This window comes from Rahnella sp. CG8 (assembly GCF_023701875.1).
GTDB classification, from domain to species: domain Bacteria; phylum Pseudomonadota; class Gammaproteobacteria; order Enterobacterales; family Enterobacteriaceae; genus Rahnella; species Rahnella aceris.
Genome location: NZ_JABAED010000014.1, coordinates 1 through 57,671, shown reverse-complemented (window position 1 = coordinate 57,671; position 57,671 = coordinate 1). Strand labels below are relative to the sequence as shown.

Here is a 57,671-nt window from a genome sequence, read left to right as displayed (position 1 = left end):
CGCCCGCAATGCGCTGGACTGTGCGCTGTGGAACCTTGAATCCCAGACCAGTGGCCTGAATTTATGGCAACTGACCGGCACTGAACCGCTGCCTTCCATCAGCATGGCGCAGACGGTGAGTATCGGTTCGCCGGAAGCGATGGCGGAAGCGGCGCTGGCCTTGCAGCAAAAGGGGGCGACTCTGCTGAAAATCAAACTTGATGACCGCCTGATTGCCGAACGGCTGGTGGCGGTGCGTGCCGCCGTGCCGAACGCCTCGCTGATTATCGATGCTAATGAAGCCTGGCAAAGTGACGGACTGGCGGCTCGCTGTCAGTTGCTGGCTGACCTCGGCATTCTGATGCTTGAACAGCCGCTGCCTGCCGGTGAGGATTCGGTACTGGAAAACTTTATCCACCCGCTGCCGATTTGCGCTGACGAAAGCTGTCATACGGTTGAAGGCTTACCGGCGCTGAAAAACCGCTATGACATGGTGAACATTAAACTGGATAAAACCGGTGGACTCACCGGTGCACTGGTGCTGGCAGAAGCCGCGCGTGAACAGGGTTTTGAGATTATGCTCGGCTGCATGTTGTGCACGTCACGGGCGGTTCGCGCAGCATTACCGCTGACGGCGGGGGCTAAGTTTATTGACCTTGATGGCCCGACCTGGCTGGCTCAGGACGTCGAACCGGCCATGAAATTTCACTGCGGTGGCATTGACGTTGCCGGTTCGGACTGACTTCGCCCGGCTTTTTATTCACCAAACCCGGCGGTTTTGTGCGCGAAGGCAAATCTGTAATGATTTCTTATAGGGAATTATTACCGGTAATGATAAAACTCGTGAATGTTTCAGGGCGTAGCCCTTTGTCAGTTCAGGAGAATTTATGCTGCAGGGAAATCCATTTCCGCTTTTATCGTATTCCGTATGCGCTGTGCTGGCGGCGCTGACTGCCAGTCAGGCTATCGCCGCTCAGGTTCCTGCCGGTTCCCAGCTCGCGACAAAACAGGAAATTGTCCGTCACATTAAAGACGAACCCGCCTCACTGGATCCGGCAAAAGTTGTCGGCCTGCCGGAAGCGCAGGTGGCGCGTGATTTATTCGAAGGGCTGGTGAATCAGGACGCCACCGGGAAAAATATTCCGGGCGTGGCGGAAAACTGGCAAAACCAGAACAATCAGGTGTTCCTGTTCACTTTACGCAAAGACGCCAAATGGTCGAACGGCGATCCGGTGACCGCACAGGATTTTGTCTATAGCTGGCAGCGTCTGGTGGATCCGAAAGGGTCATCATCCGGTGCGTGGTTTGCCGGGCTGGCCGGCATTGCTAATGCGGATGCGATTATCGCCGGGAAAATGCCGGTGGATAAACTGGGTGTGACCGCCGTCAGCCCGACGCTTTTACGCGTTACTCTGGATAAACCGGTGCCTTATTTCGTCAGTCTGCTGGCGAATTTCAGCCTGTTCCCGGTGCATAAAGCCACTGTTGAAAAATACGGTGATGAATGGACCAAACCGGGCAATCTGGTGGGTAACGGCGCGTATGTGCTGAAAGACCGCGTGGTCAATGAAAAGCTGGTGCTGGAACCGAACCCGTATTACTGGGATCATGCCCGCACGGTGCTGACGAAAGTCACCTTCGTGCCGATCAACAAAGAATCCAACGCCACGAAACGTTATCTGGCCAATGATATCGACATCACCGAGTCCTTCCCGAAAGACCAGTACAAAAAATTGCTGCATGATTTGCCGGGGCAGGTTTACACGCCGTATCAGCTCGGCACTTATTATTACGCCTTCAATACCCGCCGTGCGCCGACCGACGACGTCCGGGTGCGTCAGGCGCTTTCACTGAGTATTGACCGTAAAATTATTGCTGAAAAAGTGCTGGGCACGGGCGAAAAACCGGCGTGGCGCTTTACGCCGGATGTGACCAACGGCTTTAAACCGGCTGAAAGTGAGCTGCAGCAATATTCACAGGAAGAACTGAACGCACAGGCGAAAAGCCTGCTGGCGGCGGCCGGTTACGGCCCGTCAAAACCGCTGCATCTGACGCTGCTGTACAACACCTCGGAAAGCCATCAGAAGATTGCCATCGCAGTGGCATCGATGTGGAAAAAGACGCTGGGTGCCGATGTGAAACTGGTGAATCAGGAATGGAAAACGTACATCGACAGCCGCAACACCGGTAATTTCGATGTGATCCGCGCGTCCTGGGTCGGCGATTACAACGAAGCCTCGACGTTTCTGTCGCTGCTGACGTCCACACATAACGGCAACATCAGCAAATTCAGCAATGCGGAATACGATAAAGTCATCAGTGACGCCAGCCGTGAAACCAGCGAAGCGCGCCGCAATAATGACTACAACAAAGCCGAGCAGATTATTACCGGACAGGCCCCCATTGCGCCGATTTATCAGTACACCAACGGCCGTCTGATCAAACCCTGGGTGAAAGGCTATCCGATTAATAACCCGGAGGATGTGGCTTACAGTCAGGAAATGTACATCCTCAGACATTGATATTTCTGACGTAAAAAAGCGCCCGCAGTGAATAGCTGCGGGCGCTTTTCTTTTACCTCATCTTTCAGTTTTTACGGCTGAACAGACGTAGCAAGAGTGCCGCACCGGCCGCAATCGTTGCCAGCGCCACCACACCCGTCCAGCCACCGGTTGCCAGCGCTTTACTGCCCAGCGCCGCACCGGCTGACATGCCGATAAACACCACGGTGAACAGCAGGGCATTCAGTCTGCCGCGTGCCGCTGGTTCAAGGCCATACACCAGCGTCTGATGTGCCACCAGCGTGGCCTGAATACCTAAGTCAAAACCGATGGCGCTCAGCACAATCAGCGCCAGCTGAGCGTGCGGTGACAACAGCGGTAACAGGAACATCGCCGCAAAAGAAATCATCACCAGTGCTGAACCCATTTGCGTGACCCGCGCCGGGCCTTTCTTATCGGCTAACGCACCGGCCAGCGGCGCAGCTAATGCCCCTGCTGCACCCGCCAGACCAAATGCCCCGGCCACCGCGCTGCCCAGATGGAACTGTTCGTTAAGCATAATCGCCAGCGTTGACCAGAAGGCACTGAACGCGACGGACAGCAAACCCTGAGCCAGTGCGGCATGACGCAGTGTTTTATAGTTTTTCCACAAGCCAAACATCGAGTGCAGCAGACCGGCATAACTGATACGCGTATCCGGTTTGAAACGCGGCAATACCCGCCAGAGCGCAACGCCAATCAGCGCGACGCTCAGTGCCGCCAGCTGATACATCACCCGCCAGCCAAAATATTCGGCCACAAAACCACTGAGTACGCGGGAAAGCAAAATCCCGACCAGAAGACCAGTCATCACCGTGCCGACCGTTTTCCCCCGTTGTGCGGCTGGCGCCAGATGCGCCGAGGCGGGCACGATATCCTGCGCCATGGTGGCACCGATACCGGTGATCAGGCTGGCGACCAGCAAACCGTGAATGCCTGGCACAAAACCACACAGCAGCAATGCAGCGGCCAGTAAAATGCTTTTCAGCAGAATAATGGTGCGGCGGTCATGGCGGTCACCCAGCGGAATGAGAAACAGAATTCCCAATGCGTAACCGGCCTGTGTGAGCGTCGGAATCAGACCGACGGACGTGGTGCTGGCTTGCAGATTACCGCCCATAATGCCGAGCATCGGCTGGCTGTAGTAAATCGAGGCGACGCTTAACCCCGCACCGGCGGCCAGTGTAAAAATGATTTTGCCCGACAGGGCGGATCCCTCAACATGGGATGTGCTGGTAAGTTCTGACATAACGTGACCCCTGAATAATAAGTTTGTAGCCGTAAGTGCGTGGAATGCATTCTTCACCCGAATGGTTATAAGTGGTAGCCTGCAGAAAGGTAAAACTGTTATACGTGAGGCGTATGAATACACCCGTCACCAGCGGTATTGACCGTATCGACCTGATGCAAACTTTTGTGCGTATTGTGGAAAGCGGCAGTTTGTCTGCGGCTGCGGCGCAACTGAGCACCAGCCAGCCGACCGTCAGTCGCCGTTTGCAGTCACTCGAGCGCCTGCTGGGCGCGAAACTTATCCTGCGCACCACCCACGCGATGAAGCTCACCGACGACGGCCAGCGGTGTTATGAGCAGGCAAAATTATTACTCGAACGCTGGGTCTCGCTGGAAGATCAACTAAGCGGGGCGGGTGATGAACCGGTGGGGACCCTGCGGGTGCGTGCGCCGCATGCGTTCGGACAGGACCAGCTGATCGCGCCGCTGACCCGTTATTTACAGCGATACCCGAATCTTTCCGTCGACTGGATGCTGAATGACCGCACGCCGGACTTCATTTCTGAAGATATTGACTGCGCCATTCAGGTGGGGAATGTTGCCGATCCGTCGATGGTGGCCATTTTGCTGGCCGAGGTGCCACGTATTGTGGTGGCGACGCCGGAACTGCTGCGGCAGCATCCGGTTACCCGGGTCAGCGAACTGGCAAAATTACCCTGGATTTCTTTCAGCACGTATTACCGCAACGAATTTACGCTAAAACATGACAATGACGGCAGAATGGAAAGTTGCAACATTGCGCCGCGTATGGCGACTGACAGTTTATACGCCATGCGTAAGGCCGCGTTGTCGGGATTAGGGGCGGGCATTGTGTCTGCGTGGATCGTCAAAGAAGACATCGCCGAAGGACGTTTACAGCGCGTATTACCCGGCTGGAACGCCTTGCCGCTGCCGGTTTATCTGGTCTATCCGTATTCCAGTTATTATCCGGCGCGCCTGCGCAAATTCCTCGAAATGATGCGCGGCGTGATGCCTGAACTGGCCGAAATGCAGACACCCGGCGGGTAGAAACACTCGGTTATGTCGCGAAACTGAGAGACTTAGCGCTAAACTTAAAACAGATAACGAAGAAAAAGCGAGGAATGTCGTGGAAGTCATCAAGGGAAAAGAACTACAGGTTTCAGATGCCGTTTATGCTTTCCAGATGGACGGACAGGGCGGCGTGAACGATATCAGTCCGCTATGTGTCGCCAGTGAAGATAAACCCTGCTGGTTGCATCTTGATTACACGCTTCCTGCCAGCGAACAGTGGATCAACAGCACGCCGGTGTTACCGGATACCGTGCGCGAGGCACTGGCCGGGGACAGCGTCCGCCCGAAAGTTATGCGCGTAGGCGAGGGCACGCTGATCACCTTGCGCAGTATCAATCTTAATGCGGATGCGCGGCCCGATCAGCTGGTCACCATCCGCGTCTACCTCACCGATAAAATGATTGTCTCCACGCGGCACCGGAAAGTGTTTTCCATGGAAGAGATGATCGGGGATATGAAGCAAGGCAGCGGGCCGCGGAATACCGGACGCTGGCTGGTGGAAATTTGTGATGCGCTGACCGATCACACCAGTAATTTCATTGAAGATCTGCACGATAAAATTATCGATATTGAGGATGATTTGATGGAGCAGCAGGTGCCGGAGCGGGGTGCGATGGCGTTGCTGCGCAAACAGCTTATCGTTTTACGTCGCTATATGGCGCCGCAGCGCGATGTGTTCTCCCGCCTTGCCAGTGAACGCCTGCCGTGGATGAATGACGATGACCGCCGTCTGATGCAGGAAATTTCCGATCGGCTGGGGCGCGGACTGGATGATCTGGATGCCAGCATTGCGCGTACTGCCGTGCTCTCGGATGAAATCAGCTCACTGTTGGCCGATTCACTGAACCGCCGCACTTACACCATGTCGCTGCTGGCGATGGTCTTCCTGCCTGCGACGTTCCTGACCGGTCTGTTTGGTGTCAATCTGGGCGGTATTCCCGGCAATACCTCGCCGTTTGGTTTCGGGATTTTCTGTGCCTGTCTGCTGGCGCTGGGCGGTGGTGTCGCACTGTGGATGAAAAAAAGCCGGTGGCTGTAGAGCATTAACTGGCTGAAAAAAAGCCAAAAAAAAGCCGGTCATAAGACCGGCGTCGTTCGAATTAAATTGTGCTATGCATTAATTCTAAAAATTTGGAAATAAGACAATATGGAGCACAACGCCCATCGCTTGACGTTGCATTCACCTGCGGAATAGATACTGCACCGATTCAGCCATTCTAATGTTGATTTCGCTCAATCTTTTTTAAGGTTTCTCCCCTGCGGAAGGCCTGTACAGGCATTTTTGCTTGCCTGCCTTATTTTCGACATAACAGGAGATTGCTGTGCATACCCGGGAAATGATTCATCAGGCGTATGAAAATACGACCACTAAAACATCCGGCATCTGGAAAAACCACCGCGACACGGGCGAAATCCGCACTGAGCCTTTTTATCACCCGACGCGGCTTGCCATCACCAGCGGTCATCGCGCAGGCCCCCGGATGGCGGGGTTACTGGCAGACTTAGCCACCGCTGCGCAGGGGGATCCGCTGGCCGATGTGGCGCAGGTTAACGGCATGCATTTCACTTTTTTCGCCATCACGCAGGCGCTGTATGACCGCCCTGAAGACGCGGAAGGCCTCGCGGATCTGATCAGCATTTTTGAACAGTATTGCCGTGGCCATGTTATGCAGATCAGCGATTTGCGGCTGGTGGCTTTACCGGATCAGCTTCTGCTGGCGGGATTTCCGGACGCGGAAAGTTTGCTGGTGAGACAGGCGCTGGTTGAGCATCTGCTGAATACGCCGTGGGCAGCCAGGATCAGAGAGCGATTCCCCAACACGGAAATCCCGCAAGTCTTCTGGCACAGCACCTTGCTGCGTTACAGCGCGCAATATCTGCCTGAATCGCTGCGTGTCTGGTTCCATGAAAACCGGCAGAAAGACTTTGGCTCGCTTAGTTTGCCGGTGAACCTTGTCATGACTAATTACAACTGGACGGAGACGTTCACACTAGCCTGATAAACAAAAAGCCCGCATTGCGCGGGCTATAAGATTCACAGTGAACGCTGCGCGGGAGATTATTTAATTTCCAGCACGTTCAGACGCTCAACCGGCACCGCCGCTTCATCTTCATCCGGCTGCCAGCCAACAGGCTGCAGCGGAATATCTTCACGGTCAAACGCCAGATCTCCACCGTCGACTACGGCATCGCCATGACGGATCCCTTTAAAATCGAACAGATTCATGTCATTGAGATGCGAAGGCACCACATTTTGCATCGCGCTGAACATGGTCTCAATGCGGCCAGGATATTTTTTATCCCAGTCTTTCAGCATGTCGCCGATAACCTGACGTTGCAGGTTTGGCTGCGAGCCGCACAGGTTACAAGGGATAATCGGGTATTCGCGCGCAATCGCAAAACGTTCGATATCTTTCTCGCGGCAGTATGCCAGCGGACGGATCACGATGTGTTTACCGTCGTCGCTCATCAGTTTTGGTGGCATTCCTTTCAGCTTGCCGCCGTAGAACATGTTGAGGAACAAGGTTTGCAGAATGTCATCGCGGTGATGGCCGAGGGCAATCTTGGTACAACCCAGTTCCGTCGCGGTGCGGTACAAAATCCCGCGGCGCAGACGTGAACACAGGGAACAGGTCGTTTTGCCTTCCGGGATTTTATCTTTGACGATGGAATAGGTGTCTTCGGTGACAATCTTATATTCCACACCCAGCGCGTCTAAATACTCAGGCAGGATGTGTGCCGGAAACCCCGGTTGTTTCTGGTCAAGATTGACCGCCACCAGTGAAAAATTCACCGGCGCGCTTTGTTGCAGGTTGCGCAAAATTTCGAGCATGGTGTAGCTGTCTTTTCCGCCGGAAAGACAAACCATAATGCGATCACCTTCTTCGATCATACCGAAGTCAGCAATTGCTTTCCCAACGTCACGGCGCAGGCGCTTTTGTAACTTGTTGAGGTTGTACTGCTCTTTTTTATTAACTAATTGATTATCTGACATTTTTTGATGTTCGATTCGTCTGGTGGCGCAGCAGGGGGAAAACCTGCAACGCGAGTTTCTTGTTCAGCATACCGGTCGGGTCGCTTTCATGCTCCAACAGCCGATGATAAAAGGCGGGTTTGTTCCCGCAGTCAGCATCCGGCATGCGTTCGTGTGGCGCGTATGATACGGATTACGCCGTGAAATGTCAGCGCGTTTTATAGCAGCATTCCGGCATGCTCCGCTTGGGGAAAGGGAGTTGCAGGTCTGGAAGAAGAGGCGACCCTTATTTTCGGTGTCATAACGACAAATAAACTTTCAGATGTTCATGAGTACTTTCGGTCATCTCCGGCCAAGAATCGGCAAATTTTTTCAGGCAACAGTTTAGGTTATTTTACCTGTCCGCAGAGGGGAAGCGGGGCTGTTTAAGGGATTTTGTGCCTTGAATGACACACCTGTGATGAAGGTACGGGGCAAATACAGATGTTTCTCAATGAACAAGCTGAAATGCTAACTATGCTTACTAAACGCATTGTTAAATCAGAATCACTTTCAGGAGAGAAGTATGAACAGGAAAAACCTTATTGCCGCGTCACTTGCCGCTGTATCCATTCTTTTTGTCGCAGGTTGCGCGTCTAATCAGGCGATTAAAACTACGGACGGGAAAACCATCGTCACAGACGGTAAACCTCAGGTAGATGACGATACCGGTCTGGTGTCTTATAAAAATGCCGAGACGGGTAAAACCGAGCAGATCAATCGCGACCAGGTTAAAAATATGAGTGAACTGGATAACTGATTTATCCGGAAATTCTGACAAAGGAGAGAATGATGAACAGGAATTTATTGCCTCAAAAAATGCTTTTGCCTTTAGCCGCTATCCTGTGTGTCGCAGCGCTGTCTGGCTGTACCCGCACGAGTTATGCGATTCAGACCAATGATGCGCGAACCATCATCAGCGACGGTAAACCGAAAGAAGCAGATTCCGGTCTGCTGGAATATACCGACGCCAATGGTGTGAAACAGCAAATCAGCAAAACTGAAGTGAAACAGGTAACAGAACTTCCGAAGTAAATCCGGTGCGTAATCTTTTTTTGTCTGATATTAAAACCCGCTGCTAAAGCGGGTTTTTTATGAACGGATTACCGCAAACCGTTGCCCAAATCTCTGCATTGGTTTTCTCATTGCCCCTATCTTTGCGACGTCACCACATTGCGTTTTAATGCTTTTTTGGCCAGTGCGGCTTTCATGCCTTTTTCTGCGCTGCGGTGCAATATCCAGCCGAACAGCAGAACTGACAGGGCGCACAGCAGGAACAGGAGCCGTCCCCACAACGGATTCGGCACCAGCACCATCAGCAGCAACCCCGCGCCCATGTACATCGAAATACGGCCGATTTTATCGCGCTGCAGGCGGTCGAACTCATCTTGTTCATGGTCGGCATAGACGGGTGTCTCCATGTCAGAAAAGAACTGCTGGCGCTGAGTTTCCCGCACCGTATCGGACTCGCGATAGAACAGAGTGGTCAGGCAGAAGAACCCGCCGGTAAACACCAGGTGCGCAAAGATATTCCACATGATCGCCACATCCAGCAGTTCACGTGCCGTCAGGGTGATCCCCAGCAGACGGGCGACATCCGGCGCGGTGAACAGGTTCGCCACCACATAAGACACGCATAATCCGAATAATACGGTGACCCATGCCGCCCAGTCCGGCGTTTTACGGATAAACACACCGAGGAACAGCGGCACCACAATCGGTGCCTGCATCAGCGTGCCGACTTTCATCATCAGGTCGAACAGGCTGACTGTCTGCATGGTGTGCATGTATTGCGCCACCAGAATGACCAGTACGCCATTCACCACGCAGGCAATCTGGCCGACGCGCAACTGATATTTGTCGCTGCGTTCACTGTTGCGGTTAATGACCGGCGTCCAGAAGCTGCGTACAAAAATCCCGGAATTACGGTTCAGTGCGCAATCCATAGAAGACATGGTGGCGGCGAACAGTCCGGCCATCAGCAGGCCGACGGTGCCCACCGGCATGGCGCGTTCTGCAAAAATCAGATACACCGCATCGGTCGCGTTTTTGCCCAGTTCCGGATGCGCGGTTGCCGCGTCAGGATAAAGGATCGCCACCGCCCACGGCGGAATGAACCAGATAATCGTACCGACCAGCATCAGCACTAACGCGAACAATGCCGCCTTTTTGGCATTGAAACTGTCTTTGGCATTCAGGAAGCGGTAGGAATCCTGCAGATTGTTGATGCTCTGCACATTCTTGATAAAGAAGAACAGGAAACAGGCCACCAGCAGGGAAATATAATGCGGGCCAACGTCAGGGCCGGTAATGAAGCCGGAAGGAAACTCCGTCACCAGTTTCACCGGGCCGCCGACTTTAAATAACGCCACCACTGCGCAGGCAATGGAAATAATCGCCACCACCAGCGTCTGCACAAAATCACTGGCGACCACGCCCCACGCCCCACTCAGCAGCGAAATCACCAGCACCACGATGCCCGTCACCCATAGCGTCAGAGTGATGTCGTGCCGGAATACCGCGCTGGCAAACACCGCCAGGCTGTTCAGCCATACGCCGGCGCTGAGAATGCTCAGCGGAATGATCATCCAGGTGAAAAACTGTTCGTTACCTTTGCCGAAGCGATGGTTGATTGCCTCGGTTGCGGTATCAACACGCAACTGGCGGAAGCGGGCGGCAAACCACCACCAGGCGATCAGATAGCCGAACACGTTACCGGCAAACACGCTGACGACATTGAAACCGTAGCGGTAAGCCTGACCGGCCGCACCGGTAAATGTCCAGGCGCTGAACTGGATCATAAAGGCGGTCGCGCCGACCATCCACCAGAGCATTCGCCCGCCGCCGCGGAAATAGTGGCTCGAGGAGCCGGACGCCATTTTTTTGAAGGCATAACTGATGGCAATCATTAAGACGAAGTAACCGATCATGACCAGAACGTTGATATCCATTGTCGTTACTCTCTTGTTTGTAGGGTGAGATGTTTTTTGGTTATGTATTGAGCAAGCGTAGAAGAGGGAATTGAAATTAAAAGTCGGACAAATAAGAAATGCTTAGTTTGTTATCAAATTGTGATTCTGGTCACTTGTTTGGCCTAATATCGGCTTTTAAGTCAATTCTGGCTGGCGAAAATGAAGGTTCATTGCTTTATTAGTATGACTAAAGCGTGAAATCTCAACGGGGAAATGGCGCGGAGCCGGGAGAATACATGACGTTAATGCTGTGCAGTAATGGAAAAGGAGTGACGGCCAGCCTGGTGCTGTTGCTGACGCTGATGACGGGTTCTGCCGGAGCACTGGCTGCGGAACCGGCATTTTTGAATACGGCGCAAATGTCTGTTGTCCGCCAGCAACTGCACGATCACCGTGCGGCACCGCAAACGGCGGAGGCGTATCAGCACTTGCTGGCCGCGGCGGATTCCGCCCTGAACAAGCCTGAGCTGAGCGTGACCGACAAAGGCATGACGCCGCCGGGAGGCTCGAAGCATGATTATCTCAGCCTGAGTGCGTACTGGTGGCCGGACGACAGCACACCCGACGGACTGCCGTGGGTGCGCAAGGACGGTCATGTGAATCCCGCCAGTAAAAACGACCAGAGTGATGGCGTGCGGCTGGCCGATTTTACCGCACGGGTGCAGAACCTGACGCTGGCGTGGTATTTCTCCGGCGAACAGAAATACGCCGATAAAGCCGCCAGCCTGCTGCGCACCTGGTTTATCAACCCGGAAACGCGCATGAACCCGAATCTGAATTATGCGCAGGGCGTGCCGGGCATTTCGCCGGGACGTAACGCCGGTGTGCTGGATGGCCGCTATTTCTCCACCCGAATTGTCGATTCGTTAGTGCTGTTGCGCGGAAATCCGGCCTGGACAGATAACGACGAACAGCAAATGCGGGCGTGGATGCAGGATTATCTGCAGTGGTTGCAGGGCAGTAAAATCGCGAAAAAAGAAGGGCGAACGGAGAACAATCACGGTAACTGGTATGTGACACAAGTCTCCGGTATTGCCTGGTATCTGGGCGATAAAGCGCTGACTGGCGACATGGCGAAGCTGATGAAAAGCAAGCTGGATGTGCAACTCAAACCCGATGGCACGCAGCCTGCCGAGCTGGCGCGCACGCGTTCGTTTCATTACAGCTACTTCAATTTGCAGGCAATCAGCATGATGGCGGTGCTGGCGCAGAAAAACGGCATTGACCTCTGGCATTACAAAACACCACAAGGCGGCAGCGTGCTGACCTCGCTGGATTTCATGGCGCGCTTTACCGATCCGTCAGTGCCCTGGCCATACAAGTCACTGGATCAGATCCGTGTGCGTCCGGTGCCGTTGCTGTCCTGGGCGGATAACGCTACGGGTGAAAACCGTTACGAACAATACATCCGCAGCGCGAAATTCACCTTGCCGCCAGCGGTGAAACCGGCTTCCGGCGGATACCACGAAGACCTGACCCGTGGCGCGGTGATGGAGGCTGAACGCGAAACCTGGCTGCTGTCATTGCCATCGTTTGCGGCAGGATATGTCGCGCCACAGCCTCAGGAGATGCATAAATGAATCACTGGCAGCCGTTGCAGATAAGCGCGGGCGAAGCGGATGAACTGCGCGGACAGATTAATGCAGATTCTCCTTTGGGTGCGGCGCTGCGTGCGCAAATCACCACGCTGGAAAACATGCTCGTGCAGCCGCTGACGATTCCCGGTCACGGCGAGGCCGGTGGCCCTGAGCATACGCAGCACAAGCAAAACTATCTGGGAATCAATCTGGCGGGGCGTTTAGCGCTGATCACCGGTGAGCCACGTTATGGCGATTACGCGCTGGCGCTGCTGACCGGTTACGCCGACATTTATCCCTCGCTGGGCAGCGCGACCAGCAAAGACAGTAATGCGCCCGGTCGTTTGTTCCATCAGACCCTGAATGAAAATATGTTCTGGCTGTACGCCGTCGAAGGCTACCACTGTGTGATGCCATCGCTTAGCGCGGCTCAGCGGGAACATATCGAAACTAACCTGTTTCAGGTGATGGCAGATGATGCGCTGAACCGGCATAGCCGTGATTTCGATATCGTGCATAACCACGGTATCTGGTCGGTGGCCGCAGCGGCGATCAGCGGTTATGTGCTGGGCGATGCATCGCTGGTAGAAAAAGCCTTATATGGCCTGAAAGGCGACAGTGAAAGTGGTGGATTCTTTGCCCAGCTCAGCCAGCTTTTTTCGCCGGACGGTTATTATATCGAAGGGCCGTATTACCACCGCTTTGCGTTGCGCCCGTTGTTACTGCTGGCGGAGGCCATTGAACGGCGTCAGCCGGATTTACAGATTTATCAGTTCCGTGAGCAGATTATCCGTAAAACCTGTGAAGCCCTGATGCAGACCGCATTCCCCGACGGCGTCTGGCCTGCGCTGAATGATTCCTCTAAAACCATCAATATCCGTGATGACGGCGCGGTGATCGCCGCCAGCGTCTGCTATTCCCGCTATGGCCACAATCCGCAGTGGATTGCTGTCGCACAACAACAGCAAACGGTGTGGGTGAGTGCGGCCGCGCTGAAACTCTCTGCTGCCCTGAAAAAAGCCCCGGCAACGCCCGTGGACTGGGGCAGCGCAGAACTGCGCGATGGTCCGCAAGGCACGCAGGGCGGCATCGGGATTTTACGCAGTGACGCAGAAAATCAGGACATGGCGCTGATGTGGTACGGCCAGCACGGCAGCATTCCCCGCCTGCATTCGGCGCTCAATCACGGCCACTTTGACGGCCTGCATCTTAGCCTGTTCAGCGGCGGACGCGAGTTCCTGCGTGATTACGGCTTTGGCCGCTGGGTCAACGTCGAGCCTAAATTCGGTGGCCGCTATATTCCTGAAAACAATAGTTACTGCAAGCAGACCGTCGCGCACAACACCGTGGTGGTTGACGGGCAAAGCCAGAATGGCGGCAACAGCCTTGAAGCCGAAACACGCTGGGGCGAACCGCATTTCTTCGTCACGGGTAATCCGGCCTGTCAGGGGATGAGTGCGCGGCTTAATGATTATTATCCGGGGGTGAACCAGCAACGAACGGTGCTGATGCTGAGCCTGCCGGAACTGTCTTCGCCGCTGATCGTCGATGTGTTCCGGCTTACCAGCCATGAGCCGCATCAGTACGATTATTGCCTGCATCATCTCGGTCAGTTTGTCCGCACTGATGCCGCTCTTGATGCTGCCAGCCAGCTGACGCCACTCGGCGAAGATCACGGCTATCAGCATTTATGGGATTGCGCGAGGTCTGATATTGCGGCGGGAGATTCGGCCTTATTCAGCTGGCTTGACGGCGACAGTTACCGCACCCTGGTCAGCGCCTTTCCCGACGGTGGCGAACTGATTGTCGCCCGCACCGGGGCCAGCGATCCGAATTTTAACCTGCGTAATGAACCCGCTTTACTGCTGCGAACCCGGGGGACAAACGCCATTTTCGCCAGCGTGTTTGAAACCCACGGCTATTTTGATGAAGCCAGCGAAACGTCCCTTGACGCGCGCGGCAAGGTTGAACGCGTCAGCGTGGTCAGCCATGACGACGTGCAAACCGAACTGAATATTTACTTTGCCGCCAACCGGACACTGAACGTCCGCATCAGCAACCGCACCGCACCGGCTGCGGAAGATGCGTTCAGCGTGGCGTGGCAATCCGTTTCACCTCTGAACATCCCTGAATCATAAAGGAGTCACTATGTTTAACGATTTGAAAGGTCAGCGTGTTTTGATCACCGGTTCAACCAAAGGTATCGGGCTGGCGGCGGCGCAGGCATTTGCCGCAGCGGGCGCAAAAGTCGGGATTAACGGCCATCGTCATGATGCCAGCCTGGACAAACTGGCGGCTGATATCGCTAAGAACGGCGGCGAAGTGGCCTATTTTGGTGCGGATGTGACGAAGTCGGCCGAGTGCGAAGCGCTGGTGGCGAGTTTTGTCGAACGCTTTGGTGGCATTGATGTGCTGATTAATAACGCGGGCGGCCTGGGCGGACGTCAGGGGCTGGAAAGCATTGACGATGATTTTTATGACCATGTGATGGATCTCAATGCCCGTTCGGCGCTGATGGTCACAAAATTTGCTATTCCGCATCTGCGTCACGCGGCGAAACAAAGCGGCAAAACCACATCGGTGATCAGCACCGGTTCGATTGCCGGACGCGAAGGCGGCGGGCCGGGTGCCAGTCTCTACGCCGCTTCAAAGGCCTGGCTGCACAATGTGCACCGCAACTGGGTGAAAGAATTCACCCGGGACAATATCCGCTTTAACGTGATCGCGCCCGGCACCATCGACACCGTTTTTCACGCGGATAAGAGCGCAGAAGTGCGCGAAAAAATCGCCGGCTCCATCGCCATGGGTCGTTTCGGCACCGCTGAAGAACTGGCGCCGTCTTACCTGTTTTTCGCCTCGCACGCCTGCAGTGGTTACATCACCGGCCAGATTCTGGATGTGAATGGCGGCCAGATGGCGCCGTAGCGCACAGTTCGGGTGTTTCAGTGTGGCGGGGGCATGCAGCGCGCCGCCACCTGAACTATGATGTCGGCAATCTGCACAGGAAAAAGGGAAGAGCATGACGATGCAGTTTGAAACCGCCGCAGGCATGACCCGTGGCCTGAATACCCATATCGCCCGCGACATCGCCCGCAAAATTCTTTCGGGCGAACTGGCGTCAGGCGCGATACTGCCGAGTGAAATCGAGCTGGGCGAACAGTTTGGCGTCAGCCGTACTGCGTTGCGTGAAGCGCTGAAACTGCTGACCTCCAAGGGATTACTGGAGTCGCGGCCAAAAATCGGCACCCGCGTGAAAGAGCGTCCGCAATGGAACATGCTGGATCCGCAGTTGCTGGAGTGGATGCAGGGCATGGAAGCGACGGAAGATATTTACCACCAGTTTCTGGAATTTCGCAAAGCGATTGAACCGCACGCCACCGCGCTGGCGGCGGTGAACGCCAGTAAAGAGCAACGCATTGAACTCTCAAGAATTTATCGCCAGATGTGTCACGTAGCCGAAAACTTCGATGCACAACATTGGGTCGATATCGATACGCAGTTCCACCGGATGATTTTCATTTCCTCCGGAAACTGTTTTTACGTGCCGTTCGGCAACGTGCTGACCACCATTTTCAAATGGTTCTTTGAGTATTCCTCAAAAGAAGGGGGCATGTGCCTCAGTGAACATAAACGTATTTACGAAGCGATTATGGCCGGTGACGAAGGTGCGGCATTTTCTGCCTCGCTGAGTCTGATGAAAGGGCATAAGCACCGGTTGCATCAGACATAACATTCAGCAAAACCGTTTCATGCCGTTCCTCCCGATGCGCAGATCTCTCTGCGCATTTTTTATGTCTGATGATCCTCAAATGAGCTCACTGATACAAAAATGAAACAAACGTCACGGGCGGTTACGCCCCAGTGCCAGTGGGTTATATAGACTTGTCATAATTATTACGGTCTAATCATTTTATCAGGACATAACATTTTATGGCGCAGAGTGATTAACGATATTTATTTTAGTTATTAACCCGGTGAATATATGAAAATACTCAAGGTCAGTGATTTCTTTCTCTCGGAACATCATGCTTTCAGTTTATTCGATATGAATCGCCAGTCGATGGAAGATGTACACGGGCATGAGTTTGATGAGCTGGTTATTGTCCGCAACGGCAGCGGGTTTCATATAATCAACGACCAGGCGGAATTTATTCATAAAGGCGATTTTTTCATCGTCAGCGCTCATGATGTCCATTGTTATGAATCCACCAATAAGCTGTCAATTACTAATATTTTGCTCCATAAAGAGCGCCCGTTTTATTTTCTCAATAATATTGGACAACTGACTGCGGGGATCAAAGATTATACTGCCTCGATAAAAAAGCGGCGTGCAGGATTAACGGACGAGGAACTGACGAAAGTTATTGAGCTGACCGATAAAATCACCCGACAAAGTGATGCCTGTTACGACAACGCCTACTTTGCCACAGCAGAGTCTTATTTATTTTCGATGATGGTCATCCTGTACCAGTGTGCGACCCGCAAGGAATGCCGGGCCAGCCCGACAGATTCCGGCAAGCGACATCTGCTGAATTATTTACGCGAGAATTACACATGCAGCATCAACTGGGATTATTTATGTGAAGAAAGTGGTGTGGCAAAAAGAACGATGTTCAGATTTATAAAAGAGATGACAGGATTTACACCTGAAAAATTTCAGCAGCGTTACCGTCTGTTAAAAACACAGGAATTATTGCGTACCTCAGATTTAACTGTCGGGAAAATAGCCACCGTGTGCGGTTTTTCCACCCCATCACGTCTGACGGAAGCCTATAAAAAAGAGTTTCACAGAACACCCTCTCAGGAGCGAATGAGAGTCAGTAACAGTGTGATTAAAACACGCTATTAAAAACAAAATTCAATAATAAGAATTAATAATATAAAACCATAACAACACTAAGAATTAAGGATAGCTCACGGACTTTTTTATTCACCATTACCTCTGAAGGACATTATTATGTCAACCACTAAACAACCTAATCCCTGGTACGTCGGGGTGGTTTCCGGCATGGCGTCATATATTGATTCAGCCGCGATTGTTTCAAACGGAACGGCCCTGGTTATTTATCAGAAAACGATAGGGACAACATCAGCTCAGATAGGCATACTTTCTGGCATATTAACCCTGAGTATTGCACTGGGTGCATTTCTGGGCGGCAGACTGGGGGATTGTTATGGCCGACGAAAAGTGTTTATTGTCACCATGGCAATGATCATTATCGGTACGCTGCTGCTGGCATTCGGCAATACCTTTCCGGTGCTGCTGACTGGCACATTGTTGGTCGGGTTAGCTACCGGTGCAGACTTACCGGTATCACTGGCGACCATTGCTGAAGCGGCGACGGATAAAAATCGCGGGAAAATTATCGGATTGTCGAATCTGCTGTGGTTTTTGGGGATTGGCACCACGATGGCAATTTCTGCCATGGTGGGCGACTGGGGAAGGCCCGGTGCGCAGATTATGTATCTGCATGTCTGCGTGGTGGCCGTCGTTCTGCTGGCGTTGCGCTGTACGATCCCGGAGTCGCCTTTATGGCTGATTGCCCGAAACGAACGGCGTGCAGGCATTGTCACGGTGCGTGCGCAGAAAGCGTCGTTTAAAGATCTTATCCACGGGAAATATCTGTGGCCGTTTATTGCGTTGTGTCTGTTCTATACTTTTACCAATCTTGCAGCGAATACCGGCGGTCAGTTTGGGACTTATATTGCAGTTAACGTAGTGGGTATTTCCGTCGGGCAACACTCGCTGTGGAACCTGCTGACCATGCCGGTCGGGGTATTTGCCGGGATCATGTTTATGCGCTTTGTCGATACACCGAAACGTATCCCCGCGTTTATTATGGGGGCATTTTGTTTTGCGGGAGGATTCTTCCTGCCGGTAGTATTTAACTTTTCACCCGTATCTTGGTTCTGTTGTTTATTCTTTACCGCGATAGGCAGCGGTCTGGCCTTCGAAGGGATAATGAAAGTCTGGTCGCAGGAATCCTTCCCGACCATGCTCCGGTCTACAGCACAAGGTATTATTGTCGCTATTTCCCGGTTGTTATGCGGTGTGCTGGCATTCATTACGCCACTGCTGCTTGATGCCGGTCCGCTGGTATTGTATTTCATCTTATCCTCTACGGTGGCTTCCGGTTTATTGATCGGCTGGATCTGTTTCCACGGCAAGCAAAGGAATGAATTTAACAGCGAAGCCGGTACGGTTATTAAAGAACCGGCAACACAATATCCGGCATCCGCTATAAAGCAAATCTAGTTGTTTAGTTTACCGCTCAGACAACATTACATGAGGAGTAAGGCATTATGCTCGCAGTGATCAGACTTACAGTAAATCAGGAATCTGCATTGCACGGTGTGCAGGAACTGCCTGTATTAGGCTGGGAAATTGAAAGCCATAACAGAAATGTCCGGCAAACTGCTTACCGGATCCAGATCAGCCAGGATCAGAATTTTGATAATATCCTGCTTCGCGGCGAATGGCAGGAAAGCGAATGTTCAAATAATGTTTCCCTGACGGAATTAATGCTCACATCCTCGCAGCATTATTTTATCCGTGTACAGATACGTGATAATTATGGCGAAACCAGTGCCTGGAGTTCACCTGCGGAGATGATTTCCGGCGTGCTGTATAGCCATGAATGGCTGGCTGATTTTATTACCGCCGAAACGTCGGCAGATAAAGACAATTCCGGCGCAACATTATTGCGAAAACCTTTTGTTCTGAACCGTGCGGAAGATATTCAGTCTGCATTTATTCATGTCAGTGCACTCGGACTTTATGAATTACATCTCAACGGTCATAAAGTCGGAGAAGATGCCCTGACGCCAGGCTGGACGAGTTATCACCATCATTTACTTTATCAGACTTATGATGTGACGGGACATCTGGAAAAAGGCGAAAACGTTATTGGCGCTATTGTCGGTGCGGGCTGGTACAAAGGCGATATGGGCTTCAGCCGTCATCGCAATTATTATGGTGAACGGAGCGCGCTTATTTCCCAACTGGTCATAAATTATAACGATGGCTCGCATGAAATTGTGGTCAGCGATGAAAGCTGGAAAGGGCAGGATTCCGCCATTCTGTTTTCAGAAATCTATGACGGCGAAACTTACGATGCGCGCAGGGAAATCCCCGGCTGGTGCGTGAAAGGGTTCGCAGAGAAGGGATGGCGTCCGGTCAGTCTGGCGATGCATGAAAAATCCACACTGGTGGCGCAGGGAAGCAACAGGGTCAGGAAAATGGGAGAAATTAAGCCTGTTGCGCTGCTCACCACGCCGCAAGGCGACACAGTCATTGATTTTGGCCAGAATCTCAGTGGCTGGGTAGAGTTTACGGTCAGCGGCAAGGCGGGCGATAAAGTCGTGTTACGCCACTTTGAAGTGCTGGACGCAGAGGGCAATGTGTATCTCGATAATCTGCGTTCTGCCCGACAGCGCACTGAATATGTGCTCAAAGGTAAAGGGGCAGAAACCTGGCATCCGCACTTCACCTGGCAAGGTTTCCGCTTTGTGAAGGTTGAGGAATATCCGGCGCAGTTGGATCTGAATAACTTCACCGCCATTGTTTTGCATTCCGATATGGAGCAGACCGGGTCTTTCGCCTGTTCAAACCCGGATCTGAATCAGTTACACCACAATATTCTGTGGGGGCTGAAAGGTAACTTTGTCGACGTGCCGACGGACTGCCCGCAACGTGACGAGCGGCTTGGCTGGACGGGGGATGCGCAGATTTTTTGCCGTACGGCGAGTTATCTGATGCAAACCCGCAATTTCTTCGCCAAATGGCTGACCGATCTTCGTTATGACCAGACGGCTGAGGGCGGTGTGCCGCACGTTATTCCGGATATTCTGACCGGTTACTGTGGCCAGGACCGCCTGTTGTCTGAAGGCGGAACCCATTCTGCCTCGGCCTGGGCTGATGCCGCGGTGATCAACCCGTGGACAATGTACCTGATGTATGGCGATACCAACGTGCTGGAAAACCAGTATGCCAGCATGAAAGGCTGGATTGATTTCATGACCGCGCATGCGGAAAATTACATCTGGCATTACAAATTACAGTTTGGTGACTGGGTGGCGCTGGATGCCAAAGAGGGCAGTTATTTCGGTGCTACCCCAAACGACCTGACCTGCACGGCGTATTACGCTTATTCCACGCAATTGTTCGCCAAAGCCGCCAAAGCGCTGAATCGTACTGAAGACTATCAACATTACACTGCCTTGCATCAGGCGATTGTCCGTCGTTTTCAGGAGGAGTTCTTTACGCCATCGGGTCGTCTGGCGGCCAGAACGCAAACCGCGCATATTCTGGCACTGTACTTCAATCTGGTCCCTGACGAATTCCGCCAGCGCACCACCGATACGCTGGTTGAATTGCTCAACGAGCACGACGGGCATCTGGTGACCGGCTTCGTCGGCACGCCGTATTTCTGTCACGCACTCAGCCAGAATGGCCGTACTAAAGAAGCCTGGAATTTACTGCTGAAAGAGGATTTCCCTTCGTGGCTGTATCAGGTGAAAGCCGGTGCCACCACTGTCTGGGAACACTGGGACGGCATCAAACCGGACGGCAGCATGTGGAGCGCGGACATGAATTCCTTCAATCACTACGCTTACGGCGCGGTGGGGGAATGGCTCTACCGCGTGGCGGCAGGGATTGAAGCTGATGAGGAACAGCCCGGATTCAAACACGTCATCATCAAACCGCAGACCGGCGGCGGCCTGAGCTGGCTGGATACCCGTTATCAGTCAATCTATGGTGCGATTGGGGTACGCTGGGAAGTGAGTGATCAGCAGGTGATTCTTAAGGTCAGTATTCCGGCCAATACCACCGCCACACTTGTCCTGACGGACGGTCAAAGCTTGCAGGAAACGGATGGGATTGATTTTGTGCGCTGTGCTGACGGGTATACCGCTGAGGTGGGATCGGGGGAATATCGGGTGGAATACCGGTTAGTTTAGTGAGGTCGCTTGTTTGCTCCTCCCCCTGCGAAGGGGGAGGTCGGGAGGGGGTTTAGCAGACAAAACGGCCGTCAAAGCACAGGTTAACTTTTTGATTTGTCTGTGATACCCCACCCCAACCCTCCCCTTCGCAGGGGAGGGAGCCGACCGCGTTTTTTTCTCAACTCACAGTTTAAAAATTCAAGACTCCGGCTCGGTCTTCTTCCCCGCCAGCATGGCTAAAAAGTCATATTTAGCCTGTAACTCTTTCTCTGCCGCCGCATACAACATCTCTGCTACTTCCGGCTGTTGGGAGTTCAGTCTTCTGAACCGTTGTTCATTATTGAGCGTATCGGTCAGCCCGCTGGAAGGCGGTCTTGAATCGAGGGCCAGTGCCGGTTTGCCTTCTTCGACACGACGCGGATCGAAGCGGTACAGTGGCCAGAAACCGGTGGTAGTCAGTTGTTTCATCTGGTCGTGACTGAGCGCCAGATCATAGCCGTGTTCCTCACACGGGCTGTACGCGATAATCAGCGACGGCCCCGGATAAGCTTCGGCTTCCTGAATGGCTTTGACGGTCTGGTTAAGCTGCGCGCCGAGTGAAATCTGCGCCACATACACATGACCGTACATCATCATGCTCACTCCCAGGTCTTTGCGTGATTTGCGTTTTCCCTGTTCTGCGAATTTCGTGACTGCACCGAGCGGAGTCGCTTTCGACTGCTGTCCGCCGGTGTTGGAATAACACTGGGTATCGAGCACCAGCACGTTGACGTTTTCGGTCAGGCTTAAGACGTGATCCAGGCCGCCGAAACCAATGTCATACGCCCAGCCGTCACCGCCAATCAGCCAGATGGATTTATCCACCAGATAATCGGCGTCGGTGGCTAACTGACGCGCATCCGGCGTGTCGATGTCTGCCAGAATTTTACGCAGTGCCGTGACATGCCCGCGTTTCACTTCAGGCGTGGACGTGTCATTGCGCAGGCCACCGAGGACGTCCGCCGGAATATGTTCCGCCAGCGATGCAACCAGACGCAGCACGCGGCGGCGGTGCTGATCCACCGTCAGACGAAAGCCCAGCCCGAACTCGGCGTTGTCTTCAAACAGCGAATTTGCCCATGCCGGACCGCGACCTTCGGCGTTAGTGGTGTACGGCGTTGAAGGCAGATTACCGCCATAAATAGACGAACAGCCGGTGGCATTGGCGATCAGCAAACGGTCGCCATAAAGCTGGGTCAGCAGTTTGATGTAAGGCGTTTCACCACACCCGGAGCAGGCACCGGAATACTCGAACAGCGGGGTGATCAGCTGAGACGTGCGGATATCAATGCGTTCCAGCGTGGTTTTATCAATCTCCGGCAGTTTGAGGAAGAAATCGTAATTGGCGCGTTCTTCTTCCAGATGTTCGATGCGATCCGCCATATTAATGGCCTTGATGGACGGATCCTGACGGTCTTTCGCCGGACACACTTCAACGCACAGATTACAGCCGGTGCAGTCTTCCGGTGCGACCTGCAACACGTACTTCTGACCGCGCATGTCGCGGGATTTCACATCCAGCGATTGCAGGGCAGACGGCGCATCTGCCATAAATTCCGGCTGAACCACTTTGGCGCGGATCGCCGAGTGCGGACAGGCGGCGACGCAATGATTGCACTGGGTACACAAATCCGGTTTCCAGATCGGCACTTCTTCGGCAATGTTGCGTTTTTCCCATTGCGTGGTGCCAGTCGGCCAGGTGCCGTCCGGCGGGAACGCGGAAACTGGCAGGGCATCGCCAAGACCGGCCAGCATGGTAGCGGTGACAGTTTTGACGAAATCCGGCGCGGCGTCGGAAACAATCGGCGGGCGTTTGCGCGGATTTTCAGGGATCGCCTGCAGCGGCACGGAGACCAGTTCTTCCCGCGTAGCGGCCAGCGCCATCCAGTTGCGGGTGACGATCTCTTCGCCTTTGCTGCGGTAACTGCGGGCAATCGCGCCCTGCAATTCGGCGAGCGCCTGTTCGCCCGGCAGGATCTGCGTCAGGTGGAAGAACGCCATCTGCATGACGGTGTTAATGCGCGCGCCGAGTTTGCATTCGCGGGCAATTTTGGCAGCGTTAATCACATAGAAACGGGCTTCGCGCTGGATAAGTGTCGCCTGCACTTCCAGCGGTAAACGCACCCAGACTTCATCAGCGCTGAACGGCGTATTGAGCAGGAAAATCCCGCCCGGACGCAGGCGTTCTGCCATCTGATACAGATCGATAAACTGCCACTGGTGACAGGCAACGAAATGCGCCTGACTCACCAGATACGCGGATTTGATCGGCTTTTCACTGACGCGCAGATGCGACACCGTCAGGCCACCGGCCTTTTTGGAGTCGTAGACAAAATAACCCTGCGCATACATCGGCGTGCTGTTGCCGATAATTTTGATATTGTTTTTGGTGGCCGACACCGAACCGTCACTGCCCAGCCCGTAGAACAGGGCCTCGAGCGACGCGTGCTGCGGCAACGCTTCTTCCACCACCGGCAGGGAAAGGCCGGTGACGTCGTCATAAATGCCGACGGTAAAGCGCGGACGCGGCTGGCTGAGCGACAGTTCGCGGAACACCGACAGCACGCAATCCGGCCCGAATTCTTTCGAGGATAATCCGTAACGGCCGCCGCTCACTTTTGGCAGTGAATCGCGTTCGCCACGGGAATAGGCTTCGGCCAGCGCGGTCATCACGTCGAGGTATAACGGTTCAGCCAGCGCGCCCGGCTCTTTGGTGCGATCCATCACCGCGATGCTTTTCACACTTTGTGGCAGCACGGACAGCAAATGTCCGGCGCTGAACGGACGGTACAGCCGGACCTTCAGTACGCCGACTTTTTCGCCACGGGCATTCAGGGTTTCAATCACTTCTTCGGCGGTGCCGATGCCGGAACCCATCAGCACAATCACCCGTTCGGCTTGCGGATCGCCAACATATTCGAACGGCTTATATTCACGGCCGGTCAGGACGGCAAAAGCATTCATCGCATCAATGACGTGCTGGCAGGTGGCGTTGTAATACGGATTGGTGGCTTCGCGGGACTGGAAATAAGTGTCCGGGTTGGCGGAGGTGCCGCGGATCACCGGATGGTCCGGCGACAGAGCACGGGCGCGATGCGCATCAATCTGCGCCTGCGGCAACATCTGCTGGAGCGTGTCATCACTGAGCGGGGCAATTTTGTTGATTTCGTGCGAGGTCCGGAAACCGTCGAAGAAATGAATAAACGGCACGCGGCTGTTGAGACTGGCAACCTGAGAAATCAGCGCGAAATCCTGCGCTTCCTGCACGCTGGCGGCAGAGAGCAGGGCGCAACCGGTCTGGCGTACGGCCATCACATCCGAATGATCGCCAAAAATGGACAGCGCGTGGGTGGCTACGGTGCGCGCAGCGACATGCAGCACGAACGGCGTCAGTTCACCGGCCAGCTTGTACAGCGTCGGGATCATCAGCAACAGACCCTGAGACGAGGTGAACGAGGTCGACAGTGCGCCGGTCTGCAACGCGCCATGCACCGTGGAAATCGCACCGGCTTCCGACTGCATTTCCATTACCGTCGGGACATCGCCCCACAAATTTTTCTTCCCTTCGCCTGACCAGGCACCGGCAATTTCGGCCATGGTTGAACTGGGGGTGATCGGGTAGATAGCAATCACTTCGTTGGTACGATAAGCCACGGAAGCGACTGCATTATTACCATCAGTGGTGATCATGGAATACCTTTTTTGCTTTGCTCACAATGGCAGCCAGCGGAAAAGTCGGTTGCTGGCGGGAATGTTAAAAGCTTAGCAGAGGGCGGATTAATCGATTTATCCTGATTGTGTGCAGGGCTATTTCGGCTGATATTTTAAGCGGTTACTGAATAACCCAAGGCACTGGGATTATTATTAGCTGCCGTGCAGAAGCCGGTTCGGGACAGCGGCTAAATAGGGGCGTGAAGGGCGCGCGTGATGATTAATGAATATCTTTCGACAAATTCAGTCAGCATATAAGCGCCTTATCATTATATTTTTCCGCGAATGCAGCGGGAAAAGCGGTTAATTACTGTTGGTTTTATGCGTTAAAGAAATAACCGGCCGAAATAAAATGTGTCTGAGTGTTTAAATTTGAGATTATTTTAGGAAAAAGTTGATGTTATTTTGCCGAAAGGCTCGACGCAGGCGAAAAACGTCGGATATGATGGCGATTCGCAAAAAAATCCCCGTCATATTCAGGAGCAGGACAGATGATCACTGCGTTTCGCGTGTTACTGGCCGCCGGTGTGCTGGTGTTAGCCGCATGCAGCAGCCACGACGATTCGGCTGACGTTCCACAAAAAGGCAACAGCGTTAATATCGGGCAACGTATCGTTAATATGGATAGCCCGGCGTATGCAGCCTGTTCGATGGCGGGCGGGCAATTACGGATGGCACCGCAACTTGATGGCAGCCGCGTCGGTATGTGTTCGATGGCTAATGGTCGTCAGTGCTCGGAAAGTGCTTTGATGCAGGGTGTGTGTAAAGCCTGATAAGCGCCAGACAGTCGTCTGGCGTTTTTGCAGTTAATGTGGCAATAAATTTACATCCGGTCTTTCAGACGATAAATCAACTGGTGTTTACCTTGCGTCAGGGTCAGTTTGTTTTCCTGCAAGGTCAGCGCCGCGCCGTTATTAAGCACATCGCTGATCACGTGATCCCACTTATTCAGGTTTTCATCCGGGCACATCATCATGGTGGATGCCAGTCCTTTCACGGTCAGCACGTTGTTTTGCAACTGGCCCTGACCCATGAAGTTATTACACATTTTTCCCGAAACGTGCATGTTTGAGCCGAACTCAATGTCCGGAATGCGCCCTTGCGCGGCAGGAACCGTCTGACCATCGACGCTCAGCAACTCAAAACGGTGATGCTGCAAATCGGTCTGTTTAACGGCGGTATTCTGATTCATGCTGCACGCCCCCAGGGTCATCGCGGCGGCCAGAACAAACAGTGACTTCTTCATCTTCTCTCCTGAGAAATATTCCTTTGGCATTCGCCATGTCGATATATTCAACTGACTTATGCGATATTTGTTGGCGTATTATAGCGTGAATGAATGGGACTTAAAACCTTGTCCGTCTTTATCCCGTCTTTATCCCGTCATCTCCCGATCATAAAAGCGTCATTTTAGCCCGATAGGTTATGCCCATCATCGGTCAGAGAGACTTACAGCGGCATGAGCTACCTATCACTGCATCACATCCGGAAATCCTGGGGGACGAAAGTGGCCCTCAATGACATCAGTTTTGATGTGGAAGAGGGTGATTTTATTGCCTTGCTCGGTCCTTCCGGCTGCGGAAAATCGACGTTATTACGCACCATCGCCGGGCTGGAAACGGCGGAAAGCGGTACGTTGTATTTTCAGCAATCCGATGTCACGTCGCTGGCACCCTCGCAGCGTAAACTGTCGATGGTGTTTCAGTCTTACGCGTTATTCCCGCACATGAATGTGCGCGAAAATCTGCTTTTCGGCCTGCGTGCGCGTGGCGAAGACAAGCGTCATTTTGCATCGCGGCTGGCGGACGTCAGCAGGCTGATGGAACTGGAGCCGCTGCTCGACCGCTTACCTTCGCAGCTTTCCGGCGGTCAGCAACAGCGCGTGGCGCTGGGCCGGGCGGTGATTGCCAACAACAGGCTGTGCCTGATGGACGAACCGCTTTCCAATCTCGACGCCAAACTGCGCCAGAGTATGCGCCGCGAAATCCGTGCAATTCAGAAGAAGCTCGGCCTGACCTTATTGTATGTCACGCACGATCAGACCGAAGCGATGAGCATGGCGGACAAAATCATTTTGCTCAACGATGGCCGCATCGAGCAACACGACACCCCGGATAACCTTTATAACAACCCGACCAGCATTTTTGCCGCGCAATTTATCGGTGCGCCGCCAATGAATATTCTGCCGCTCGAACGCCGCGGGCAGCATCACTATCTCGCCGGTACGCCGCTGCCGGTGGTGGAAAACCTCAACGAAAACGCCCTGAGTCTCGGCCTGCGCGCCGAAGATATTCAGCTGATTTCGCCTGAACACGCCAGCCTGACCGCCCGGGTGGTCAGCCATGAATACATGGGGGCGGACACCCTGGTGGCCTGCGCACTTGCCGGATATCCCGAGCTAATGACCGTGAAAGTCGCGGGCATGAAACGCTTTGCTGATGGTCAGAGGGTCGGTCTGCAATGGACCACGGGCGCACAATATTTTTTCATTACAGCAGACGGAAAACGCTGCTTCCACGCTGAGCAATCCTGTTTACCGTCAGATCACAGAGTTGCCGTGTAGTTGTCATTTTTTGCCGTTATTCACTTTTATTGACTCATACAACGCCTATTGCCGAAGGGAAAACTATGTCATCTGTTCACCGTTTTTCACGTCTCGCTACCGCCGTTCTGCTCATCTCCTGCACCTCTGCTTTTGCGGCAGAACCGGTGAAATTACAAATGTATTACCCGATTGCTGTCGGCGGGAAAATCAGTCATACGGTGGATACTCTGGTGGAAGATTTCCAGAAAACACATCCTGATATCAGCATTCAGCCGGTGTATACCGGTGATTACGCCACCACAGTGACCAAAGCGCTGACGGCGTTTCGTGGCGGCAATGCCCCGCAAATTGCGGTGATCGGCGATATTGAAGCGTATTCCCTGATCGACGCGGGCGCGATTTTGCCGGTCAGCGATCTGGCGAATGACGCAGACGGTAAAAAATGGATCGACGGCTTCTATCCGGCCTTTATCCGCCACATTCAGGGCAAAGTCTGGAGCATTCCGTTTCAGCGTTCGACGGTGGTGTTGTACTGGAACAAACAGGCGTTTGAGAAGGCGGGTCTGAATGGCGACACGCCGCCTGCCAGCTGGCAGCAGGTGGTCGATTTCGGCAAAAAACTGGTGGTGCGTGACGGTTCTGAAGTGAAGCAGTGGGGCATTGAAATCCCGTCCACGCCGAACGGTTACTGGAATTTCCAGGGGATTGCGGCCACCAACGGCAGCCATCTGGATAATGGCAAAGGCACGGCAGTGACATTTGACACACCCGCCAATGTGGAAGCCCTGCAATGGCTGACCGATTTGTCGCAGAAAGAAGCGGTGTCACCGAAGGGCACCATCGCCTGGGGCACCACACCGCAGGACTTTATCGACGGCAAAACGGCGATGATGGTCACGACGACCGGCAATCTGACGACCGTGCGTGAGAACGCGAAATTCCCGTTCGGTGTGGCGATGCTGCCGGAGAAAACCCAGCGTGGCAGCCCGACCGGCGGCGGTAATCTTTACGTCTTCAAAAACACCACGCCGGAACAACAGAAAGCGGCACTGGAATTTATCCGCTGGGTTTCTGCCCCTGAACAGGCGGCGCGCTGGAGTATCGCCACCGGTTATGTCGCGACATCGCCTGCTGCGTGGGAAACCCCGGTCATGCAGGATTATGTGAAACAGGTGCCGCAGGCGCTTGTGGCCCGCGAACAACTGAAATATTCGCAGCCGGAACTCTCGACCTATAACAGTGTGCAAATTCAGGAACTGATGAACCACGCGATTGAAGCTGCGGTCACACAGGCAAAAACGCCGGCAGACGCGCTGAGTTCGGCGCAGAAACAGGCTGACCGCCTGCTGAAACCGTATCAGTAAGCGCGAAAGGAACAGCATGAGCACATTTCACGCGGTTCTTCCGGCCACCCGCACACGCGGGTTGTCATTACAACTTTACGGCTATCTGTTGCTGCTGCCCGCGCTGGGCTTTCTGCTGCTGTTTACCCACTATCCGGCGCTGGCAACGGTGTGGGAAAGTCTGTTCAGCGCTGCCCGCAGCGGGCATCCGCCGCAGTTTGTCGGGCTGGATAACTACCGTGCGCTGCTGGACGACGACGTGTTTATGTTGTCGTTACGCAACAATCTGCTCTACGCCCTTATCACCATCCCGCTGTCGGTTGTCCTTGCGCTGCTGATGGCGCTGGCGGTCAACCGTCGTCTGCGCGGCAATGCGCTGACCCGCGCCGCTTTCTTTATTCCTTCGCTGCTGCCGATGGTGGCGATTGCCAATCTGTGGCTATTTTTCTATACGCCGCAACTCGGTTTGCTCAACAAAATGCTGGCGCTCTTTTCGCTACCCGCGGTCAACTGGCTGGGTGAACCGGGCACGGCACTCTACAGCCTGATGGCAGTTTCAGTCTGGCGCGAGGCCGGGTTCTTCATGATTTTCTACCTTGCCGCATTACAGCAAATCGACCCGCGGCTGGCCGAAGCGGCAGAAATCGAAGGGGCATCACGGCGCTATTTCTTCCACCGGGTACAGTGGCCGCTGCTGATGCCAACCACATTATTCGTGCTGATCAACGCCTCGATGAATGCATTCAGGATTGTCGATCAGGTGATTGCGATGACCAATGGCGGGCCGAACAACAGCACCAGTTTGCTGCTGTTTTACATCTACCGCACGGCGTTCAGTTACTGGGATTTACCGGCTGCGTCGGCAATGACCGTGGTGTTACTGGTGATCCTCGCTGTCATCGCGCTGATTAAATTCAACCTGCTGGATAAAAGGGCGCATTATCAGTGAAACCGTTTTCTTTCAGCCGCCTGATCCTGAATCTCGCCATCTGGCTGGCGGCGTTACTGTGGTTTTTACCGGTGCTGGTCGCGGTCTGGGTGGCGATTCATCCGGCGTCAGTGCAGGGCAGTTTTTCGCTGTTTGCGCCGCTGACTTTTCAGAATTTCATCAACGCCTGGCAGGCGGCACCTTTCGCGCGCTACTTCATGAACACTACTTTACTGGTGATGATGATTGTGGTGTGCCAGCTGATTCTGGCGACGCTGGCGGCTTACGCGCTGGTGCGGTTTAAACTGAAAGGGGCAGGCTTTATCTTCGCGCTGATTTTGCTGCAACTGATGATAAGCCCCGATGTGCTGATCCTGAACAACTACAAAACCATTGGCGCGCTCGGGTTGCGTGACACGCTGGCGGGCATCGCGCTGCCGTATTTTGCCTCGGCGTTTGCCATTTTCCTGCTGCGCCAGACGTTTAAAAGTATTCCGCTGGTGCTGGAAGAAGCCGCCATTGTGGAAGGCGCCAGCCGGTTTTATATCCTGCGCAAAATCTATATCCCGCTGGCGAAACCGATTTATGTCGCTTTTGCACTGGTTTCCATCAGCTTCCACTGGAACGATTTTCTCTGGCCGTTAGTGATCACCGATTCCGTCAAAGTGCGGCCGGTGACGGTCGGACTACAGTTGTTTTCCGCGCCGGAGCAGGGCGTGCAATGGGCGCTGATCAGTGCCGCCACCCTGATGACCGTGTTGCCACTGCTGGTGTTATTTCTGATATTTCAGCGTCAGTTTGTTCAATCCTTTATGCGGGCAGGGATCCGTTAAGATCCCGACAGGAGAATGTTATGGCCGTCACCACTTTATCCCCTTTGATATCCGAACGGCAGGCGCTGGCGCTGGGCAACGTGAGTGCATTTTATCAGTTGCCGGACGTTCACGATGGGCTGGTCACTGGCACACGGCTGCGCTTCGGGCTGATTGCCGACCCGCAGTATGCGGATGCCGAACCCCAAAAAATCCGTTATTACCGCAACAGCCTGAATAAACTGGCCACCGCCATCAATGAGCTTAATGATCTCAAACTCGATTTTGTGGTCACGCTGGGTGATCTGGTGGACCGCGACTGGAGCAGTTTTCAGGCCGTTCTTGCCCGTTATGAGGCGCTGCGCCACCCGCATGCGGCGGTGATCGGCAACCACGACGCGCAGGTGATTTCCGAGCATCTCGGGGCGCAGAAACCGGCCATCGGTTTACCGAAAAGTTATTATTCGTTCAGTTTGCCGGGCTATCGTTTTCTGGTCATCGACGGTAACGACGTCAGTTTGTATTGCAACCACGCCAATGCCGATGACCGCCAGTTAGCAGAATATATGCTGGAAGAACTGACAGAATGTCAGCAGTCGCAGGCGCAGCCCTGGAACGGTGCGGTCGGGCCGAAACAGCTTGAATGGATTGAGAAAAACCTGCTTGAGGCGCGTGAGCAGTGCGAGGTGGTACTGGTTTTCGGCCATTATCCGCTGACACCGGTTAACAGCCACAACCTGTGGAATTGTGAAACGCTGGTGGAATTGCTGTGCCGGTACGACGTTCGCGCCTATTTCGCCGGTCACGATCACCGTGGCGGTTATGACCGTGTAGACAATACTGATTTTATTACGCTGAAAGGTATGGTCGACGGCGAAAGCAGCCTGCCATTTTCCTCGGTCACGCTGGCTGATGATGTCCTGACCCTCACCGGCTACGGCCCGGAAATCAGCCGGGTGCTGAGCCGCTGAGTGTGTTGCAGCGCAGATGCAGAAAGTAAAAAGGCTCACCGGAGTGAGCCTTATAATGATGATGCTGATTACGTGATTAAAGCAGGTTCGGGCAGACCACACCTTTCGACAGCTGATCAATATTCAACAACGTCGTTTCTGAAATGCTGGTCAGTGCGTCGCTGGTCAGGAAGGCCTGATGGCCGGTGAACAGCACGTTGTGGCAGGACGACAGACGACGGAAGACGTCATCAAGGATCACTTCGTTAGAATTGTCTTCGAAGAATAAATCGCGTTCATTCTCGTAAACGTCCATGCCCAGTGCGCCGATTTTTTGCTTTTTCAGGGCATCGATAGCGGCAGTGGCATCCAGTAATCCGCCACGGCTGGTGTTGACGATCATCACACCGTCTTTCATTTTGGAGAAGGCTTCTGCATTAAGCAGATGATGATTTTCCGGTGTCAGCGGGCAGTGCAGCGAAATGACATCGGATTCGGCATACAGCGTATCCAGGTCGACATACTCCGCGCCGAGTTCGAGGGCCAGCGGGCTGGGATACGGATCAAACGCCAGAATGCGCATGCCGAAACCTTTCAGGATCCGCATCGTCGCCACGCCAATTTTACCCGTACCGATAATACCGGCGGTGCGCTGATACATGTTAAAACCGATCAGACCTTCCAGCGAGAAGTTGGCTTCACGCGTGCGTTGATAAGCGCGATGGATGTGGCGGTTAAGACACATCATCATTCCCACTGCATGCTCAGCCACCGCTTCCGGCGAATAAGCCGGTACGCGCACCACCGAAATTCCCAGTTCTTTTGCGGCATCTAAATCGACATTGTTAAAGCCCGCACAGCGCAGTGCCAGCGTTTTAATGCCCAGAGAGGCCAGTTCCTGCAGCACTTCGCGGCCGCCATCGTCATTCACGAAAAGGCAGACTGCATCGGCACCTACCGCCGTTTTCGCTGTTTGCGGGGTCAGCAGAAAGTCGAAAAATTCCAGTTCATAGCCATAATGCGCGTTGACCAGTTCCAGATATTTCCGGTCGTAATTTTTAGTACTGTAGACAGCCACTTTCATGGTGTTTCTCCGCAGTGAGTTTGAATCTCTGGCGAAACGGCTTCCGCATGTTTTATAAGGAATAAACAGTTTCAGAAACAATTCGCAATATGCCATCAAACTAGCAGAGCGCAGGAAGGCAGACAATTTATCCTGTGCTATTTGATTCAGGTGCTCTGGCATTCCTGTCATCAGTTGTTACGCTAATTATGATATCTTGCGGGCGTTTAGATCATTTAGTGAAGCATAAGACAAGGCAAGTCATGAGGAACGGACTGAAGAAAAGCGCGCAGATACTCCTGAGTATAGTGGTGATTATTGCGCTGCTGTTGTGGGTGTTATGGAAAACCGTGCCGCGCTGGTTGCCCGTTGTTGCCAGCCACTGGTTGCCGGGCGGAACCCAACTGGTGCTGAGTGGTTCTCCGCACTGGTCGCACGGCGTCCTGCAACTGCCGGGCGTGCGCTATCAGGCCGGGGACTGCACGCTCGCGACGGCACGAAATGCCCGCCTCAGTCATAACACCGGCCAATGGGCGCTGAAGCTTGATGCGCTGACGGTCGATACCGCCTGTCTGGCAAAACTGCCCAAAAGCGAAAGTCAGTCAACGCTTTCCCTCGCAGAGATACAGCAACTCCTGCCTGCCGGTGACGTCAGTATCGGCCAGCTTTCTGTAACGCCGTGGCAGCATTACGCCGCCAGTGTGCAGCTCAGTAATCTGGACGGCGTACAACATCTTTCTGTGAATGGCGATGCCCTGAAACTTGACGCGGTGCTTGACGGTAACCGTCAGCTTGCCATCCGTTCATTCAGTCTGACGCCGCCGGGCAGTACGCAGCCGGTGACGCTCAGCGGTAAACTGCTGCTGCCAGCGAATCTCGATCATCTGCCTGAATCCGGCGAACTGCACGCCGAAATGCAAACGGCGCAGGTGCCTCAGCCGCTGGACATTACGCTGAGCTGGCAGGCAACCGACGGTATTCTGACGCTGACCGAAAAGGGCAGTGATCAGCCTCTGGCGATGCTGCCATGGAAACTCAACAATAACGAATTACAGATCACGCAGGGACAATGGCGCTGGCCTTATGCCGCACAACCCCTGGCAGGGGGCGTAAATCTGACGCTCAGCGACTGGTCACCGGCGTTTGATCAGACCCACATTACCGCAAGGCTGAATGTGCTGACGCAGGGCCACAACGGCAAGGCCAACGTGGTGCTGACGCTCGGGCCGGGACGCATTGGTTTACTCGACAGCGATTTAGGTTTCCGCCTGACCGGTCAGGCAAATTTACAGACCACGTCTCTGAGTGCGTCATTGCCCGGTCAGCTCAGCGGCTCGGTGCTTAACCCGACGCTTTCATTGCGCAGCGGTTCGCTGTTACGGGCGTGGGGTAAGCCGACGCCGGAACTGACCATCAGCGATGCGCGCTGGCCACTGGCGGGGGTCAAAGTCTCCGCAGAGGGCGTGAGCGGGCCGTTGCAAGCGATCCTCAAAGCACGTCACAGTTTCTGGGGCGCGTTTGATCTGCATCTCAGCGGGAAATCGCTGGCGTTCTGGCCTGACATTGGGTTGTGGAATTTCAATTACTGGGGCAACGGGCATCTGCCGCCACTGAACGGCCGCTGGGACATGTCTGGCAAAGGCCAGTGGCACGACAATCTGATCAGCATTAATTCGCTCTCGACGGGCTTTGACCGCCTGCATTACGGGCTGGCAGATGTCGATGCGCCGCGCCTTACGCTCGAACACCCTTTGATCTGGAAACGTCCGCCATCCGCCCGCTTCAAACCGCAGTATCCTGATGAGCCAACGGCGTTTAAAGGGGACATCAGACTGGTGGCGAAGAAGATTTCGCTGGCGAACGGCGGCTATCTGCCGCCCGCCACGCTGACGTTACAGCTCAGCGGTGGCAGCCCGGACAGTTTCATCATGCGCGGGATGCTGGATGCCAAACCGATCGGCCCGATCCGGCTCAACGGGCGCTGGGATGGCGAACGTCTGCGCGGGGAAGGCTGGGGGCCGACACAGCAACTGACCGCGTTCCAGCCGCTTCTCACGCCGGATCTGAACATCAAATTACGTGAAGGCACCTTCTACGCGCAGTCGGCATTTTCGGCCGCGCGCGGGCAGGGATTTGTCGCGGGGGGGCACTGGGTGGTGAAAAACGGGGGCTTCTGGATGCAAGACGGCGACCTGAGCGGGCTGGATTTCAGCCTGCCGTATCGCCTTCAGGATCAGGTCTGGCAGCTCGGCGTGAAAAAGCCGGTGACGCTGCGTATCGGCGAAGTGAACAATCTGGTCAAAATGCAGAACGTGACGGCCGATTTACAGGGACATTATCCGTGGAGTGAACAAACGCCACTGACCCTGAGCAATCTGGGCGTCGATATATTGCGTGGTCATCTCAGTTTGTCGGCGCTGCGTATGCCGCAGCATGATGCGGCCGTGCTGAAGCTGGAAAAGATCAATCTCAGCGAACTGTTTACGGCGCTGAAACCCAAGCAACTGGCGATGTCCGGTGTGATTTATGGTGAGTTGCCGCTGTATGTGGAAAATCCGCAGTGGATCATCCATAACGGTTGGATCAGAAACGATGGCAGCCTGACGCTGCGCCTCGACCCGCAATTTGCCGATGCAATGGCCAGCGGCAATTTCGCCAACAATATGGTCATTGGCCTGCTGCGCTATCTGGAAATCAGCCGTTCCGATGCGCAGGTCAGTCTGGATAATCTTGGTGTGCTGACCATGAAGGCTAAAGTTGACGGTGTGAATTACACCGACACGACGCACGGTGGCGATAAAGAAAAACGTGAAATTGTCCTCAATTATTCCCATGAGGAAAATATCTATCAGCTTTGGCGCAGTTTGCGTTTTGGCGACAATCTTCAGGAATGGCTGCAACAGCAGATGTCTTTGCCTGCTGATGCGCTGTCAAAAAATCCGTCTGCGGCGGGACAGAAAAAGGATCCAACAGTGAGGAAGGAACAATGAAATTGCGAATTGTCGGCCCGGGCGTGGCGCTTTGCGTAATGATGCTCAGCGGTTGCGTGCCGCGTATCGAACTGGCCGCGCCGAAAGAGCCGATCACCATCAACATGAACGTGAAAATCGAACACGAGATCCATATCAAAGTGGATAAAGACGTGGAAAATCTGTTGAAGAATCAAAGCGATTTATTCTAGGGGCCACTATGTCCGCGATATTTTTCAATAAAAACAGCATCAGGAGAATCAGCCTGATGTTACTGACGGGTGGTTTACTGTTTTGCAGTCAGGCGTTCGCGTTAACGCTCAATGAAGCCAAACAGCAAGGGCGCGTGGGCGAAACCTTGTCCGGCTATCTGGCACCGCTGAAACAAGACGCCGACAGTGTCGCGCTGGCGACAAAAATTAACGAGGGGCGCAAACAGCAATACGAACAGGTGGCGCGGGACAATAACGTCAGCACCGACGATGTGGCAAAACTCGCCGGACAAAAGCTGGTCGCCCGTGCCGGGAAGGGCGAATACGTCCGTGGCATAAATGGTAAGTGGTTGCAGAAGTAAGCAGAGGATCGCAGGCAAAAAAAAGCGCGCCTTTCAGCGCGCAATAGCTTTATCACAACATCATCTGAGCGGAACGGACAGATTCTTAAGTGAATGGGTGCTCAGATTGTGATAACGATAATTATGCAGCAGCCAGTTCTTTGATGGCGGCATCGATTGCTGCTTTCGCATCAGTCTGTGCTTTGGTCGCCACTTCAGGACCGTAAGCAATACCTTCCGCGTAAACGAATTCTACGTCGCTCATCCCCAGGAAGCCCAGGAACAGAGACAGGTATGGGGCAACCAGGTCGCTTGGGGTGTCTTTATGAATACCACCACGGCTGGTCAGAACGATAACGCGTTTACCTTTCACCAGGCCTTCAGGGCCTTTCTCGGTGTATTTGAACGTCACGCCAGCACGGGCAACCAGGTCGAAATACGTTTTCAGCTGAGTCGGGATGTTGAAGTTGTACATGGGTGCAGCGATAACAATCACGTCATGCGCCTGCAGTTCGTCAATCAGGGTGTTAGACAGCGCCAGTGCTTCTTCCTGACGTGGCGTCAGCGGAGCATCGGAAGGACGCAGTGCGCCAACCAGTTCGCCATCTAATACAGGGACTGGGTTAGCCGCCAGGTCACGAACTGTCACGGCAGAACCGCTGTTTGCAGACTGATACTGTGCAATCAGGTAATCGGCCAGTTGGTTTGACTGAGAGAAGTTAGCCAGAATGCTTGATTTCAGAACGAGTACTTTGCTCATTAGTGAGTTCCTTAACTGTGTGATACATAGGGAATGGTTTTTTATAACCAGAACGTCCCCCGAATGGAACTTACTTTATTCACAAAGCTTATTCAGTGATAGCGCAATATTTAGAGACCTATCATCGATTTTTTTGAACAACTTAAATCCTGTGGCGTAATCACCCGTTTTCAGCATGTTCAATACCTTGTGTTAACATAGACACAAGCAGGCAAGGCTTAAACCTTCCTCATCACCCATTCAGATTCAGCTGGCGCAGACGTTTTGCTCTCCGGCTGACATGCAACAAGGAATTGTGAACGTGAAATCACCGCTCGCGGCATTATCAGCGCAGTTAGACGGGCTGATGCTACGTGACCGGCAACGCCTGCAACGCCGTTTGCAGGGTGCCAGAAAGATTGATAAACCTGAAGCACTCGACGCGTTAAGTGCTGAAATCCAGACCGCCATCAACGAGAGCCTGAAAAAAGTCAGTGCCCGTGAAGCCTCACGGCCAAAAATCAGCTATCCGGAAAACTTGCCGGTCAGCCAGAAGAAAGAAGACATCTATAACGCTATCCGCGATCACCAGGTAGTGATTGTCGCAGGTGAAACCGGCTCCGGTAAAACCACACAGATCCCGAAAATCTGTATGGAACTCGGTCGCGGGATTAAAGGCGTGATTGGTCATACTCAGCCGCGACGTCTGGCGGCGCGTACTGTGGCCAACCGTATTGCCGATGAGCTGGATACCACGCTGGGTAACACGGTCGGTTATAAAGTTCGCTTTAACGATCAGGTCAGTGAAAACACCCTCGTTAAGCTCATGACCGACGGTATCTTGCTGGCGGAGATCCAGCAGGATCGCATGCTGATGCAGTACGACACGCTGATCATCGATGAAGCGCATGAACGCAGCCTGAATATCGACTTTATCCTCGGTTACCTGCGTCAGTTGCTGCCAAAACGCCCCGATCTGAAAGTCATTATTACCTCGGCGACTATCGATCCGCAGCGGTTCTCGCGTCATTTTAATCATGCACCGATCATTGAAGTTTCCGGCCGGACGTATCCGGTTGACGTGCGTTATCGCCCGATTGTGGATGACGCAGATGATGTGGATCGTGACCAGTTGCAGGCGATTTTCGATGCGGTCGATGAACTCGGTCGCGAAAGCATGGGCGACATTTTGATCTTCATGAGCGGTGAGCGTGAAATTCGTGATACCGCCGATGCGCTGAACCGTCTGGATTTGCCTCACACCGAGATTTTGCCGCTGTATGCGCGGCTGTCGAACAGCGAGCAGAACCGCGTATTCCAGTCGCACTCCGGTCGCCGTATCGTGCTGGCGACCAACGTCGCCGAAACCTCGCTGACCGTGCCGGGTATCAAATATGTCATTGATCCCGGCACCGCGCGTATCAGCCGCTACAGTTTCCGCACCAAAGTGCAGCGCCTGCCGATCGAACCGGTTTCGCAGGCGTCGGCTAACCAGCGTAAAGGCCGCTGCGGACGTGTTTCCGAAGGTATCTGTATCCGCCTGTATTCCGAGCAGGATTTCCTCTCGCGCCCGGAATTTACCGACCCTGAAATTCTGCGCACCAATCTGGCTTCCGTCATTTTACAAATGACCTCGCTGGGGCTGGGTGATATCGCTGCATTCCCGTTTGTTGAGGCGCCGGACAAACGCAATATTCAGGATGGCGTCCGTCTGCTGGAAGAGCTGAACGCCATTAATAACGCCGTCGATGGTCGCTATACGCTGACACCGCTCGGTCGTCAACTGGCGCAGTTGCCGGTGGATCCGCGTCTGGCGCGCATGGTGCTGGAAGCACAGAAAAACGGCTGCGTACGTGAAGTGATGATCATTACCGCCGCGCTGTCGATTCAGGATCCGCGCGAGCGTCCGATGGAAAAACAGCAGGCGTCCGATGAAAAACATCGTCGCTTTGCCGACAAAGACTCTGATTTCCTGGCATTCGTAAACCTGTGGGATCACCTGCAGGTGCAGCAGAAAGCGCTGTCTTCTGCACAGTTCCGCAAATTGTGCCGCAGCGATTTCCTCAACTATTTGCGCGTGCGCGAGTGGCAGGACATTTACACCCAGTTGCGTCAGGTAGTGAAAGAACTGGGGCTGCCGGTGAACAGCCTGCCTGCTGAATACCGCGAAGTTCATTGCGCATTGCTGACCGGTTTGCTGTCGCATATCGGCCAGAAAGATGCCGATAAGCAGGAATATACCGGTGCACGCAATGCCCGTTTTGCGGTGTTCCCTGGCTCCGGATTATTCAAAAAACCGCCGAAATGGGTGATGGTCGCCGAACTGGTGGAAACCAGCCGCCTGTGGGGGCGTATTGCCGCGCGTATCGAACCGGAATGGATCGAGCCGCTGGCTCAGCATCTGGCGAAAAGCAGTTACAGCGAGCCGCACTGGGAAAAAGCCCAGGGCGCGGTGATGGCGACGGAAAAAGTCACGCTCTACGGCCTGCCGATTGTGGCGGCACGCAGGGTGAATTACGGCACGATTGTTCCGGTCGTGTCACGGGAACTGTTTATCCGGCATGCGCTGGTGGAAGGCGACTGGCAGACCCGTCATGCGTTCTTCCGCGCTAACCTGCGTCTGCGCACCGAGGTCGAAGAACTGGAACACAAATCCCGTCGTCGCGATATTCTGGTTGATGACGAAACCCTGTTCCTGTTCTATGAACAACGCATCGGGCAGGAAGTGGTGTCGGCGCGTCATTTTGATACCTGGTGGAAAACGCAGCCGCAGGACAGCCTGAACTTTGAAAAAAGCATGCTGATCAAAGAGGGCGCGGGCAATATCAGCGCTCACGATTACCCGAATTTCTGGCATCAGGGAAATCTTAAACTGCGCGTGACCTATCAGTTTGAGCCGGGTACCGATGCTGACGGCGTAACGGTACATATTCCTTTACCGCTGCTCAATCAGGTGAGTGAAGAAGGTTTTGACTGGCAGATCCCGGGCATTCGTCGTGATCTGATCATGGCGCTGATTAAATCGCTGCCAAAACCCGTTCGCCGCAATTTTGTGCCTGCGCCAAATTACGCGGATGCCTTGCTCGGGCGCATCAAACCGTTCGAGATGCCGTTGCTGGATGCGATGGAAAAGGAACTGCGGAAGATGAGTGGCGTGACGGTGTCACGCGAAGACTGGCAGTGGGATCAGGTGCCCGATCATCTCAAAATGACGTTCCGCATTGTCGATGATAAAAACAAAACGCTGCGCGAGGGCAAAGACCTGGCCGCGCTGAAATCTGGCCTGAAAGAGCAGGTTCAGCAAACGCTTTCTGCGGTGGCTGATGACGGTATCGAACAACGCGATCTGCATGTCTGGAGCTTTGGTACCTTACCGGAACGCTACGAACAAAAGCGCGGCGGCTATGAAGTAAAAGCTTATCCGGCGATTGTGGATGAGAAAGACAGCGTAGCGATCCGCCTGTTTGACAGTGAACTGGAACAGCAACAGGCAATGCTCAGCGGAATGCGACGTCTGCTGCTGCTGAACATTCCTTCACCGGTCAAATACCTGCATGAGAAGTTGCCGAACAAAGCCAAACTGGGGCTGTATTTTAACCCCTATGGCAAAGTGCTGGATCTGATTGACGACTGCATTTCCTGCGGCATCGACAAACTGATTGCGGAGTCCGGCGGGCTGGTGTGGCGTGAAGAAGATTTCGCAAAACTGCATGAGCACGTGCGCGCCAACCTGAATGATACGGTGGTGCAGATTGCGATTCAGGTGGAGCAAATTCTGACGACCGTTTTCAGCATCAATAAACGGCTGAAAGGACGGATCGATATCAACATGGCGCTGGCGCTTTCAGATATCAAAACCCAGATGTCCGGCCTGATTTATCGCGGTTTCGTGACGCAAAATGGCTGGAAACGTCTGCCGGATACGCTGCGCTATTTGCAGGCCATTGAACGCCGGATGGACAAACTGGCAATGGATCCGCATCGCGACCGCGCGCAGATGCTGAAAGTGGAAAACATCCGGCAGCAATGGCAGCAGTGGTTCAACAAACTGCCGCCGGTGCGTCAGCAAAGTGATGAGGTGAAAGAAATACGCTGGATGATTGAAGAGCTGCGCGTCAGCTATTTCGCTCAGCAACTGGGCACGCCGTATCCGATTTCGGATAAACGGATTTTGCAGACCATGGAGCAACTGGTTTAACCGGTTCTCAAAACTAAAAAACCGCCTGATACACGAAGGCGGTTTTTTTATGCTCTGAAATGGTGATGCTTACGGTTACTGAGCGGGCGTCGTTACCGGCGTGCTCGCACTGATCACACCTGAGGACAGCGTATTCAGGGCATCTCGGATGGCCGGAACGGCCAGCGCACGGTTATCGGCCAGATAACGGTCTTGTGCCGCTGGCGCGGAACTTTGAATTGCCACCAGCGACCAGCCATCGGCATTTTTCAGCAGCAACGGTGAGCCGCTGTCGCCCGGCAAAGTATCGCAGCGATGCGATAACACACCCGGTTGCGCCCATCCGGTGATCAGACAATCCTGATGTACATACAAATCATCCAGATGATCTTCCGGGTATCCGGCCTGGGTCACTTTCCTGCCTTCCTGTTTCAGCAGAGCGGTCAGGTTGTCACGGGAGCCTTCCCACAATGGCAGGGGTTTGATCGGCAATGCCAGTTTTTCATCTGTCAGGCGAACCAGTGCGAAATCAAACGGTGCCGCTTTAGGCGGAACAATCCAGCCATCGCCATCCGCTTTCAGTTTCTTGCCCAATTTCGGATCCACCAGCGTTTGTAATGCGGTGATCTGATATCGCCATTTCTGATCATGAGAAATGAATCTCAGCGCCACGACTTTGTCTATTTTGCCCGGAGGCGCCAGCACACAATGGCCCGCCGTGAGGACAAGATGTTTAGAAATGAGCGTCGCGGTGCATAAATTGCCGCTCTCGGTTTCAATCTGCCCGATGGCCTGCCATGGCCAGTGCGCCGCCGCAGCCACCGGTGTGCGCTGATCGTGACCAAAGAAAAGGGCCGTTTTTTCTTTCATGCTGATGGAAGGTGTGTCGGAATCTGCATCATCAGGAGAGTCTGCATGTACAAGGGCACTGGCGGTAAAACAGAAAAAGCACAAAAACAGCGGTAACGCGATGCGCATAACATTCTGACCTTGAAAACAGGGAGAACCCGGGAAGCCGTAATTATGGAATGATTATAGACGGTTATGTTTCGTGGTGGATATATTTGTCTGGTAACTCAGCCTTTTGAGCCGATGACGGGCGTCATCGCGGGGTATCTCAGAAGTAGAAGAACAGGGTGATCAGACCGCAAAGGATCAGGGAACACAGGGTGATTTCGAACAGGTAGCGGCGCAGCATCTTCCATCAGTACCTCAAGATAGAAAACCGGAGAAAAAAACACCCGGCGAACCGGGTGTTAAATCATCAGTCTTGATAATGGTGAGTAGATACGCTCACAAAGACTTTTACTGACTACTTATGCTGCTGGAGTTGCTTTTGCAGCTGGAGCCGCTTTTTTAGCGTGTTTCACGTGTTTTTTAGCAGCCTGGGCTTTCTGAGCTACTGGTGCAGCTTTCTTAGCATGTTTCACGTGTTTTTTAGCAGCCTGCGCTTTCTGAGCTACTGGAGCCGCTTTCTTAGCGTGTTTCACGTGTTTTTTAGCAGCCTGCGCTTTCTGAGCTACTTTCTTGTGAGTTTTGTGCTTAGTCACATGCTTGGCAGCAGGTGCTGGAGCAGCGGTAGTTGCAGCAGCAGCTGGCGCCGGAGTTGCAGTAGTTTCAGCAGCGAAAGCGACAGAAGACAGACCCATTGCAGCGGCTACAACCAGAGCTAATACTTTTTTCATCTTTAATTCCTCAGAATTTTTGTTTAAGTGTCCACCCCACTGCGGGGCCGGTATGAAGAATACTAGGCGTGTTGGATCTGGTTGTCCGTGAGTGATTGGTTTCGGCGTGTAACGGAATGTACAAAGGAGGGGGGCGTAATAAAATCAGGAAATTACGGTGAAATTGGAGGATATAGCGATGGGGTTGCTACGGGGCAGTGGATCGCGTGTGTGCGTTTAATGCAAACTTCAACTTATTGATTTTGCTTTAAAACCCCACCCCAGCCCTCCCCTTCGCAGGGGAGGGAGCGGACCACGTGTTTGCTCCTCCCCCGGCGAAGGGGGAGGCGGGGAGGGGGTATTAATGGCAACTTCCCTTTTAAAGAAAACTTCAACTTATTGATTTATATTTAAAAAAATCGAAAATGCACGCCTTCCACCTACAAGTATCGCCCTTCAAGATGCGCCCGGAAGAACGCCGGATTCAGCGTTTCGCCTGTCGCATTTTTCATCAGCTGATCTGTCGTGAACCGGCTGCCGTGCTGCCAGATATTCTGTTGCAGCCACTGGAACAGGGCGGTCAGGTCACCGCGGACAATGTCATCCTGCAACGTCGGAATGGCTTTGTTAGCCGTCTGGAACAACTGCGCGGCGTACATCGCGCCGAGGGTATATGTCGGGAAATAACCGAAGCCACCGTCGGTCCAGTGGATATCCTGCATGCAGCCGTCGCGGTAGTTGCCGACAGTGTCGATGCCAAGATATTCCTGCATCTTTCTGTTCCACAGGGCCGGAATATCATCAACTTCTATTTCACCTTCCATCAGCGCTTTTTCGATTTCATAGCGCAGAATGACGTGGGCCGGATAGCTCAGTTCATCGGCGTCGACACGGATAAGGCCCGGCTGGACGTGCTGGTTCAGCTTCATGAAGTTGCTTTCATCCAGCCCTTCACGGTGACCGAATTGCTCGATAACCAGCGGATACACAGATTTCAGGAACGGCTCGCTGCAACCCAGTTGCATTTCAAACAGCAGGCTTTGTGATTCGTGAACACCCATCGAACGGGCGTTGGAAACCGGCTGGCCCAGCCATTCTTTTGGCAGGTTTTGCTCGTAACGTGCATGACCGGTTTCGTGGATAACTCCCATCATGGCGCTGAGGAATTCATTTTCATTGTAACGTGTGGTGATACGTACATCCTGCGGAACCCCGCCACAGAACGGGTGCGCGCTGACATCCAGACGACCGGCATCGAAATTAAAACCCAGTTTACCCATCACTTTCAGACCAAGCTGCCGCTGTTTTTCGATGTCAAACGGCCCCTGTGGCGCAATACGGGTTTCGGATTTTTGCTTTTCAACCACGGTTTGTAACAGGTCCGGCAGCCAGGTTTTCAGATCGCCAAACAGCACATCCAGCTTCTGTGAGGTCATGCCCGGTTCGTATAAATCGAGCAGGGCGTCGTAACGGCTGATGCCCGCAGCCTCGGCGCGCAACTGTGCTTCCTGACGGCTCAGCTTAACCACTTCTTTCAGGTTATCCGAGAAGCCTTCCCAGTCGTTCGATTTACGCTGGATACGCCACGCCTGCTCGCAACGTGCGCCGGCCAGTGATTTTGCCTGTACCAGGCTTTCCGGCAGCAAAGCCGCCTGCTGATAGTGACGGCGCATTTCGCGCAGATTGGCCTGCTCAACGTCATTAAGTTGTTCGCCGCTGGCCTGTTCCAGCCATTCACCGACCTGTTTCGCCGTGAGGATCTGATGCGTCAGCACGCTCAGTTCAGCCAGCGCTTCCGAGCGGGCTTGTCCGCCTTCCGGTGGCATCATGGCCGCGGCATCCCAGCCTGCAATAGCCGATAAATGGCCGAAGCGGGACAAACGGGCGAAGGTGTCGTGTAATTTTTTATAGGCGATGGTCATTGTGGCTCCCTTCCTGATTTTCGTGATTAGGCTGTTCTGCAGCCAGATTGAATGTGGGTTTTACCGGCCAGCTGAAACGCAGACTGGCACCGCCGAGCGGGCTGCCGTCAACGGCGATACGTCCCTGATAAGCGACGGCGATGGAATGGACGATTGCCAGCCCCAGCCCGCAGCCGCCGGTGGCGCGATCACGGCTCGGGTCCAGGCGAACAAAGGGCTCAAAGATGCGGGTACGTTCTTCCGGCGGGATGCCCGGCCCGTCGTCTTCAACCTGCAGGCAGGCGAGTTCACTGTCTAACCACAGGCTGACGCGCAATGTCTGTTGTGAATAGCGCAGACCGTTATTGACCAGATTGTCCAGCACACGCTCCATCAGACGTAAATCCACGCCGCCGAAATCGGCATTTTGCGGCGCGTCATAGAGAATGGTGCGCTCGGTGATCAGCCGGAAATCATCGACTTTGTCTTCCAGCCATTCGGCCAGATTGACTTTTTCCAGGTTAAGCGCCACCTGCGGACGGTCCAGACGTGCATAAGTCAGCAATTCGTCGATCAGCGCTTCAAGCTGCCCGATATCGCGGTTGATGGCATTTTGTTCGGATTCCGGCAGGTTTTCACTGATCGCCAGCCGGTAACGCAGGCGGACCAGCGGTGTACGCAGCTCATGGGCGATACCGTCGATCAGGAGTTTTTTACTGGCGACCAGCGTACTGATGTTGTCTGCCATCTGGTTAAAGGCCACGCCCAGCCGGTTAAGGCTGGAGGTGGAATCAAAATCAATACGTTCGTCGAGATGGCCGTTACCGAGGCGCAGCGCGGAGTTTTCCAGTCGCAGCAAATCCTGCCAGTGCGGGCGCATCCACAGGAATACCGGCAGGGCCAGCGATAAACCGATGAAGATCAGCAACCCCAGATCCAGCAGCCGCATTTCATGCATATAAAACAGGTACGGAATAGGGCCGACCACCAGCACGTAATGGCTGCGCGGCACACGCTGAATGAAAGTGTATTCGTCATCAAGCGCAATAATTTCGCCGTCTTTAAGACGTTGATCCAGCACAGGGCTGAGTTTGCGTTTTCCGAGCGGCTCGATATGCAGTTTGAAAGACAGATTCAGATCCAGCGTATTGATGGTTTTGTTCCAGTCTTTAATCGGAATTTCCCGCAGTTCACTGCGCATCAGGTAGAGCGAACTTTTCATCAAATCGTTCATGGACTGACGGCCGGTACGTTCAGCGGTGACTTTGTAAACCAGTCCGACCAGCATCGCCATCACCAGAAAACAGACCAGCAGTAACAGAAAGAACTGGATGAAAAGCTTTTTCATTCCTGTAACGTCTCCCAGGCGTTGGGAGCAAACAGATAGCCTTTATTGCGCACGGTTTTGATGCGAAATGGCTCAAGGGTGTTGTCATACAGTTTGCGACGCAGGCGGGAGATCGCGACATCAATGCTGCGATCCAGCCCGTCATAGCTGACCCCGCGAAGGTTTTTCAGCAGCGCTTCGCGATCCATAATGCGCCCGGCGTGTGTTGCCAGTTCCCACAACAAATCAAAGTCGGAGGTAGAAAGAACGATCGTTTCATCCACCAGTGTCACTTCGCGGTTAACCGGGTCGATGCACAACTGACCGAAATGCAGGGCATTGCCGCTTTTGAGCGTCTGAACCGGTTGTTCATTTTGGCTATTCTGCGCCGGACTCTGACGTAAATGCAGCCGCAAACGGGCCAGAAGTACCGCTGGTGGCGTTGTTTTCAGGATGTAATCACTGGCGCCCATTTCAAGCGACAAAATGTGGTTCATGTCGCTGTCGAGTGATGTGAGCAACACAATCGGGCCGGGGAAGATCGGGCGTAAATCGCGGCATAATGTCATGCCATCTTTACCCGGCAGCATGATGTCGAGCAGAACCAGATCGGGTTTTTCTTTTTCAATACGCGCCTGCGCGGTATCGCCACGCGGTTCAACCAGCACGTCGATATCGTGTTTACCCAGATAGGCGGCGATCAGGTTGCCGACTTCTGCATCATCTTCTACAAAAACGATTTTATTCATTGGCTTGCTGCTTTAAGAAATCCGGTGATTAGCATAGCGTGACCCGCAGGGCGACGCTATCGTGCTAGCGTAATAGAACATGTCAGTTTCCGTTACGGAAAGCACCGGAAGCGACTGGCAAAGTGTTAGTGAATTATGCCATTATATAGCTGAATATCTTCGGCGTTATACATTGATTAAATAATTGATTGACCCTGACCAGGAAGAGGAAGAGGAAGAGGGGATGAATGAAAACCGCCTGGTACCCGATGCGCGCAGTCAACAAGCATCCTTTGACTACATGGAATACTTGTCCGCATCCTGCAAAAAGAAATGGAGTTTTGTCGACGCTATTTATGGCGTGATGCCGTTCTTTGGCATGGTTCTGAAATCCCGTTCGAAAAAAGAAAAATCCAGGCAGGAAGCGTTGCGCGCACTGGCCTTACAGGTAGTTTCCACCCAGGTCAGCGACGAGACCAATATTGTCCGGCTGATTGAACTGGCTGAGCAGCAGAATATGTACAGCATTGATATTAATCTGCCGTACTCGCTGACTGAAGAACAGCTCACTGCAATAAAAGTAGAATGCAAACATCTGGTGCAATTAAACCAGAATAATGATCATCTGATAGTGCAGATTATGCAGATGCCGCCCCGGCACTGATTTCTCCGTGATGCATTCAAAATAAAGGCCGCTCTCGCGGCCTTTAACATTTCAGCAAATCCCTGCTTATTTCTTCAGTTCTGCGCGTAACTCTTTCACGTCTGAGGCAGAAACCGGCGCGGCGGCATTTCCCCAGCTGTTACGGATATACGTCAGCACGTTAGCGACATCAGCATCGCTCATGTTGGCATCAAACGATGGCATCGACGGCGCGGTCGGTTGGCTGTCGGTAGCCACCGGACGGCTGCCCGTCAGCACCACGCGGATAAGCGATGTGGCGTTGGTCTGGTTGATGAGCGGTGAATCGGCCAGACGCGGGAACAGACCTTCCTGACCTTTTCCGGCTGGCGTATGGCATGCGGAACACCGGTCAGCATAGATATTTTTCCCGGCCACCATCGCCTTATCATCGGCTTTCACCGGTGCAGGGGCTTTGCTGCCGCTGTCATGACCGCTGTCTTTCAGGTACACCGCCACGGCTTTGAGATCAGCATCCGTCCAGTGCTGAGACGAATTGGTGACTTCTTCCGCCATCGGACCGGAAGCGATATCGAAACGGTTAGACCCGGTTTTCAGATATTGCATCAGCTCTTCCTGCGTCCAGTTACCAATGCCGGTGTGCTTGTTGCTGGTGATATCCGGCGCGACCCAGCCTTCTACCACCGCGCCTTGCAGGAACTCGCTGTCCTTGTCGCCGCCAATCATATTTTTCGGTGTATGACAGGTGCCGCAGTGTCCCAGACCTTCAACGATATACGCGCCACGGTTCCATTCCGCTGATTTATCCATCTGCGGTTTGAATTCGCCTTGGGTGAAGTTCAGCCAGTTCCAGCCCATCAGGCTGGTACGCACGTTGAACGGGAACGGCAACTGATTAGTCTCGACTTCGTGATGCACCGGTTGCAGGGTTTGCAGATATGCCCAGATGGCGGCGTTATCTTCGCGGGTTACTTTGGTGTAGGCCGTGAACGGCATCGCACCGTAAAGACGTTTGCCGCCGTGGCCGATACCTTCGGACATCGCGCGCTGGAAGTCATCGAACGTCCATTTGCCGATACCGGTTTGCACATCTGGCGTAATGTTTGCGCCGACCAGACGGCCAAACGGTGTTTCAATCGGTACGCCACCGGCGAAAGGTTTGGCATCCGGCGTGGAGGCGGTATGACAGGCGGCGCAGTCGCCCACCGTTGCCAGATACCGGCCACGTTCCACCTGTTCGAAAGAGCCGTCGCCTGCCGCGTGGGCCAGCCCGCTGATGCTCAAAGCCAGTAAACCGAGTGAGAATGAGGTTAACTTTTTCATGCGATCATCTCTCCCGGTTTTTTCAGATAGTAGTTACGGATTGCATGGGCGGCTTTGAACGCCAGCGCGCCGACGGTGCCGGTCGGGTTATAGCCAGGGTTTTGCGGGAAGGCAGAGGCGCCGACCACAAACAGATTAGGCACATCCCAGACTTGCAGATGTTTGTTTACCGAGCTGGTGGACGGATCCGCGCCCATCACAAATCCGCCGACCACGTGGGAAGACTGATACGGCGTACCGTTCCAGTGGCCTTTCATCGGATTAGCGACCAGCTGACGCGGATTCATCGCTTTGGCGATTTCGGCCACTTTACCGGTGCAATACGCGGCCATTTTCAGATCGTTTTCCGGGAAATCGAAGGTCACGCGCAGCAGCGGGCGACCCAGACGGTCTTTATAGTTTGGATCCAGCGACAGATAGTTGGTTTTGGTGGTGTAGCTGCTGGCCTCACAGCCGATCGACATCGAGCTGAGATAGTTGGCGACCGTGGCTTTTTTCCATTCGCTGCCCCATTTCGGCGTTCCCGGCGGAACAGGGCGGTAGCCGATGGGCGCACCGCCGATGGGTGTGACACGGATACTGCCACCGCCAAAGAAGCCCAGACCGCTGTGATCGAAGTTGTCGTTGTTGAAATCGTCGATGCCCATCCCGACCGCGCCTGCACCGATGAACGGGTTAAAGTTTTTGTCATCGAAGAACAGCTGTACACCGTTGGCGGTCTGATAAGCGTAATTACGGCCCGTGGTGCCGCTTAAGGTGACCGGGTCATAGGGTTTACCGATACCGGAAAGCAACATCAGACGGACGTTTTCGAAGGTAAAGGCACTGACGATCACCAGATCAGCCGGTTGTTCCCACTCGTCACCGGACGAGTCGATATAGACCACACCTGTGGCGCGTTTACCGGTGGAATCGGTCAGCACCTGCATCACTTCACAGTTGGTGCGGGCTTCGAAATTCTCCTTGCGGATCAGTGCCGGTAATACGGTAGTGATGGCGCTGGCCTTGGAATAGTTCGCGCAGCCGTAGTTGGTGCAAAAGCCGCAGTAGGTACAGGGCCCCATTTTTACACCGAGCGGGTTGGTGTAAGGCTCGGAAATCAGGGAAGAGGGCACAGGGAACGCTTTGTAGCCCATATTGCGCGCGGCTTCAGCAAACAGTGTCGGGCCGTAAGGCTGATCCATCGGGCGGGTCGGATATTCAATCGAGCGCATCCCTTCATACGGGTTACCGCCTTCATGATGTTCGCCGTTCACGTTACTGGCTTTACCGGAAACCCCGGCCAGACGTTCGAAAGAGGCGTAATGCGGTTCCATTTCTTCCCAGTCGGTGCCCCAGTCTTGCAGAACTAACTCTTCCGGGATGGCGTTCGCGCCGTAACGTTCAGTCAGATGGCTTTTCAGGCGGAATTCATCTGGCTGGAAACGGAAGGTGATCCCCGCCCAGTGGTTGCCTGCGCCGCCGGTGCCGTTACCCGGATGGAAAGATCCCCATTCGCGCATCGGCAAAGCCGTTTGCGCCGGATTGTTGCGGATGGTGATGGTGTTCTGACGGGTGCGTAACATCAGTTCCTGACGGGTGTTGTAACGCAATTCATCAGTAACGGTGGCTACGTTGAAATCGCGCGCCGTATCACGCCACGGGCCGCGTTCAATCGCCACCACATTCAGACCTTCGTCGCACAATTCATTGGCGATGATCGAGCCGGCCCAGCCGAGTCCGATCACCACCACGTCGGTTTTGGGTAATTTTTTTGCCATAATATTGTTCTGCCCTTAGCTTTTCATTTTCCATGCGTCGCCGCCGGAAATGCTCAGCGGTTCGAGATCGAGTTTCTGGTTATGTTTGCCGACATATTCGCGGTAGTCGTAGCGTGCGCCGGGGAAGCCCAGCATTTTCCACGACACCATATTGCGGTTACCGCCATAAATCGGGTCAGCGAAGAAACCTTCCATCGTGTTCTTAAGTGCAATGGCGAAGAACAATTTGGAATCGATCCCATCAAGGGCAATTTTTCCACTCTCAAGGCCTGACAGGATTTGATCCTGTTGGTCACCGGGCAGATCTTTGAATAATTTCTGATGCTGTGACCGGGTGTATTTATCCAGTGCGGCCAGACCAAGACGGTAACGCTGTTGCGGAACCAGCGGTGACTGGTCACCTTGTTCCGGTGTACCGTCCTGGAAAGGGCCTTGCATATAGAGGCGGGAATAAGTGCCGTAGAATCCGGCCAGCTGACGGTCGATAAACACTGCGCATCCGGCATCTTTACCGCCCACGCTCAGGTCATCGGCGGGCACCAGACGGTCAACAATAGCTTCCATAGCAGCGGCTTCGGCGTCGGTGAAGAACGCCCAGCCATCGGTCTCAATCTGCGGCGGCGGGCTGGCGTCAAAGGGGCTCCACACGGGCGTGCCTTTGAGCGTCACCGCGTTTGCGGCTTTGGCGGCACCCAGTACTGCGGAGGCGGCCGTGAAGGAGAGAATTTGTCTGCGGGTCACGCCGGGCAAGGTTTTTTTGCTCATTTATGTTCCCTGTTGGTATACATCACTTTAAGGTCCGGACGCACTCTGCCAGGGCAGTCGGGTGGCGTCGGGATAATCGTTAACCTGCTAAGGATAAATGAAAACAGACTGTAAAGATAAATGGTTGGTTTGTTAAAAATGTTATCAAATGTGTGCAATGATATCTTTGGTGTTATTTTAGGTGATATTTTTTGTGATGTGACGGCAAATCATCCATGTATTCACTATGGAAATGAATTGGCATGATTTCATTTAAGGAAATGATGTATGTGGCCGTTCGTGGCGTGAAGGTTGAATTATGCTGACCGTGCGGTAAGATCAAACCTTACGGGCAAAATGTGTAAGGTATGACTGACGTCACAGATTTTTTTTCTGATTTATTGAAGCGATTTGCAGGCAAGACCTGCGCCTCTTTGCTGATGGCTGGGGGAACCGCCTTCTATGCTGTAAGCGCCAGTGCGCTGACGGCAGAACCCACCGAATACGGCGCACTCAGCTATAACCTCAGCGGTTTTCTGCCTGCCAGCGACGAAAGTTCTGTCTTTAACAATGGCACCCCGACCCAACCGTCTCCGACGTTACCGAGCCTTGGCAGCCAGTATATCCATAACAATACCGGACCGACGGCCACTGAAAAACAACTTGCTACCACGCTGAAAGAGCTGGGAGCCACCACTACGGACAGCGATGATCCCCTGCGTGTGCAGGCGGAGACGCTGGCGTTGAGTCAGGCCGCGAAACTGGTGCAAAAAGAAACCAGCAGTTTGCTTTCGCCGCTGGGAACAGTCAGCACCTCACTGGATATGACCGGGCGTAATCTTGACGGCAGCTCCGGCCGGCTTTTCAGCCCGCTATATAATTCTCAAACCAATCTGGTTTACAGCCAGATTGGCCTGCAAAGCGAGACGGATGCCACTGTCGGTAATTTCGGCCTGGGCCAGCGCTTCAACACCGGCGCGTGGATGCTGGGATATAACGCTTTTGTGGATAACGATTTCGATCATCAGCTGACGCGCGGCAGTCTGGGCGCGGAAGCCTGGACAGATTACCTGCGTTTCTCCACCAATTATTATCATCCGTTTTCGTCCTATAAAGCCGACAGCAGTACGTCTGCGCAACTGCGCCGTCAGGCGCGTGGCTATGACATCACCACCAAAGGCTATTTACCGTTCTACCGCCAGTTGGGGGCTTCGCTGAGTTATGAGCAGTATTTCGGTCATCAGGTGGATTTGTTCGGCAACGGCACGCGGCAGAGTAATCCCTCGGCGGTGTCGTTTGGCGTGAATTACACACCGGTACCGCTGGTGACGGTGATGGCCGAGCATCAGGCCGGGCAGGATGGCGATAATCAGGATGTGGTTAAGCTGACCCTCAATTACCGGCTGGGTGTGCCGCTGGATCAACAATTGTCTTTCCGGAATGTCGCGGCAGCGCGCTCGCTGCGCGGAAGCCGCATGGACATGGTTGATCGCAATAATATGCCGGTGATGGAATTCAAACAGCGTAAAACCTTGTCGGTGTTTTTAGCCACGCCGCCGTGGTCATTGCAGCCGGGTGAAACTGTGCCGCTGAAACTGCAACTGCGCGCGCTGAATTCAGTGGTGGCGCTGAGCTGGCAGGGCGATACGCAGGCGCTGAGCCTGACGCCACCCGCGAATAACCGTAATCCCGATGGCTGGAGTGTGATTGTGCCGCCGTGGGATGATTCCCCGGACGCCACCAACATTTATCGTCTGTCGGTGACCGTGGAAGACAGTAAATCGCAGAAAGTGACGTCAAACTGGATCACCCTCAATGTATCCCCGCCGCTGACTGCGCAACCGCAATACGGCAACGACGCGGGGCTGAATTTCTGATCGAGCCACTGCACTGATGGTCTGGCTTTTTGCTCCTCCCCCAGCGAAGGGGGAGGCAGGGAGGGGGGTTTAAAGGCTAACACCTTGTTAAAGCACATTACTCTGCAACACCCATACCGCCGCTTCGACGCGGGATTTGAGTTTCATTTTTTTCAGCAGATGTTTGACGTGCACTTTCACCGTGCTTTCGGTGATATTCAACCGGCGGGCGATCATTTTGTTCGGTAAACCTTCAGCGATCAGTTTGATGATGTCGCGTTCGCGCGGCGTCAGGGACTGAATATCGCGGTCACCGCTCGGGCGGCTTTCACGCAGGCTGGCGGCGAGCACCGGCGTCAGCGCTTCGCTCAGCACCATCTTCCCGGCGGCGGCGTTATGCAACGCGGCCAGCAAATCTTCCGGCTCCATATCTTTCAGTAAATAACCATCCGCGCCACGTTTCAGGGCTGTCACCACGTCATCTTCGTGATTCGACACGCTGAATACCACGATACGACCGGAAAGCGAGGTCTGGCGCATGCTGTCGAGGGTATCCAGCCCGTTCATGCCCGGCATATTCAGATCCAGCAGGATCAGATCCGGGTCGAGCTGTTTCGCCAGTTCAACGCCTTGTTCGCCATTGCTGGCTTCGCCAATGACCTTGAGACGCGAGTCCAGCGCGATCAGCTGTTTCACGCCGTTACGCAGCATAGGATGATCGTCAATCAGCAAAATAGTGGAAGGGGTGATGTCGTTCATACTTGCTCCTGGGGATTGACAGGCAGGGCTTCCGGACGGAAACGCACCGTGACTTCTGTGCCGCCATCCGGGCGTCGGGCGACCCGACAGCTGCCGTGTAAGGTACTGGCGCGATCCTGCATGATGATCAGGCCATAATGATTTTGTCGCTCGACGTCCTGTGAAATGCCTTCGCCGTTGTCACAAACACGCATGTTGATTTCGCCCTCATGACAGTGCAGTGAAAGCGATACCTGCGTGGCGTTAGCGTGTTTGTAAACATTGTTCAGGGCTTCACGGGCGATGTGCAGCAGGTGAATACCCTGATTGGCCGGCACGGAACGCGGCGGGATCTGGTAATCAAAACCGATGGACAAACCCATGCGGCGCGAGAATTCATCCACGGTATGTTGCAGCGCAGCACGCAGGCCGGGAGTATTGAGCGTCAGTCGGAACGTGGTCAGCAGTTCCCGCAACTGACGATAAGCGGTACTCAGTTCCTCACGCATTTGCTGCAACAGATTTTTATCTTCTTCAGAGAACGTGTCAGCGTGCATTTGCAGGCAGGCCACCTGAATTTTCAGGCACGACAGCGATTGTGCCAGCGAATCGTGCAGTTCGCGGGCGATGGCTGAGCGTTCTTCCATCAGCATTAACTGCTGCTGATGTTCTGCCTGACGCGCCAGCATCAGGGTGCTGGTGAGCTGTTCCAGCAGGGTATGTAGCAGTTGCTGCTGATCGTCATCCAGATACTGGCCCGGCGGCAACTGTGCCAGCAACACACCGTAATTTTCACGATCGTCGCGCAGGCTCCAGCTCAGGGATTCGCCGCCGTCATCCGCATGTTCACCGACCTTAGGGCTGTCAGGCTGACGGGGTGAAGCATGGCTAAATTCATTGAACACTTCCACACTGTTATTTTCGTATTGCCGCAACTGAATGCCGCTCAGCGGAGTCAGTGACTGTAACTCTTTCAGCACCGGCTCCATGCGCACCTCAAGCGGGTCGCTGGTGTGAAGCTGACGGCTCACACGGTACAGATAATCCAGCATCTGATTTTTTTGTTGCAGGTCGGCGGTTTTTTCTGCCACGCGCTGCGCCAGATTATCAACCATCTCCGCCAGCGCCAGCGACATGCTGTTAAGCGAATCGCCGAGAATATCCATTTCATTATGCGCATCGCCATTCGCCACACGTTTGCGCTGATAGCGGTGGCTGAAATCCCCGGCGGTAATGGCGCTGGCCTGTGCGAGCAGGCTTTTCCAGGGCGTTAACAGATGGCGGCGCAGGAACCAGATGGTCAGCGCCATCAGTAATACAGTGACCGCCACCAGCCCGCGCTGAATCAGCGAAATCTGTTGCAGATGGTATTCGGTTTTGTACTCAAGTGCGGCGACCAGCACATCAAGCTGGCCGACAAATACGGCGATATTGGCTGATACATCTTGCGGATGCTTAGCCGCCAGAAGCTGGTCGCGCAGGGTAGTTTGCCAGTACTGACGTAACGCCAGAAACTGCGGTTGCAGGTTTTCGCGCTCTACCGCCTGTAATAAATCGGCGCTGCTTTCGTCAGCTTCCATCTGGCTGATATAACGGGCACTGGTTTCGCTCAGAGGGACCTGCGACAACAGCCGGTAACTCTGCATACGCAGTGAACCTGCTTTATTAATCGCATGGGCGTTGCCTTCGATACTGCCCGCCATCCACGCCGCCATGCTCATTCCGCCAATGCCCAGAAGGCCGAGCAGCAGCATCAGCAATGTGATCTGGCTGATGAGCGACAAAGAAGGCAGTGCGCGTTTAAACATGAATAGTATTTCCTGAACCTATATCGAAAGCTGCGGATATCGTGCCGGGCTGACGCCAGCCTGTACAGAGTGGGCATTTTTTATGATCAGAGGAAGTTTCCCTATACCTCTTTATGGTTACTCCTTTATTTCCATCTGATTTATACCTTCATTAGATGAAAGAATATTTCTTCATCAACTTTATGAATACTAGCAGTTTATTCTTTTTTCACCGGATACTCACAAAGGATTCATGGTCATTTTTCCTGCATTATCCACCTGCGATTGCGTTGATTTGTATCAACATCCTGAAGCGGGGCTCTACCTAGTGTGTGCGACATAACTTAATCATTACAACAACAATGCGTTGCCACCGAGGTACACATGTCACACACATCAGCTTCACCGACGGAAAAACCGTCACGCCTGCTGCAGGACTGGCGTCCGGAAGATCCGGCCTTTTGGGAAAAGACCGGGCATAAAGTGGCCAGCCGTAATTTATGGATTTCCGTGCCGTGTTTGTTGCTGGGGTTCTGCGTCTGGATGCTGTTCAGCCTGGTCTCCGTTAACCTCAATAAAGTCGGTTTTAACTTCACCACGGATCAGCTGTTTATGCTGACCGCTATTCCGTCCGTGTCCGGCGCACTGTTACGCGTGCCTTACTCCTTTATGATCCCACTGTTCGGCGGCCGCCGCTGGACAGCCATCAGTACCGTGTTTCTGGTGCTGCCGTGCCTGTGGCTGGGTTTTGCGGTGCAGGATACCACCACGTCGTATAACGTTTTCCTGATCATTGCGCTGTTGTGCGGTTTCGGTGGAGCAAACTTCGCCTCGAGCATGTCCAATATCAGCTTCTTCTTCCCGAAAGCGAAGCAGGGCGGCGCATTAGGGATCAATGGTGGTCTGGGTAATCTGGGCGTGAGTGTGATGCAACTGGTTGCGCCGCTGGTCATTTCCCTGGGTGTGTTTGCGGCTTTCAGCGATAAACAAACGCTGGCGAACGGTGCGGACATGTGGCTGCAAAATGCGGCGTGGATCTGGGTACCCTTTTTGATCATCGGTACGCTTGCTGCCTGGTTTGGTATGAACGATCTGGCGTCTTCTAAAGCTTCAATCCGCCAGCAGTTGCCGGTGCTGAAACGCGGTCATCTGTGGATCATGAGCATATTGTATCTGGCGACTTTCGGCTCATTTATCGGTTTCTCCGCCGGTTTTGCGATGTTGACTAAAACCCAGTTCCCCGACGTTAACATCCTGCAATTCGCCTTCTTCGGCCCGTTCTTTGGCGCGCTGGCGCGTTCTGCGGGAGGCATGCTGTCAGACCGCCTTGGCGGTATTCGCGTAACCCTGGTGAATTACATCGTCATGGCGATTTTTGCCGGTTTACTGTTCCTGACCTTGCCGGTCGGCGGTGCGGGCGGCAACTTCCCGGCATTCTTCGCGGTATTTATGGTGCTGTTCCTGACGGCCGGTCTGGGCAGTGGCTCTACCTACCAGATGATTGCGGTGATTTTCCGCAAACTCACTACTGACCAGGCTAAAGCGCGTGGCGCCAGCGATGATGAAGCGCTGCGTGAAGCGGTGACGGATACTGCTGCGGCGCTCGGTTTTATCTCTTCAATCGGCGCGATTGGCGGTTTCTTTATTCCTAAAGCGTTCGGGACTTCACTGGCGCTGACCGGTTCACCGGCTGGCGCGATGAAAGTCTTCCTGGTGTTTTACGTGGTCTGTGCGCTGATCACCTGGCTGGTGTACTGGCGCAAACTAAACAAAGGTTTTGCCACCAAACAAGTCAAAAGCTAATTACGATACTCAGTGACGGAAATATAAAGAAGGGGCTTCGGCTAATGCCGGTCACTTAAGGTGACCGGCATTGTTTTTTAAGGGATATTTTGACCTTTTTTCTCTCACTTCCCTCGCATATTCACGCTCACGCCTCGAGGGCAGCTTTAGCATCGCTGCGTTGCTGTAAAAATGCTTCAGATGACCCGGGATGGCTCCCGCTGATGCCCACGGCAGCCCGAT

45 protein-coding genes and 2 pseudogenes (1 of these 47 running past the window's edge) are annotated in these 57,671 nt (G+C 53.8%); 27 read left to right on the top strand and 20 right to left on the bottom strand.

The genetic code is table 11. From position 1 onward, the window contains the following. Both ycjG and HGO41_RS14535 read left to right on the top strand, forming a co-directional pair. Positions 1-721 carry the 3' portion of an L-Ala-D/L-Glu epimerase gene (gene ycjG, locus HGO41_RS14540; protein ID WP_013575375.1) on the top strand. Its footprint begins 257 nt before the window's first position, so 721 of the gene's 978 nt are visible here — the last part of the coding sequence; its start codon lies off the left edge, out of view; its stop codon occupies positions 719-721. A 145-nt stretch (positions 722-866) separates the two neighbouring features. Continuing rightward, on the top strand, positions 867-2,501 hold the full coding sequence (locus HGO41_RS14535; RefSeq protein WP_250981164.1) for an ABC transporter substrate-binding protein: 1,635 nt from the start codon (positions 867-869) through the stop codon (positions 2,499-2,501). A gap of 64 nt (positions 2,502-2,565) precedes the next feature. Here HGO41_RS14535 and HGO41_RS14530 read toward each other — a convergent pair whose 3' ends face one another. Beyond that, on the bottom strand, positions 2,566-3,768 hold the full coding sequence (locus HGO41_RS14530) for an MFS transporter (protein WP_013575377.1): 1,203 nt from the start codon (positions 3,766-3,768) through the stop codon (positions 2,566-2,568). Between the two features lie 113 nt (positions 3,769-3,881). On the opposite strand from HGO41_RS14530, the gene HGO41_RS14525 reads away from it, so the two are divergent. The 3 genes from HGO41_RS14525 to HGO41_RS14515 all read left to right on the top strand — a co-directional run bounded on the left by HGO41_RS14525 (position 3,882) and on the right by HGO41_RS14515 (position 6,841). After that, positions 3,882-4,817, top strand: coding sequence for a LysR family transcriptional regulator (locus HGO41_RS14525; protein ID WP_013575378.1), 936 nt, complete (start codon positions 3,882-3,884; stop codon positions 4,815-4,817). A gap of 79 nt (positions 4,818-4,896) precedes the next feature. Then, entirely contained in the window at positions 4,897-5,880 is a 984-nt protein-coding gene (zntB, locus tag HGO41_RS14520; protein ID WP_013575379.1) for a zinc transporter ZntB, read from the top strand. 283 nt (positions 5,881-6,163) lie between these two features. After that, positions 6,164-6,841: a hypothetical protein gene (locus HGO41_RS14515; RefSeq protein WP_126124854.1), complete on the top strand. Its 678-nt coding sequence runs from the start codon at positions 6,164-6,166 to the stop codon at positions 6,839-6,841. A 59-nt stretch (positions 6,842-6,900) separates the two neighbouring features. Here the strand turns inward: HGO41_RS14515 and ttcA are convergent, their stop codons facing one another. Continuing rightward, positions 6,901-7,836, bottom strand: a complete 936-nt coding sequence (ttcA, locus tag HGO41_RS14510) for a tRNA 2-thiocytidine(32) synthetase TtcA (RefSeq protein ID WP_217243679.1) — start codon at positions 7,834-7,836, stop codon at positions 6,901-6,903. Positions 7,837-7,941: 105 nt separating this feature from the next. After that, positions 7,942-8,118, bottom strand: a pseudogene (locus tag HGO41_RS14505) (site-specific integrase); the annotation flags it as partial. A 262-nt stretch (positions 8,119-8,380) separates the two neighbouring features. Here HGO41_RS14505 and HGO41_RS14500 point away from each other — a divergent pair. Both HGO41_RS14500 and HGO41_RS14495 read left to right on the top strand, forming a co-directional pair. Further along, a complete protein-coding gene (locus HGO41_RS14500; RefSeq protein WP_015689902.1) occupies positions 8,381-8,614 on the top strand; it encodes a YgdI/YgdR family lipoprotein in 234 nt (77 codons plus the stop codon). Between the two features lie 32 nt (positions 8,615-8,646). Next, positions 8,647-8,889, top strand: coding sequence for a YgdI/YgdR family lipoprotein (locus tag HGO41_RS14495; RefSeq protein WP_013575383.1), 243 nt, complete (start codon positions 8,647-8,649; stop codon positions 8,887-8,889). A 116-nt stretch (positions 8,890-9,005) separates the two neighbouring features. On the opposite strand, the gene HGO41_RS14490 is transcribed toward HGO41_RS14495, so the two are convergent. Continuing rightward, on the bottom strand, positions 9,006-10,805 hold the full coding sequence (locus HGO41_RS14490) for a sodium:solute symporter family transporter (RefSeq protein ID WP_013575384.1): 1,800 nt from the start codon (positions 10,803-10,805) through the stop codon (positions 9,006-9,008). A 257-nt stretch (positions 10,806-11,062) separates the two neighbouring features. Here HGO41_RS14490 and HGO41_RS14485 point away from each other — a divergent pair, with 257 nt between their 5' ends. The 7 genes from HGO41_RS14485 (at position 11,063) to HGO41_RS14455 (ending at position 21,364) form a co-directional block, all read left to right on the top strand. Beyond that, the gene (locus HGO41_RS14485) at positions 11,063-12,406 is read left to right on the top strand and encodes an alginate lyase family protein (protein WP_250981163.1); all 1,344 of its coding nucleotides are present in this window, start codon (positions 11,063-11,065) and stop codon (positions 12,404-12,406) included. Then, on the top strand, positions 12,403-14,541 hold the full coding sequence (locus HGO41_RS14480; protein ID WP_153375384.1) for a heparinase II/III domain-containing protein: 2,139 nt from the start codon (positions 12,403-12,405) through the stop codon (positions 14,539-14,541). Before HGO41_RS14485 ends, HGO41_RS14480 begins: the two co-directional genes overlap by 4 nt. A gap of 10 nt (positions 14,542-14,551) precedes the next feature. Then, positions 14,552-15,328: an SDR family NAD(P)-dependent oxidoreductase gene (locus tag HGO41_RS14475; RefSeq protein WP_013575387.1), complete on the top strand. Its 777-nt coding sequence runs from the start codon at positions 14,552-14,554 to the stop codon at positions 15,326-15,328. A gap of 94 nt (positions 15,329-15,422) precedes the next feature. Continuing rightward, positions 15,423-16,133 carry a FadR/GntR family transcriptional regulator gene (locus HGO41_RS14470; RefSeq protein WP_013575388.1) on the top strand — a complete coding sequence of 237 codons (711 nt, stop codon included), beginning with the start codon at positions 15,423-15,425 and terminating at the stop codon, positions 16,131-16,133. Positions 16,134-16,385: 252 nt separating this feature from the next. Then, positions 16,386-17,252 carry a helix-turn-helix domain-containing protein gene (locus tag HGO41_RS14465; RefSeq protein ID WP_112152472.1) on the top strand — a complete coding sequence of 289 codons (867 nt, stop codon included), beginning with the start codon at positions 16,386-16,388 and terminating at the stop codon, positions 17,250-17,252. 108 nt (positions 17,253-17,360) lie between these two features. Further along, positions 17,361-18,659, top strand: a complete 1,299-nt coding sequence (locus HGO41_RS14460) for an MFS transporter (protein ID WP_037033933.1) — start codon at positions 17,361-17,363, stop codon at positions 18,657-18,659. Positions 18,660-18,706: 47 nt separating this feature from the next. Next, the gene (locus HGO41_RS14455) at positions 18,707-21,364 is read left to right on the top strand and encodes a family 78 glycoside hydrolase catalytic domain (RefSeq protein WP_250981162.1); all 2,658 of its coding nucleotides are present in this window, start codon (positions 18,707-18,709) and stop codon (positions 21,362-21,364) included. Between the two features lie 180 nt (positions 21,365-21,544). On the opposite strand, the gene nifJ is transcribed toward HGO41_RS14455, so the two are convergent. Then, complete coding sequence (nifJ, locus tag HGO41_RS14450; protein WP_250981161.1) at positions 21,545-25,075, bottom strand: pyruvate:ferredoxin (flavodoxin) oxidoreductase; 3,531 nt, start codon at positions 25,073-25,075, stop codon at positions 21,545-21,547. Between the two features lie 512 nt (positions 25,076-25,587). On the opposite strand from nifJ, the gene HGO41_RS14445 reads away from it, so the two are divergent. Then, positions 25,588-25,869: a putative hemolysin gene (locus HGO41_RS14445; protein ID WP_112152475.1), complete on the top strand. Its 282-nt coding sequence runs from the start codon at positions 25,588-25,590 to the stop codon at positions 25,867-25,869. Between the two features lie 50 nt (positions 25,870-25,919). Here HGO41_RS14445 and hslJ read toward each other — a convergent pair whose 3' ends face one another. Continuing rightward, a complete protein-coding gene (gene hslJ, locus HGO41_RS14440; RefSeq protein WP_112198606.1) occupies positions 25,920-26,342 on the bottom strand; it encodes a heat shock protein HslJ in 423 nt (140 codons plus the stop codon). Positions 26,343-26,555: 213 nt separating this feature from the next. Between hslJ and HGO41_RS14435 the strand changes: the two genes are divergently transcribed. From HGO41_RS14435 to HGO41_RS14415, 5 genes are all read left to right on the top strand, one after another. Next, positions 26,556-27,659 carry an ABC transporter ATP-binding protein gene (locus HGO41_RS14435; RefSeq protein ID WP_013575395.1) on the top strand — a complete coding sequence of 368 codons (1,104 nt, stop codon included), beginning with the start codon at positions 26,556-26,558 and terminating at the stop codon, positions 27,657-27,659. Positions 27,660-27,724: 65 nt separating this feature from the next. After that, the gene (locus HGO41_RS14430) at positions 27,725-29,005 is read left to right on the top strand and encodes an ABC transporter substrate-binding protein (RefSeq protein WP_217243675.1); all 1,281 of its coding nucleotides are present in this window, start codon (positions 27,725-27,727) and stop codon (positions 29,003-29,005) included. A 16-nt stretch (positions 29,006-29,021) separates the two neighbouring features. Continuing rightward, entirely contained in the window at positions 29,022-29,933 is a 912-nt protein-coding gene (locus tag HGO41_RS14425) for a carbohydrate ABC transporter permease (protein ID WP_250981160.1), read from the top strand. Then, the gene (locus tag HGO41_RS14420; protein WP_013575398.1) at positions 29,930-30,745 is read left to right on the top strand and encodes a carbohydrate ABC transporter permease; all 816 of its coding nucleotides are present in this window, start codon (positions 29,930-29,932) and stop codon (positions 30,743-30,745) included. The genes HGO41_RS14425 and HGO41_RS14420 overlap by 4 nt, the downstream gene beginning before the upstream one ends. Positions 30,746-30,765: 20 nt before the next feature. Beyond that, positions 30,766-31,695: a metallophosphoesterase gene (locus HGO41_RS14415; protein WP_112152479.1), complete on the top strand. Its 930-nt coding sequence runs from the start codon at positions 30,766-30,768 to the stop codon at positions 31,693-31,695. 76 nt (positions 31,696-31,771) lie between these two features. Here the strand turns inward: HGO41_RS14415 and HGO41_RS14410 are convergent, their stop codons facing one another. Further along, positions 31,772-32,758 (bottom strand): 2-hydroxyacid dehydrogenase, encoded by a 987-nt coding sequence (locus tag HGO41_RS14410; RefSeq protein ID WP_013575400.1) that lies wholly within the window; start codon positions 32,756-32,758, stop codon positions 31,772-31,774. Positions 32,759-33,000: 242 nt separating this feature from the next. On the opposite strand from HGO41_RS14410, the gene HGO41_RS14405 reads away from it, so the two are divergent. From HGO41_RS14405 to HGO41_RS14395, 3 genes are read left to right on the top strand one after another with little or no spacing between them, the layout of a single operon-like run. After that, positions 33,001-35,727: a YdbH family protein gene (locus HGO41_RS14405; protein WP_250981159.1), complete on the top strand. Its 2,727-nt coding sequence runs from the start codon at positions 33,001-33,003 to the stop codon at positions 35,725-35,727. Continuing rightward, entirely contained in the window at positions 35,724-35,918 is a 195-nt protein-coding gene (locus HGO41_RS14400; RefSeq protein WP_112198663.1) for a YnbE family lipoprotein, read from the top strand. Before HGO41_RS14405 ends, HGO41_RS14400 begins: the two co-directional genes overlap by 4 nt. A gap of 56 nt (positions 35,919-35,974) precedes the next feature. Further along, complete coding sequence (locus tag HGO41_RS14395; protein WP_013575403.1) at positions 35,975-36,280, top strand: YdbL family probable chaperone protein; 306 nt, start codon at positions 35,975-35,977, stop codon at positions 36,278-36,280. A gap of 121 nt (positions 36,281-36,401) precedes the next feature. Here the strand turns inward: HGO41_RS14395 and HGO41_RS14390 are convergent, their stop codons facing one another. After that, positions 36,402-37,019 (bottom strand): FMN-dependent NADH-azoreductase, encoded by a 618-nt coding sequence (locus tag HGO41_RS14390; protein ID WP_013575404.1) that lies wholly within the window; start codon positions 37,017-37,019, stop codon positions 36,402-36,404. A 301-nt stretch (positions 37,020-37,320) separates the two neighbouring features. On the opposite strand from HGO41_RS14390, the gene hrpA reads away from it, so the two are divergent. After that, positions 37,321-41,196, top strand: coding sequence for an ATP-dependent RNA helicase HrpA (hrpA, locus tag HGO41_RS14385; protein ID WP_250981158.1), 3,876 nt, complete (start codon positions 37,321-37,323; stop codon positions 41,194-41,196). A gap of 75 nt (positions 41,197-41,271) precedes the next feature. Here hrpA and HGO41_RS14380 read toward each other — a convergent pair whose 3' ends face one another. From HGO41_RS14380 to rstA, 6 genes are all read right to left on the bottom strand, one after another. Beyond that, positions 41,272-42,153: a trypsin-like serine peptidase gene (locus HGO41_RS14380; protein WP_013575406.1), complete on the bottom strand. Its 882-nt coding sequence runs from the start codon at positions 42,151-42,153 to the stop codon at positions 41,272-41,274. A gap of 139 nt (positions 42,154-42,292) precedes the next feature. Next, the gene (gene ydgU, locus HGO41_RS25920; protein ID WP_455567028.1) at positions 42,293-42,373 is read right to left on the bottom strand and encodes a small membrane protein YdgU; all 81 of its coding nucleotides are present in this window, start codon (positions 42,371-42,373) and stop codon (positions 42,293-42,295) included. 118 nt (positions 42,374-42,491) lie between these two features. Then, entirely contained in the window at positions 42,492-42,860 is a 369-nt protein-coding gene (gene asr, locus HGO41_RS14375) for an acid resistance repetitive basic protein Asr (RefSeq protein ID WP_015697278.1), read from the bottom strand. A gap of 419 nt (positions 42,861-43,279) precedes the next feature. Continuing rightward, positions 43,280-44,761, bottom strand: a complete 1,482-nt coding sequence (locus HGO41_RS14370) for a carboxypeptidase M32 (protein ID WP_112198572.1) — start codon at positions 44,759-44,761, stop codon at positions 43,280-43,282. Next, a complete protein-coding gene (rstB, locus tag HGO41_RS14365) occupies positions 44,745-46,088 on the bottom strand; it encodes a two-component system sensor histidine kinase RstB (RefSeq protein WP_013575409.1) in 1,344 nt (447 codons plus the stop codon). The genes HGO41_RS14370 and rstB overlap by 17 nt, the downstream gene beginning before the upstream one ends. Next, entirely contained in the window at positions 46,085-46,816 is a 732-nt protein-coding gene (gene rstA / locus HGO41_RS14360) for a two-component system response regulator RstA (RefSeq protein ID WP_013575410.1), read from the bottom strand. Before rstA ends, rstB begins: the two co-directional genes overlap by 4 nt. A gap of 223 nt (positions 46,817-47,039) precedes the next feature. On the opposite strand from rstA, the gene HGO41_RS14355 reads away from it, so the two are divergent. After that, positions 47,040-47,459, top strand: coding sequence for a hypothetical protein (locus HGO41_RS14355; protein WP_121019370.1), 420 nt, complete (start codon positions 47,040-47,042; stop codon positions 47,457-47,459). Between the two features lie 66 nt (positions 47,460-47,525). On the opposite strand, the gene HGO41_RS14350 is transcribed toward HGO41_RS14355, so the two are convergent. Genes HGO41_RS14350 through HGO41_RS14340 form a run of 3 tightly spaced genes read right to left on the bottom strand, consistent with a single transcriptional unit; the run spans position 47,526 to position 51,286 of the window. Next, positions 47,526-48,761 carry a c-type cytochrome gene (locus tag HGO41_RS14350; RefSeq protein WP_126124863.1) on the bottom strand — a complete coding sequence of 412 codons (1,236 nt, stop codon included), beginning with the start codon at positions 48,759-48,761 and terminating at the stop codon, positions 47,526-47,528. Next, positions 48,758-50,521 (bottom strand): GMC family oxidoreductase, encoded by a 1,764-nt coding sequence (locus tag HGO41_RS14345; protein WP_112198571.1) that lies wholly within the window; start codon positions 50,519-50,521, stop codon positions 48,758-48,760. Before HGO41_RS14345 ends, HGO41_RS14350 begins: the two co-directional genes overlap by 4 nt. Before the next feature lie 15 nt (positions 50,522-50,536). Continuing rightward, complete coding sequence (locus HGO41_RS14340) at positions 50,537-51,286, bottom strand: gluconate 2-dehydrogenase subunit 3 family protein (RefSeq protein WP_013575414.1); 750 nt, start codon at positions 51,284-51,286, stop codon at positions 50,537-50,539. A gap of 347 nt (positions 51,287-51,633) precedes the next feature. On the opposite strand from HGO41_RS14340, the gene HGO41_RS14335 reads away from it, so the two are divergent. Beyond that, positions 51,634-53,142 (top strand): YchO/YchP family invasin, encoded by a 1,509-nt coding sequence (locus tag HGO41_RS14335; RefSeq protein ID WP_119261600.1) that lies wholly within the window; start codon positions 51,634-51,636, stop codon positions 53,140-53,142. Between the two features lie 87 nt (positions 53,143-53,229). Here the strand turns inward: HGO41_RS14335 and narL are convergent, their stop codons facing one another. Further along, on the bottom strand, positions 53,230-53,880 hold the full coding sequence (gene narL, locus HGO41_RS14330; protein ID WP_013575416.1) for a two-component system response regulator NarL: 651 nt from the start codon (positions 53,878-53,880) through the stop codon (positions 53,230-53,232). After that, positions 53,877-55,667 (bottom strand): nitrate/nitrite two-component system sensor histidine kinase NarX, encoded by a 1,791-nt coding sequence (gene narX, locus HGO41_RS14325; RefSeq protein WP_015689909.1) that lies wholly within the window; start codon positions 55,665-55,667, stop codon positions 53,877-53,879. The genes narL and narX overlap by 4 nt, the downstream gene beginning before the upstream one ends. A 363-nt stretch (positions 55,668-56,030) precedes the next feature. Between narX and HGO41_RS14320 the strand changes: the two genes are divergently transcribed. Further along, positions 56,031-57,449 carry a NarK family nitrate/nitrite MFS transporter gene (locus HGO41_RS14320; protein WP_013575418.1) on the top strand — a complete coding sequence of 473 codons (1,419 nt, stop codon included), beginning with the start codon at positions 56,031-56,033 and terminating at the stop codon, positions 57,447-57,449. A 51-nt stretch (positions 57,450-57,500) separates the two neighbouring features. On the opposite strand, the pseudogene HGO41_RS14315 reads toward HGO41_RS14320, so the two are convergent. After that, a pseudogene (locus HGO41_RS14315) lies at positions 57,501-57,671 on the bottom strand (IS4 family transposase); the annotation flags it as partial.

What these genes read in the sequence shown, in the direction of transcription:
- HGO41_RS14535 (WP_250981164.1), top strand. Translation starts at nt 867, where the DNA reads ATGCTGCAGGGAAATCCATTTCCGCTTTTATCGTATTCCGTATGCGCT.
- HGO41_RS14530 (WP_013575377.1), bottom strand. Translation starts at nt 3,768, where the DNA reads ATGTCAGAACTTACCAGCACATCCCATGTTGAGGGATCCGCCCTGTCG.
- HGO41_RS14525 (WP_013575378.1), top strand. Translation starts at nt 3,882, where the DNA reads ATGAATACACCCGTCACCAGCGGTATTGACCGTATCGACCTGATGCAA.
- ttcA (WP_217243679.1), bottom strand. Translation starts at nt 7,836, where the DNA reads ATGTCAGATAATCAATTAGTTAATAAAAAAGAGCAGTACAACCTCAAC.
- HGO41_RS14500 (WP_015689902.1), top strand. Translation starts at nt 8,381, where the DNA reads ATGAACAGGAAAAACCTTATTGCCGCGTCACTTGCCGCTGTATCCATT.
- HGO41_RS14495 (WP_013575383.1), top strand. Translation starts at nt 8,647, where the DNA reads ATGAACAGGAATTTATTGCCTCAAAAAATGCTTTTGCCTTTAGCCGCT.
- HGO41_RS14490 (WP_013575384.1), bottom strand. Translation starts at nt 10,805, where the DNA reads ATGGATATCAACGTTCTGGTCATGATCGGTTACTTCGTCTTAATGATT.
- HGO41_RS14485 (WP_250981163.1), top strand. Translation starts at nt 11,063, where the DNA reads ATGACGTTAATGCTGTGCAGTAATGGAAAAGGAGTGACGGCCAGCCTG.
- HGO41_RS14480 (WP_153375384.1), top strand. Translation starts at nt 12,403, where the DNA reads ATGAATCACTGGCAGCCGTTGCAGATAAGCGCGGGCGAAGCGGATGAA.
- HGO41_RS14475 (WP_013575387.1), top strand. Translation starts at nt 14,552, where the DNA reads ATGTTTAACGATTTGAAAGGTCAGCGTGTTTTGATCACCGGTTCAACC.
- HGO41_RS14470 (WP_013575388.1), top strand. Translation starts at nt 15,423, where the DNA reads ATGACGATGCAGTTTGAAACCGCCGCAGGCATGACCCGTGGCCTGAAT.
- HGO41_RS14465 (WP_112152472.1), top strand. Translation starts at nt 16,386, where the DNA reads ATGAAAATACTCAAGGTCAGTGATTTCTTTCTCTCGGAACATCATGCT.
- HGO41_RS14460 (WP_037033933.1), top strand. Translation starts at nt 17,361, where the DNA reads ATGTCAACCACTAAACAACCTAATCCCTGGTACGTCGGGGTGGTTTCC.
- HGO41_RS14455 (WP_250981162.1), top strand. Translation starts at nt 18,707, where the DNA reads ATGCTCGCAGTGATCAGACTTACAGTAAATCAGGAATCTGCATTGCAC.
- nifJ (WP_250981161.1), bottom strand. Translation starts at nt 25,075, where the DNA reads ATGATCACCACTGATGGTAATAATGCAGTCGCTTCCGTGGCTTATCGT.
- HGO41_RS14445 (WP_112152475.1), top strand. Translation starts at nt 25,588, where the DNA reads ATGATCACTGCGTTTCGCGTGTTACTGGCCGCCGGTGTGCTGGTGTTA.
- hslJ (WP_112198606.1), bottom strand. Translation starts at nt 26,342, where the DNA reads ATGAAGAAGTCACTGTTTGTTCTGGCCGCCGCGATGACCCTGGGGGCG.
- HGO41_RS14435 (WP_013575395.1), top strand. Translation starts at nt 26,556, where the DNA reads ATGAGCTACCTATCACTGCATCACATCCGGAAATCCTGGGGGACGAAA.
- HGO41_RS14430 (WP_217243675.1), top strand. Translation starts at nt 27,725, where the DNA reads ATGTCATCTGTTCACCGTTTTTCACGTCTCGCTACCGCCGTTCTGCTC.
- HGO41_RS14425 (WP_250981160.1), top strand. Translation starts at nt 29,022, where the DNA reads ATGAGCACATTTCACGCGGTTCTTCCGGCCACCCGCACACGCGGGTTG.
- HGO41_RS14415 (WP_112152479.1), top strand. Translation starts at nt 30,766, where the DNA reads ATGGCCGTCACCACTTTATCCCCTTTGATATCCGAACGGCAGGCGCTG.
- HGO41_RS14410 (WP_013575400.1), bottom strand. Translation starts at nt 32,758, where the DNA reads ATGAAAGTGGCTGTCTACAGTACTAAAAATTACGACCGGAAATATCTG.
- HGO41_RS14405 (WP_250981159.1), top strand. Translation starts at nt 33,001, where the DNA reads ATGAGGAACGGACTGAAGAAAAGCGCGCAGATACTCCTGAGTATAGTG.
- HGO41_RS14400 (WP_112198663.1), top strand. Translation starts at nt 35,724, where the DNA reads ATGAAATTGCGAATTGTCGGCCCGGGCGTGGCGCTTTGCGTAATGATG.
- HGO41_RS14395 (WP_013575403.1), top strand. Translation starts at nt 35,975, where the DNA reads ATGTTACTGACGGGTGGTTTACTGTTTTGCAGTCAGGCGTTCGCGTTA.
- HGO41_RS14390 (WP_013575404.1), bottom strand. Translation starts at nt 37,019, where the DNA reads ATGAGCAAAGTACTCGTTCTGAAATCAAGCATTCTGGCTAACTTCTCT.
- HGO41_RS14380 (WP_013575406.1), bottom strand. Translation starts at nt 42,153, where the DNA reads ATGCGCATCGCGTTACCGCTGTTTTTGTGCTTTTTCTGTTTTACCGCC.
- ydgU (WP_455567028.1), bottom strand. Translation starts at nt 42,373, where the DNA reads ATGCTGCGCCGCTACCTGTTCGAAATCACCCTGTGTTCCCTGATCCTT.
- asr (WP_015697278.1), bottom strand. Translation starts at nt 42,860, where the DNA reads ATGAAAAAAGTATTAGCTCTGGTTGTAGCCGCTGCAATGGGTCTGTCT.
- HGO41_RS14370 (WP_112198572.1), bottom strand. Translation starts at nt 44,761, where the DNA reads ATGACCATCGCCTATAAAAAATTACACGACACCTTCGCCCGTTTGTCC.
- rstB (WP_013575409.1), bottom strand. Translation starts at nt 46,088, where the DNA reads ATGAAAAAGCTTTTCATCCAGTTCTTTCTGTTACTGCTGGTCTGTTTT.
- rstA (WP_013575410.1), bottom strand. Translation starts at nt 46,816, where the DNA reads ATGAATAAAATCGTTTTTGTAGAAGATGATGCAGAAGTCGGCAACCTG.
- HGO41_RS14355 (WP_121019370.1), top strand. Translation starts at nt 47,040, where the DNA reads ATGAATGAAAACCGCCTGGTACCCGATGCGCGCAGTCAACAAGCATCC.
- HGO41_RS14350 (WP_126124863.1), bottom strand. Translation starts at nt 48,761, where the DNA reads ATGAAAAAGTTAACCTCATTCTCACTCGGTTTACTGGCTTTGAGCATC.
- HGO41_RS14345 (WP_112198571.1), bottom strand. Translation starts at nt 50,521, where the DNA reads ATGGCAAAAAAATTACCCAAAACCGACGTGGTGGTGATCGGACTCGGC.
- HGO41_RS14340 (WP_013575414.1), bottom strand. Translation starts at nt 51,286, where the DNA reads ATGAGCAAAAAAACCTTGCCCGGCGTGACCCGCAGACAAATTCTCTCC.
- HGO41_RS14335 (WP_119261600.1), top strand. Translation starts at nt 51,634, where the DNA reads ATGACTGACGTCACAGATTTTTTTTCTGATTTATTGAAGCGATTTGCA.
- narL (WP_013575416.1), bottom strand. Translation starts at nt 53,880, where the DNA reads ATGAACGACATCACCCCTTCCACTATTTTGCTGATTGACGATCATCCT.
- narX (WP_015689909.1), bottom strand. Translation starts at nt 55,667, where the DNA reads ATGTTTAAACGCGCACTGCCTTCTTTGTCGCTCATCAGCCAGATCACA.
- HGO41_RS14320 (WP_013575418.1), top strand. Translation starts at nt 56,031, where the DNA reads ATGTCACACACATCAGCTTCACCGACGGAAAAACCGTCACGCCTGCTG.